The organism is Pseudomonas sp. GM41(2012) (assembly GCF_000282315.2).
Taxonomy (GTDB): Bacteria; Pseudomonadota; Gammaproteobacteria; order Pseudomonadales; family Pseudomonadaceae; genus Aquipseudomonas.
Map to the genome: position 1 here is coordinate 57,672 of NZ_AKJN02000011.1, position 54,612 is coordinate 112,283.

At 59.2% G+C, this 54,612-nt stretch carries 60 protein-coding genes (3 of these 60 only partly in view); 31 read left to right on the forward strand and 29 right to left on the reverse strand.

Going from position 1 to position 54,612, the window contains the following annotated elements:
• From rng to tldD, 4 genes are all read left to right on the forward strand, one after another.
• On the forward strand, positions 1-311 hold the 3' portion of the coding sequence (rng, locus tag PMI27_RS02645; protein ID WP_008148882.1) for a ribonuclease G. 1,147 nt of this gene lie to the left of the window's left edge; only the last 311 of its 1,458 coding nucleotides appear in the window; the start codon falls outside the window, past its left edge; the stop codon is at positions 309-311.
• A 75-nt stretch (positions 312-386) separates the two neighbouring features.
• The gene (locus PMI27_RS02640; protein WP_008148879.1) at positions 387-4,190 is read left to right on the forward strand and encodes a YhdP family protein; all 3,804 of its coding nucleotides are present in this window, start codon (positions 387-389) and stop codon (positions 4,188-4,190) included.
• Between the two features lie 187 nt (positions 4,191-4,377).
• Positions 4,378-5,223: a carbon-nitrogen hydrolase family protein gene (locus tag PMI27_RS02635; protein ID WP_008148878.1), complete on the forward strand. Its 846-nt coding sequence runs from the start codon at positions 4,378-4,380 to the stop codon at positions 5,221-5,223.
• A 21-nt stretch (positions 5,224-5,244) separates the two neighbouring features.
• Complete coding sequence (gene tldD / locus PMI27_RS02630; RefSeq protein WP_008148876.1) at positions 5,245-6,687, forward strand: metalloprotease TldD; 1,443 nt, start codon at positions 5,245-5,247, stop codon at positions 6,685-6,687.
• A 48-nt stretch (positions 6,688-6,735) separates the two neighbouring features.
• Here the strand turns inward: tldD and yjgA are convergent, their stop codons facing one another.
• A complete protein-coding gene (gene yjgA, locus PMI27_RS02625) occupies positions 6,736-7,260 on the reverse strand; it encodes a ribosome biogenesis factor YjgA (RefSeq protein ID WP_008148874.1) in 525 nt (174 codons plus the stop codon).
• A 108-nt stretch (positions 7,261-7,368) separates the two neighbouring features.
• Between yjgA and pmbA the strand changes: the two genes are divergently transcribed.
• The 6 genes from pmbA to PMI27_RS02595 all read left to right on the forward strand — a co-directional run bounded on the left by pmbA (position 7,369) and on the right by PMI27_RS02595 (position 12,678).
• A complete protein-coding gene (gene pmbA, locus PMI27_RS02620; RefSeq protein ID WP_008148871.1) occupies positions 7,369-8,715 on the forward strand; it encodes a metalloprotease PmbA in 1,347 nt (448 codons plus the stop codon).
• A 203-nt stretch (positions 8,716-8,918) separates the two neighbouring features.
• Positions 8,919-9,326 (forward strand): hypothetical protein, encoded by a 408-nt coding sequence (locus PMI27_RS02615; RefSeq protein WP_008148869.1) that lies wholly within the window; start codon positions 8,919-8,921, stop codon positions 9,324-9,326.
• Complete coding sequence (locus PMI27_RS02610; protein ID WP_008148867.1) at positions 9,307-10,683, forward strand: class II fumarate hydratase; 1,377 nt, start codon at positions 9,307-9,309, stop codon at positions 10,681-10,683. Before PMI27_RS02615 ends, PMI27_RS02610 begins: the two co-directional genes overlap by 20 nt.
• Positions 10,684-10,710: 27 nt before the next feature.
• On the forward strand, positions 10,711-11,139 hold the full coding sequence (locus PMI27_RS02605; protein WP_008148865.1) for a hypothetical protein: 429 nt from the start codon (positions 10,711-10,713) through the stop codon (positions 11,137-11,139).
• A gap of 1 nt (position 11,140) precedes the next feature.
• Positions 11,141-11,752: a superoxide dismutase gene (locus PMI27_RS02600; protein WP_008148863.1), complete on the forward strand. Its 612-nt coding sequence runs from the start codon at positions 11,141-11,143 to the stop codon at positions 11,750-11,752.
• 32 nt (positions 11,753-11,784) lie between these two features.
• Positions 11,785-12,678, forward strand: coding sequence for a ZIP family metal transporter (locus PMI27_RS02595; RefSeq protein ID WP_008148860.1), 894 nt, complete (start codon positions 11,785-11,787; stop codon positions 12,676-12,678).
• Between the two features lie 105 nt (positions 12,679-12,783).
• Here PMI27_RS02595 and PMI27_RS02590 read toward each other — a convergent pair whose 3' ends face one another.
• The 10 genes from PMI27_RS02590 to PMI27_RS02545 form a co-directional block, all read right to left on the reverse strand.
• Positions 12,784-13,059, reverse strand: a complete 276-nt coding sequence (locus PMI27_RS02590) for an HPr family phosphocarrier protein (RefSeq protein WP_008150767.1) — start codon at positions 13,057-13,059, stop codon at positions 12,784-12,786.
• 15 nt (positions 13,060-13,074) lie between these two features.
• Positions 13,075-13,932: an RNase adapter RapZ gene (gene rapZ, locus PMI27_RS02585; RefSeq protein ID WP_008150765.1), complete on the reverse strand. Its 858-nt coding sequence runs from the start codon at positions 13,930-13,932 to the stop codon at positions 13,075-13,077.
• 2 nt (positions 13,933-13,934) lie between these two features.
• The gene (gene ptsN / locus PMI27_RS02580) at positions 13,935-14,399 is read right to left on the reverse strand and encodes a PTS IIA-like nitrogen regulatory protein PtsN (RefSeq protein WP_008150761.1); all 465 of its coding nucleotides are present in this window, start codon (positions 14,397-14,399) and stop codon (positions 13,935-13,937) included.
• Between the two features lie 12 nt (positions 14,400-14,411).
• Positions 14,412-14,720, reverse strand: a complete 309-nt coding sequence (gene hpf, locus PMI27_RS02575; protein ID WP_007941242.1) for a ribosome hibernation-promoting factor, HPF/YfiA family — start codon at positions 14,718-14,720, stop codon at positions 14,412-14,414.
• A 74-nt stretch (positions 14,721-14,794) separates the two neighbouring features.
• A complete protein-coding gene (locus PMI27_RS02570; RefSeq protein ID WP_033053633.1) occupies positions 14,795-16,288 on the reverse strand; it encodes an RNA polymerase factor sigma-54 in 1,494 nt (497 codons plus the stop codon).
• Positions 16,289-16,472: 184 nt separating this feature from the next.
• The gene (gene lptB / locus PMI27_RS02565; RefSeq protein ID WP_008150757.1) at positions 16,473-17,198 is read right to left on the reverse strand and encodes an LPS export ABC transporter ATP-binding protein; all 726 of its coding nucleotides are present in this window, start codon (positions 17,196-17,198) and stop codon (positions 16,473-16,475) included.
• Positions 17,198-17,746, reverse strand: coding sequence for a lipopolysaccharide transport periplasmic protein LptA (lptA, locus tag PMI27_RS02560; RefSeq protein WP_008150755.1), 549 nt, complete (start codon positions 17,744-17,746; stop codon positions 17,198-17,200). Before lptA ends, lptB begins: the two co-directional genes overlap by 1 nt.
• Positions 17,733-18,305: an LPS export ABC transporter periplasmic protein LptC gene (gene lptC, locus PMI27_RS02555; protein WP_008150753.1), complete on the reverse strand. Its 573-nt coding sequence runs from the start codon at positions 18,303-18,305 to the stop codon at positions 17,733-17,735. The genes lptA and lptC overlap by 14 nt, the downstream gene beginning before the upstream one ends.
• 7 nt (positions 18,306-18,312) lie before the next feature.
• On the reverse strand, positions 18,313-18,837 hold the full coding sequence (locus PMI27_RS02550; protein ID WP_008150751.1) for a KdsC family phosphatase: 525 nt from the start codon (positions 18,835-18,837) through the stop codon (positions 18,313-18,315).
• Entirely contained in the window at positions 18,837-19,811 is a 975-nt protein-coding gene (locus PMI27_RS02545; RefSeq protein ID WP_008150750.1) for a KpsF/GutQ family sugar-phosphate isomerase, read from the reverse strand. The genes PMI27_RS02550 and PMI27_RS02545 overlap by 1 nt, the downstream gene beginning before the upstream one ends.
• A gap of 276 nt (positions 19,812-20,087) precedes the next feature.
• Here PMI27_RS02545 and PMI27_RS02540 point away from each other — a divergent pair, with 276 nt between their 5' ends.
• The 10 genes from PMI27_RS02540 (at position 20,088) to hisC (ending at position 28,051) form a co-directional block, all read left to right on the forward strand.
• Positions 20,088-20,897 carry an ATP-binding cassette domain-containing protein gene (locus PMI27_RS02540; RefSeq protein WP_008150748.1) on the forward strand — a complete coding sequence of 270 codons (810 nt, stop codon included), beginning with the start codon at positions 20,088-20,090 and terminating at the stop codon, positions 20,895-20,897.
• Entirely contained in the window at positions 20,897-21,694 is a 798-nt protein-coding gene (mlaE, locus tag PMI27_RS02535; RefSeq protein ID WP_008150745.1) for a lipid asymmetry maintenance ABC transporter permease subunit MlaE, read from the forward strand. Before PMI27_RS02540 ends, mlaE begins: the two co-directional genes overlap by 1 nt.
• Positions 21,694-22,161 (forward strand): outer membrane lipid asymmetry maintenance protein MlaD, encoded by a 468-nt coding sequence (mlaD, locus tag PMI27_RS02530; RefSeq protein WP_008150743.1) that lies wholly within the window; start codon positions 21,694-21,696, stop codon positions 22,159-22,161. The genes mlaE and mlaD overlap by 1 nt, the downstream gene beginning before the upstream one ends.
• Before the next feature lie 11 nt (positions 22,162-22,172).
• Positions 22,173-22,829: an MlaC/ttg2D family ABC transporter substrate-binding protein gene (locus PMI27_RS02525; protein ID WP_008150741.1), complete on the forward strand. Its 657-nt coding sequence runs from the start codon at positions 22,173-22,175 to the stop codon at positions 22,827-22,829.
• Positions 22,826-23,131, forward strand: coding sequence for an STAS domain-containing protein (locus tag PMI27_RS02520; protein ID WP_008150739.1), 306 nt, complete (start codon positions 22,826-22,828; stop codon positions 23,129-23,131). The genes PMI27_RS02525 and PMI27_RS02520 overlap by 4 nt, the downstream gene beginning before the upstream one ends.
• 113 nt (positions 23,132-23,244) lie before the next feature.
• On the forward strand, positions 23,245-23,484 hold the full coding sequence (locus PMI27_RS02515; protein WP_007912386.1) for a BolA family protein: 240 nt from the start codon (positions 23,245-23,247) through the stop codon (positions 23,482-23,484).
• 22 nt (positions 23,485-23,506) lie between these two features.
• Entirely contained in the window at positions 23,507-24,772 is a 1,266-nt protein-coding gene (murA, locus tag PMI27_RS02510; protein WP_008150737.1) for a UDP-N-acetylglucosamine 1-carboxyvinyltransferase, read from the forward strand.
• A 126-nt stretch (positions 24,773-24,898) separates the two neighbouring features.
• Positions 24,899-25,534, forward strand: a complete 636-nt coding sequence (hisG, locus tag PMI27_RS02505) for an ATP phosphoribosyltransferase (RefSeq protein WP_007901570.1) — start codon at positions 24,899-24,901, stop codon at positions 25,532-25,534.
• 124 nt (positions 25,535-25,658) lie between these two features.
• Entirely contained in the window at positions 25,659-26,996 is a 1,338-nt protein-coding gene (gene hisD, locus PMI27_RS02500) for a histidinol dehydrogenase (protein ID WP_008150734.1), read from the forward strand.
• A 2-nt stretch (positions 26,997-26,998) separates the two neighbouring features.
• Positions 26,999-28,051: a histidinol-phosphate transaminase gene (gene hisC, locus PMI27_RS02495; RefSeq protein ID WP_008150733.1), complete on the forward strand. Its 1,053-nt coding sequence runs from the start codon at positions 26,999-27,001 to the stop codon at positions 28,049-28,051.
• A 116-nt stretch (positions 28,052-28,167) separates the two neighbouring features.
• Here hisC and PMI27_RS02490 read toward each other — a convergent pair whose 3' ends face one another.
• The 3 genes from PMI27_RS02490 to algW form a co-directional block, all read right to left on the reverse strand.
• Positions 28,168-28,887, reverse strand: coding sequence for a DUF4198 domain-containing protein (locus PMI27_RS02490; RefSeq protein ID WP_008150731.1), 720 nt, complete (start codon positions 28,885-28,887; stop codon positions 28,168-28,170).
• A 12-nt stretch (positions 28,888-28,899) separates the two neighbouring features.
• Positions 28,900-31,005, reverse strand: a complete 2,106-nt coding sequence (locus PMI27_RS02485; RefSeq protein ID WP_008150729.1) for a TonB-dependent siderophore receptor — start codon at positions 31,003-31,005, stop codon at positions 28,900-28,902.
• A gap of 130 nt (positions 31,006-31,135) precedes the next feature.
• The gene (gene algW / locus PMI27_RS02480) at positions 31,136-32,296 is read right to left on the reverse strand and encodes a Do family serine endopeptidase AlgW (protein ID WP_008150727.1); all 1,161 of its coding nucleotides are present in this window, start codon (positions 32,294-32,296) and stop codon (positions 31,136-31,138) included.
• Positions 32,297-32,398: 102 nt separating this feature from the next.
• Here algW and PMI27_RS02475 point away from each other — a divergent pair, with 102 nt between their 5' ends.
• The 3 genes from PMI27_RS02475 (at position 32,399) to cysN (ending at position 36,231) form a co-directional block, all read left to right on the forward strand.
• Positions 32,399-33,157, forward strand: coding sequence for a Nif3-like dinuclear metal center hexameric protein (locus tag PMI27_RS02475; RefSeq protein ID WP_008150726.1), 759 nt, complete (start codon positions 32,399-32,401; stop codon positions 33,155-33,157).
• A gap of 248 nt (positions 33,158-33,405) precedes the next feature.
• On the forward strand, positions 33,406-34,323 hold the full coding sequence (cysD, locus tag PMI27_RS02470) for a sulfate adenylyltransferase subunit CysD (RefSeq protein WP_008008639.1): 918 nt from the start codon (positions 33,406-33,408) through the stop codon (positions 34,321-34,323).
• A 9-nt stretch (positions 34,324-34,332) separates the two neighbouring features.
• Complete coding sequence (gene cysN / locus PMI27_RS02465; RefSeq protein ID WP_008150723.1) at positions 34,333-36,231, forward strand: sulfate adenylyltransferase subunit CysN; 1,899 nt, start codon at positions 34,333-34,335, stop codon at positions 36,229-36,231.
• Positions 36,232-36,412: 181 nt separating this feature from the next.
• Here cysN and PMI27_RS02460 read toward each other — a convergent pair whose 3' ends face one another.
• Genes PMI27_RS02460 through PMI27_RS0229920 form a run of 3 tightly spaced genes read right to left on the reverse strand, consistent with a single transcriptional unit; the run spans position 36,413 to position 39,814 of the window.
• Positions 36,413-37,315, reverse strand: coding sequence for an acyltransferase (locus PMI27_RS02460; RefSeq protein ID WP_008150721.1), 903 nt, complete (start codon positions 37,313-37,315; stop codon positions 36,413-36,415).
• Positions 37,316-39,415 carry a phosphate acetyltransferase gene (pta, locus tag PMI27_RS02455; RefSeq protein WP_008150719.1) on the reverse strand — a complete coding sequence of 700 codons (2,100 nt, stop codon included), beginning with the start codon at positions 39,413-39,415 and terminating at the stop codon, positions 37,316-37,318.
• 60 nt (positions 39,416-39,475) lie between these two features.
• Complete coding sequence (locus PMI27_RS0229920) at positions 39,476-39,814, reverse strand: DUF3565 domain-containing protein (RefSeq protein ID WP_033053636.1); 339 nt, start codon at positions 39,812-39,814, stop codon at positions 39,476-39,478.
• Between PMI27_RS0229920 and PMI27_RS02450 the strand changes: the two genes are divergently transcribed.
• The 3 genes from PMI27_RS02450 (at position 39,783) to PMI27_RS02440 (ending at position 42,204) form a co-directional block, all read left to right on the forward strand.
• The gene (locus tag PMI27_RS02450; protein ID WP_008150718.1) at positions 39,783-40,268 is read left to right on the forward strand and encodes an FKBP-type peptidyl-prolyl cis-trans isomerase; all 486 of its coding nucleotides are present in this window, start codon (positions 39,783-39,785) and stop codon (positions 40,266-40,268) included. The two genes, PMI27_RS0229920 and PMI27_RS02450, sit on opposite strands and share 32 nt — an antisense overlap.
• Positions 40,269-40,393: 125 nt before the next feature.
• Positions 40,394-40,876 carry a glutathione peroxidase gene (locus PMI27_RS02445; protein ID WP_008150716.1) on the forward strand — a complete coding sequence of 161 codons (483 nt, stop codon included), beginning with the start codon at positions 40,394-40,396 and terminating at the stop codon, positions 40,874-40,876.
• A gap of 224 nt (positions 40,877-41,100) precedes the next feature.
• Positions 41,101-42,204, forward strand: coding sequence for an NADH:flavin oxidoreductase (locus PMI27_RS02440; protein ID WP_008150713.1), 1,104 nt, complete (start codon positions 41,101-41,103; stop codon positions 42,202-42,204).
• Between the two features lie 113 nt (positions 42,205-42,317).
• Here PMI27_RS02440 and PMI27_RS02435 read toward each other — a convergent pair whose 3' ends face one another.
• Positions 42,318-43,517 carry a glycosyltransferase family 4 protein gene (locus tag PMI27_RS02435; protein ID WP_008150711.1) on the reverse strand — a complete coding sequence of 400 codons (1,200 nt, stop codon included), beginning with the start codon at positions 43,515-43,517 and terminating at the stop codon, positions 42,318-42,320.
• A gap of 40 nt (positions 43,518-43,557) precedes the next feature.
• Complete coding sequence (cysZ, locus tag PMI27_RS02430; protein ID WP_008150709.1) at positions 43,558-44,310, reverse strand: sulfate transporter CysZ; 753 nt, start codon at positions 44,308-44,310, stop codon at positions 43,558-43,560.
• 316 nt (positions 44,311-44,626) lie between these two features.
• Between cysZ and trxB the strand changes: the two genes are divergently transcribed.
• The gene (gene trxB, locus PMI27_RS02425; protein WP_008150707.1) at positions 44,627-45,583 is read left to right on the forward strand and encodes a thioredoxin-disulfide reductase; all 957 of its coding nucleotides are present in this window, start codon (positions 44,627-44,629) and stop codon (positions 45,581-45,583) included.
• 180 nt (positions 45,584-45,763) lie between these two features.
• Here the strand turns inward: trxB and PMI27_RS02420 are convergent, their stop codons facing one another.
• The 7 genes from PMI27_RS02420 to PMI27_RS02390 form a co-directional block, all read right to left on the reverse strand.
• Positions 45,764-47,014, reverse strand: a complete 1,251-nt coding sequence (locus PMI27_RS02420; RefSeq protein ID WP_008150704.1) for a 2-aminoadipate transaminase — start codon at positions 47,012-47,014, stop codon at positions 45,764-45,766.
• Between the two features lie 219 nt (positions 47,015-47,233).
• Positions 47,234-47,572, reverse strand: a complete 339-nt coding sequence (locus PMI27_RS02415) for a HopJ type III effector protein (protein ID WP_008150702.1) — start codon at positions 47,570-47,572, stop codon at positions 47,234-47,236.
• A complete protein-coding gene (locus PMI27_RS02410) occupies positions 47,565-47,861 on the reverse strand; it encodes a DUF1244 domain-containing protein (protein WP_008150700.1) in 297 nt (98 codons plus the stop codon). Before PMI27_RS02410 ends, PMI27_RS02415 begins: the two co-directional genes overlap by 8 nt.
• 68 nt (positions 47,862-47,929) lie before the next feature.
• Complete coding sequence (gene folX / locus PMI27_RS02405) at positions 47,930-48,301, reverse strand: dihydroneopterin triphosphate 2'-epimerase (RefSeq protein ID WP_008150698.1); 372 nt, start codon at positions 48,299-48,301, stop codon at positions 47,930-47,932.
• A 2-nt stretch (positions 48,302-48,303) separates the two neighbouring features.
• The gene (gene folE, locus PMI27_RS02400) at positions 48,304-48,879 is read right to left on the reverse strand and encodes a GTP cyclohydrolase I FolE (RefSeq protein ID WP_008150696.1); all 576 of its coding nucleotides are present in this window, start codon (positions 48,877-48,879) and stop codon (positions 48,304-48,306) included.
• A gap of 22 nt (positions 48,880-48,901) precedes the next feature.
• Positions 48,902-49,612: a dihydromonapterin reductase gene (folM, locus tag PMI27_RS02395; RefSeq protein WP_008150694.1), complete on the reverse strand. Its 711-nt coding sequence runs from the start codon at positions 49,610-49,612 to the stop codon at positions 48,902-48,904.
• Between the two features lie 157 nt (positions 49,613-49,769).
• Positions 49,770-50,339, reverse strand: coding sequence for an antibiotic biosynthesis monooxygenase (locus tag PMI27_RS02390; RefSeq protein ID WP_008150693.1), 570 nt, complete (start codon positions 50,337-50,339; stop codon positions 49,770-49,772).
• Between the two features lie 212 nt (positions 50,340-50,551).
• Between PMI27_RS02390 and PMI27_RS02385 the strand changes: the two genes are divergently transcribed.
• Positions 50,552-51,511 carry a MerR family transcriptional regulator gene (locus tag PMI27_RS02385; protein WP_008150691.1) on the forward strand — a complete coding sequence of 320 codons (960 nt, stop codon included), beginning with the start codon at positions 50,552-50,554 and terminating at the stop codon, positions 51,509-51,511.
• A 1-nt stretch (position 51,512) separates the two neighbouring features.
• Here the strand turns inward: PMI27_RS02385 and PMI27_RS02380 are convergent, their stop codons facing one another.
• Together PMI27_RS02380 and PMI27_RS02375 are read right to left on the reverse strand one after the other, a co-directional pair.
• On the reverse strand, positions 51,513-52,118 hold the full coding sequence (locus PMI27_RS02380) for a hypothetical protein (RefSeq protein WP_008150689.1): 606 nt from the start codon (positions 52,116-52,118) through the stop codon (positions 51,513-51,515).
• A gap of 54 nt (positions 52,119-52,172) precedes the next feature.
• Complete coding sequence (locus PMI27_RS02375; protein ID WP_008150687.1) at positions 52,173-52,649, reverse strand: PAS domain-containing protein; 477 nt, start codon at positions 52,647-52,649, stop codon at positions 52,173-52,175.
• 154 nt (positions 52,650-52,803) lie between these two features.
• On the opposite strand from PMI27_RS02375, the gene PMI27_RS02370 reads away from it, so the two are divergent.
• Positions 52,804-53,259 (forward strand): flavodoxin, encoded by a 456-nt coding sequence (locus tag PMI27_RS02370; protein ID WP_008150685.1) that lies wholly within the window; start codon positions 52,804-52,806, stop codon positions 53,257-53,259.
• Here the strand turns inward: PMI27_RS02370 and PMI27_RS02365 are convergent.
• The gene (locus tag PMI27_RS02365) at positions 53,240-54,136 is read right to left on the reverse strand and encodes a LysR family transcriptional regulator (protein ID WP_008150682.1); all 897 of its coding nucleotides are present in this window, start codon (positions 54,134-54,136) and stop codon (positions 53,240-53,242) included. The genes PMI27_RS02370 and PMI27_RS02365 overlap by 20 nt on opposite strands.
• Before the next feature lie 96 nt (positions 54,137-54,232).
• Between PMI27_RS02365 and PMI27_RS02360 the strand changes: the two genes are divergently transcribed.
• Positions 54,233-54,612, forward strand: partial view of a CidA/LrgA family protein gene (locus PMI27_RS02360; protein WP_008150681.1) — the 5' portion only. It continues 7 nt past the right edge of the window; the window shows 380 of its 387 coding nt (coding positions 1-380); its start codon is at positions 54,233-54,235; its stop codon lies off the right edge, out of view.
• Positions 54,609-54,612, forward strand: the 5' portion of a protein-coding gene (locus tag PMI27_RS02355; protein WP_008150679.1) for an LrgB family protein. It continues 683 nt past the right edge of the window; only the first 4 of its 687 coding nucleotides appear in the window; the start codon lies at positions 54,609-54,611; the stop codon falls past the right edge of the window. Before PMI27_RS02360 ends, PMI27_RS02355 begins: the two co-directional genes overlap by 11 nt.

Consider the following 54,612-nt stretch of genomic DNA (forward strand, 5'->3'; position numbering starts at 1 on the left):
AGATGACCCGCAAGCGCACCCGCGAAAGTCTTGAACAAGTACTGTGCGAACCGTGCAGCAGCTGTCAGGGTCGCGGCAAGCTCAAGACACCGGAAACCGTTTGCTACGAGATTTTCCGCGAAATCCTCCGAGAGGCTCGCGCCTATCAGGCCGAAGGCTATCGTGTATTGGCAAACCAGAAAGTGGTCGACCGTTTGCTCGATGAAGAGTCGGGCAATGTCGCCGAGCTCGAAGGTTTTATCGGACGCACCATCCGATTCCAGGTGGAAACCATGTATTCCCAGGAACAATACGACGTGGTGCTGCTCTGAATCGGTGTATTTCAACCCTGTTAGAACGGCTGGCCTCAGCTTTTTGCAGTATTTTTGCCATGGGAGCCAACTGACATGGAACGTCTGATACGCATTTTGGCCGCACTGACCCGCTGGGGGCTGGGGCTGTGTGCGTTGGTGTTGGTGTTGTTGGCGTTATACGTCAGCCTCGGCCGAGAGATGACGCCGCTGGTGGCCGAGTACCGTGCCGAAGTCGAAGCCAAAGCCAGCGCTGCCTTGGGCATGCCGCTGAAAATCGGTGAACTGGAAGGTAACTGGAGCGGCTTTGCTCCGATCATGCTGGCTCACGACGTGATGGTCGGCGAGGGCGCCAATGCCTTGCGTCTGGACCAGGTGCGCGCGGTGCCGGATCTTTGGGCCAGTCTGATGGCGCGTGAAGTGCGCATCGCTCACCTGGAACTCAGCGGCCTGAAGATCAGCCTCAAAGAAAGCGAGGACGGCCATTGGGCGCTGGAAGGTTTGCCGGTGCAGCAGGATCAGCCGCTGGATCCTGAGCAATTGCTCAATCACATGCAGATGGTTCAGCAACTGTCGGTACTCGATAGCCAGGTCACTTTGCAGCCGCTGCAAGAGCAACCGCTGACCCTGACTTACGTCGGCTTGAATCTGAAAACCGGGGTCTCCCGTCAGCGACTCGACGCCCGTTTCACCCTGCCCGATGGACAACCGGTGGCCGTCAGTCTGCGTACCCGCCTGCGCGCCAGCGAATGGAAAGACGGCGAGGTTGAAGCTTATTTGAGCCTGCCGCAAAGCGACTGGTCGAAATGGTTGCCTGAGCGCCTGACCCAACAATGGAATTTTTCCGAGTTCAAGGCCGGCGGCGAGCTTTGGGTGAACTGGAACAAGGGCGCCCTGCAGAGTGCTGCGATTCGCTTGAACGCGCCGCAACTCAAGGGTGCGTACGCCGAGCGCAAGCCGATCCAGATCAACAATCTGGCGCTCAATGGCTATTTCCAGCGCAGTTCCGAAGGCGCCCTGATCACCCTGGATTCGCTGGCCATGAGCCTTGGCGAGACCCGCTGGGAATCGCATCTGCAACTCAAACAAAACGCGGCGACCGACACGACTGAAGAGCTTTGGCATCTGCAAGCCGACCGTCTCGACCTCACCCCGATCACCCCGATACTCAATGCCTTGGGGCCGCTGCCCGAAGGCGTTGCTACGGCCGTTGAGCGACTCAAAGTGACCGGTGGCCTGCGCAACGTGCTGATCGACTTCCGGCCCAATGCCACCGACGACAGCAAATTCAGCTTTGCCGCCAACCTGGATCGGGTCGGCTTCGATGCCTATCACGGCGCTCCGGCGGCGCGAAATGTCAGTGGCAGCATCAGCGGTGATCTGGGCGGTGGTGAGCTGCGCATGGACAGCAAGGATTTTTCCCTGCACCTGGACCCGATTTTCGCCAAGCCATGGCAGTACATTCAGGCCAATGCCCGGCTGACCTGGAAACTCGATAAAGAAGCCTTCACCTTGATCGCGCCGTACCTGAAGGTGCTGGGCGAGGAGGGCAAAATTGCTGGCGACTTCCTGATCCGCCTGCATTTCGACCACACCCAGGAAGACTACATGGACCTGCGGGTCGGTCTGGTGGACGGCGACGGTCGTTACACCGCCAAGTACTTGCCGACAATGCTCAGCCCGGGGCTGGACGAGTGGCTGCGTACGGCGATTCTCAAAGGTGCGGTGGACGAAGGCTTCTTCCAGTACCAGGGTTCGCTGAACCATGGGGCCGCCGAGACAGCCCGCAGCATCAGCCTGTTCTTCAAGGTTCACGATGCCGAACTGGCCTTCCAGCCAGGCTGGCCACATGTCAGTAATGTCACGGGTGACGTGTTTGTTGAAGACAGCGGTGTGCGGATCCTGGCCAGCAAGGGGCAGTTGCTCAATACCCAGGTCAGCGACATTTACGTCAATATTCCCCGTGCGCCAGCGGGGCAAAACGTCCATCTGTTCCTCGACGGCGGATTCGCCGGCGGGTTGGGCGATGGCCTGAAGATTCTCCAGGAAGCGCCGATCGGCACCGCAGCCACCTTTGCCGATTGGGAAGGCGAGGGCGATCTGCGGGGCAAACTGAAACTGGACATTCCATTGGTCAAAGGCGAGCAGCCCAAGATCCTCGTCGACTTCAATACCGCCAAGGCTCGTCTGAAACTGGCCGAGCCAACGCTGGAGCTGACTCAGCTCAAGGGCGATTTCCGTTTCGACAGCACCAAGGGCTTGAGCGGGCAAAACATCACCGCGCGCGCCTTTGATAAACCGGTTACTGCACAGATTTTCGCCGATGGCGGCCCCGGCAACCTCAAGACTCGCGTCGTCGGCTCCGGCCTGGTCGAGGTCCAGAAACTGACTGACTGGCTGAATGTTACTCAGCCATTGCCAGTGTCCGGTGTGATCCCTTATCAGCTGCAACTGAACCTTTATGGGGCCGACAGTCAATTTATGGTCAGCTCCAACCTCAAGGGTGTAGCAATCGATTTGCCGGCGCCGTTCGGCATGGCGGCCGACGTCGGCCGCGACACCACGTTCCGCATGACCCTGCAGGGACCCGAGCGGCGCTACTGGGTCAACTACGGTGAGTTGGCGAACTTCACGTTTGCGGCGCCGGCCGGTAACTTTGCCGACGGTCGTGGCGAGTTGTTCCTGGGGGGCGGCAATGCCGTGCTACCCGGCGCCAAAGGCCTGCGGGTGCGCGGTGTGCTGTCGGAACTGGATGTCGGCCCCTGGAAGGACCTGGTAGACAAGTACGCCGGTCAGGATCCGGGCGGCAACGCCAAACAGTTGCTCAGCAGCGCGGACCTCCAGATCGGCAAACTCAGCGGTGTCGGCACCACGCTCGATCAGGCGTCGGTGCAGTTGAACCGCAAGCCTGCCGCATGGGCCTTGCAACTCGACAGTCAGCAGGTCAAGGGCAGTGCGAGCATCCCCGATGCGAAAGCCGCTCCGATTGCGATCAATCTGCAATACGTGCGTTTGCCGGCGCCAGACCCGACGGTCCTGGCCGACGAAAACTCGCCGGATCCGCTGGCCTCGGTGGATCCGACGAAGATCCCGGCACTGGATATCACCATCAATCAGCTGTTCCAGGGCAAGGACCTCGTCGGGGCCTGGTATATGAAAGTCCGTCCGACCGCCAAGGGCATTGCGCTTAATACGCTGGATCTGGGCCTCAAGGGCATTCTCCTGCAGGGCAGCGGCGGTTGGGAAGGTGTGCCCGGTTCCAGCAGCAGTTGGTACAAGGGCCGGATCAGCGGCAAGAATCTCGCCGATGTACTGAAGGGCTGGGGCTTTGCGCCGAGTGTCACCAGTGAAGATTTTCATATGGATGTCGACGGTCGCTGGCCGGGTTCTCCGGCCTGGCTGGCCAGCAAGCGGTTCTCCGGCACCCTTGATGCGTCGCTCAAAAAAGGCCAGTTCGTTGAAGTCGAGGGCAGCGCCCAGGCACTGCGGGTATTTGGCCTGCTCAACTTCAACTCCATCGGTCGCCGTCTGCGTCTGGACTTCTCTGACTTGTTTGGCAAAGGTCTGAGTTATGACCGGGTCAAGGGGTTGTTGGTCGCGACCAACGGCGTTTACGTGACGAAGGAGCCGATCCAGATGACCGGCCCGTCGAGCAATGTTGAGCTCAACGGTACGCTGAACCTGGTGGGTGACCAGATCGATGCCAAGTTGCTGGTGACGTTGCCTGTGACCAACAACCTGCCGATTGCCGCGCTGATCGTCGGTGCACCGGCTATTGGCGGCGCGCTGTTCCTGATCGATAAGCTGATCGGTGACCGTGTGGCGCGTTACGCCAGCGTCCAATACACCGTCAAGGGCCCGTGGAAAGAGCCGAAAATCACCTTCGACAAGCCTTTTTGACTCTCTTTTTGAAAAGCCATGCGTGGGGCCGATGGAGTAGCATGACCGTAAGTCCCCTGTAGGAGCTGACGAGTGAAACGAGGCTGCGATCTTTTGGTTTTGCCTTTTAAAATCAGATCAAAAGATCGCAGCCTCGTTTCACTCGTCAGCTCCTACAGGTATGTGTTGATTCCATCAGGGAAAGGCCATGTCTTTTGCGGTGATTCAAATGGTCAGCCAGAGCGATGTGCTGGCCAATCTGGCCCAGGCCCGTCGGCTGCTTGAGCAAGCGGCAGCCGGTGGCGCGCAGCTGGCTGTGCTTCCGGAAAACTTCGCCGCCATGGGCCGTCGCGACATCGCCGACATCGGCCGCGCCGAGGCGTTGGGCGAAGGCCCGATCCTGCCATGGTTGAAACAGACCGCCCGCGACCTCAAGTTATGGATAGTGGCCGGCACGTTGCCGTTGCCACCGGTGGATCAGCCGACGGCCAAAGTGCATGCCTGCTCGCTGCTGGTGAATGACCACGGCGAAACCGTTGCACGGTATGACAAGTTGCACCTCTTCGACGTCGATGTGGCGGACAATCGCGGGCGTTATCGCGAATCCGATGACTATGCTTATGGCAGTGGGGTCGTTGTGGCGGACACGCCCGTCGGTCGAGTCGGATTGTCGGTGTGTTACGACCTGCGCTTCCCGGAGCTGTACAGCGAATTACGCGCTGGCGGTGCAGAGTTGATTACCGCGCCGTCGGCCTTTACCGCGGTGACCGGCGCGGCGCATTGGGAGGTGTTGATTCGCGCGCGGGCCATCGAAACCCAATGTTATGTGCTCGCGGCTGCCCAGGGTGGGACGCATCCGGGGCCGCGAGAAACCTTTGGCCATGCCGCGATTATCGACCCGTGGGGACGTGTGCTGGCGCAACAGGATCAAGGCGAGGCCGTGCTGCTGGCCGAACGCGATAGCAGCGAACAGGCGTCCATCAGGGCGCGGATGCCGGTGTCCAGTCACCGGCGCCTTTTCTCGCAGGGCGCACAGCGACCTGCCTCAGAATGATGAATTTAAGGCGTAAAGCATATGAGCGAGTTGTTGTCCTCAGTCAGTGAACACCTCCTGGCGCCCGGCGGCGTAACAATCGAGAGCCTGCAAGGTGTGCTCGGCGATCTGGCCGGCCCGGGCATCGATGCCGCCGACCTGTATTTCCAGGGGCAGATTTCCGAGTCCTGGGCGCTGGAAGACGGGATCGTCAAGGAAGGCAGCTTCAATCTCGACCAAGGTGTCGGCGTGCGAGCGCAATCGGGTGAGAAAACCGGTTTTGCCTATAGCAATGCCATTACTCTCGAAGCCCTCGGCGCCGCGGCCCGTGCTGCACGTTCGATCTCCCGCGCCGGTCAGAACGGCACGGTGCAAGCCTTCACGACTCAGGATGTCGCCCAGTTGTATGGGCCGGACAATCCACTGGAAGTGATGACCCGTGCCGAGAAGGTCGAACTGCTCAAACGTATCGACGTCGCGACTCGCGCCCTCGACCCGCGTATCCAGCAAGTTACCGTGAGCATGGCCGGCGTCTGGGAACGAATCCTCGTGGCCTCCACCGACGGTGGCCTGGCCGCCGATGTACGACCGTTGGTGCGCTTTAACGTCAGCGTGATCGTCGAGCAGAACGGTCGCCGTGAACGCGGCGGTCATGGCGGTGGCGGTCGTACCGATTACCGTTATTTCCTCAGCGATGACCGCGCCATGAGCTACGCCCGTGAAGCGCTGCGTCAGGCGTTGGTGAATCTGGAAGCCATTCCTGCGCCGGCCGGTACGTTGCCGGTGGTATTGGGTTCCGGCTGGTCCGGCGTGCTGCTGCACGAAGCGGTCGGCCACGGTCTGGAAGGCGACTTCAACCGCAAGGGCAGTTCGGCCTACAGCGGACGCATGGGCGAGATGGTTGCGTCCAAGCTTTGCACCATCGTCGATGACGGCACGCTGGCCGGTCGTCGCGGTTCCCTGAGCGTCGATGATGAAGGTACCCCGACCGAGTGCACGACACTGATCGAAAACGGCGTACTCAAAGGCTATATGCAGGACAAACTCAACGCCCGTCTGATGGGCGTGGCCCGTACCGGTAACGGGCGTCGCGAATCCTACGCGCACCTGCCCATGCCGCGCATGACCAACACCTACATGCTGGCGGGCGAAAGCGACCCGGCAGAAATCATCGCCTCGGTGAAACGCGGCATCTACTGCGCCAACCTCGGCGGCGGTCAGGTGGACATCACCAGTGGCAAGTTCGTGTTCTCCACCAGCGAGGCTTACCTGATCGAAGACGGCAAGATTACGGCCCCGGTCAAAGGCGCGACATTGATCGGCAACGGCCCGGAAGCGATGAGCAAGGTGTCGATGGTCGGTAACGATCTGGCGCTGGACAGCGGCGTGGGGACGTGTGGCAAGGATGGGCAGTCGGTGCCGGTGGGTGTCGGCCAGCCAACGCTGAAAATCGATGCGATCACTGTGGGTGGCACAGGATCTTGAGGGATGGAGCTTCGGGTGAACCGCGTAGCGACTCACCCGATTCGAGATTTAACGCAGACCGCGTTGAGTCTCGTCCAGCTCACGGATGTACTTGAAGATTTTACGGCTCGATGCCGGTGGCTTGTTGGTCGCCAGTTCGTGCTGGGCCTGACGGATCAGGGAGCGCAATTGCTGACGATCAGCCTCCGGGTAGTCGACCACGAACTTCTCCAGGACCGCATCGTCGCCCGCGATCAAGCGATCGCGCCAGCGTTCCAGGCCATGGAAACGTTCGTTGTACTGCCGGGTGGAGGCATCGAGTTGATCGAGCAGAGCCAGAATGGCGTCAGTGTCCTGATCGCGCATCAGTTTGCCGATGAACATAAGGTGCCGTTTACGCGCGATATTCGCGGTGTGCTTGGGCGCATCAGCCAGTGCCCGGCGCATAGCGTCGGTCAACGGCAGTTTTGCCAGCAAGTCAGGCTTGAGCGTTGTAAGGCGCTCGCCAAGGTCAACCAGAGCATGAAGCTCGCGTTTAACCTGGGATTTGCTTTTTTCTCCCGTATCGAGGGAGTCGTCGTAAGAATCAACCATGGTGGCCGTCCGCAAAGAAACGCCGCCATGATAACCAGTCGGGGGCCGCTTGTCCGGCCCGGTCGCTCGAAGGCCCTAGCCGAAAGCAGAATTTGAGTGGAGAACAGCATGAGTGCAGTTGAAAGCGTCGGCCCACAAGCGTTGCCGGCACTGCAAGAACAAGTCGAGCAGATCATCGCTGAAGCCAAGCGCCAGGGCGCCAGTGCCTGTGAAGTGGCGGTGTCCCTGGAGCAGGGCCTTTCCACCTCCGTGCGTCAGCGTGAAGTCGAAACCGTCGAATTCAACCGCGATCAGGGTTTCGGCATCACCTTGTACGTTGGTCAGCGCAAGGGCTCGGCCAGCACGTCCGCCAGCGGTCCGGAAGCGATTCGCGAAACCGTCGCCGCCGCATTGGCCATCGCCAAGCACACGTCGGAAGACGAAGCTTCGGGCTTGGCAGACGCCGCCCTGATGGCCAAGGATCTGCAGGATTTCGACCTGTTCCACGAATGGGACATCACCCCGGAGCAAGCCATCGAGCAGGCCCTGGCCTGTGAAGCGGCGGCGTTTGCCACCGACAGCCGAATCAAGAACGCCGATGGCACCACCCTCAGCACCCATCAGGGCTGCCGTGTCTACGGCAACAGCCACGGTTTTATCGGCGGTTACGCGTCGACCCGGCACAGCCTGAGCTGCGTGATGATCGCCGAGGCCGATGGCCAGATGCAGCGCGATTACTGGTACGACGTGAACCGTCAGGGCAATTTGCTGGCCTCTCCGGAGAGCATCGGCCAGCGTGCCGCGCAACGGGCGGCGAGCCGTCTGGGTGCGCGTCCGGTGCCGACCTGCGAAGTGCCGGTGCTATTTTCCGCGGAACTGGCCGGTGGTTTGTTCGGCAGTTTCCTCTCGGCGATTTCCGGCGGCAGTCTGTATCGCAAATCCTCGTTCCTTGAAGGCACGCTGGGGCAGAAACTGTTCCCTGAATGGCTGACCATCGATGAGCGTCCGCACCTGATGCGCGCGCTGGGCAGTTCGGCGTTCGATGGCGATGGTCTGGCCACTTACGCCAAACCATTCGTCGAAAAAGGCGAGTTGGTCTCATACATTCTCGGCACGTACTCCGGCCGTAAGCTCGGAATGCCGAGCACCGCCAACGCTGGCGGCGTGCACAACCTGTTCGTCACCCATGGCGACGAAGACCAGGCAGCCTTGCTACGCCGCATGGGTCGCGGCCTGCTGGTTACGGAACTGATGGGCCAGGGCCTGAACATGGTCACTGGCGATTACTCCCGCGGCGCGGCGGGGTACTGGGTCGAGAATGGCGAAATCCAGTTTGCAGTCCAGGAAGTGACCATCGCCGGCAACATGCGTGACATGTTCAAACAGATCGTTGCGGTCGGTAATGACCTGGAGCTGCGCAGCAACATTCGTACAGGTTCGGTGCTGATCGAGCGGATGACGGTGGCGGGTAGCTAACTCAAACCGCTACAAAAAAGGCGCGCCACCCATCAGGTGGCGCGCCTTTTTTTATGCGCCATGCACCGTCCCTGTAGGAGCACGGCTTGCCGGCGATGGCGTCCCTGAGATCGCCATCGCGAGCAAGCTTTGCTCCTGCGTGGGGTTGTGTTGGTTCTCATTATCATCTAATAATAAATCTCATTACCGAATGAGCCCGGATCATGAGTTCTGCCTTGCACGAGCAGCCTTACCTCGAAAGCTGGCGCTGGATGAGTCGCCAGATCCGTTGCGCGATGGACCCTGACGAGCCTCGCCTGATCGAGCATTACCTGGCCGAAGGTCGGTATCTCGCCTGCTGCACGGCAACCTCTCCCTGGACCATCGCCGAAACTTCTTTCCGTCTATTGCTCGACACCGCCGCCGATGTCGCGCTGCCCTGGCACTGGCGCACCTACTGCCTGGACCAGGCCTGGCGCCCATTGCGCGATCTGGAACGCCTCTCATTGTGCAAGTGCCGCCTCAAGCGCTGGCAGAGCTACACCTGGCAACTGGCGATCTGCGAGTTGCAGCCCTCGATTCCTCTCATAGAACTGGTGCAAGGATTTTCTGATGACCAAGACACGCATTGAACGCGACAGCATGGGCGAACTTCAGGTCCCAGTGGATGCGCTCTATGGCGCACAGACCCAGCGTGCGGTGGATAACTTTCCCATCAGCGGCAAACCGATGCCCGTGCAGTTCATTCGCGCGTTGATTCTGGCCAAGGCCGCCGCTGCCCGAGCCAACGTCGAGCTCAAGCAAATCAGCGAATCCCAGGGCAAAGCCATCGTCGATGCGGCGCTGGGTCTGCTCCAAAGTGACTTCATGCAGCATTTCCCGGTGGATATCTACCAGACCGGTTCCGGCACCAGTTCGAACATGAACGCCAACGAAGTGATCGCCACCCTGGCCAGCCGCTTGCTCGGCGAGCCGGTGAACCCCAACGATCACGTGAATTGCGGCCAAAGCAGCAACGACATCATCCCGACCACTATCCACGTCAGTGCTGCGTTGGCGTTGCACGAGCAATTGTTGCCGGCGCTGGTGTGTCTGGTTCAGGTGATCGAGCGCAAGGCCGAAGAGGTTCATCACCACGTCAAAACCGGTCGCACTCACTTGATGGACGCGATGCCAGTGCGCATGAGCCAGGTGCTCAACGGTTGGGCGCAGCAGCTCAAGGCCAACATCGGTCATCTGCAGGATCTGCTGCCGAGTCTGCAATCCCTGGCTCAGGGCGGCACGGCGGTGGGCACTGGCATCAATGCTCATCCGCAATTCGCGGCGCGTTTCAGTGAGCAACTGAGCAAGCTGACCCAGGTGCAATTCAAACCGGGCGAGGATCTGTTTGCGCTGATCGGCTCACAGGACACGGCGGTCAGTGTTTCCGGTCAGCTCAAGGCCACGGCCGTTTCGCTGATGAAAATCGCCAACGACCTGCGCTGGATGAACTCCGGCCCACTGGCCGGTCTGGGTGAAATCGAACTCGAAGCCTTGCAGCCGGGTTCTTCGATCATGCCTGGCAAGGTCAACCCGGTGATCCCGGAAGCGACCGCCATGGTCGCCGCTCAGGTCATCGGCAATGACACGGTCATCACCATTGCCGGTCAGTCGGGCAATTTCGAGCTGAACGTGATGCTGCCGATCATCGCCCAGAACCTGCTGAGCAGCATCGAGTTGCTGGCCAACTCCAGCCACCTGCTGGGTGAAAAGGCCATCGCCAGCTTCAAGGTCAACGAAGCCAGGCTCAAGGAAGCGCTGTCGCGTAACCCGATCCTGGTCACCGCACTCAACCCGATCATTGGTTACCAAAAAGCCGCGGAGATCGCCAAGAAGGCCTATCAACAAGGCCGTCCGGTGATCGATGTTGCTCTGGAACACACCGACCTGACGCGCAGCCAACTGGAAGAGCTACTCAATCCAGAGAAGCTCACCGCAGGCGGCGTGTAATCATCGCAACCGCTTTGGAGGCTCACCATGGAGCACTGGAAACGCACGATCGAAAGGGCTAATCGCTGTTTCATGCTGGGCGAACTGGTCGATGCCCGCGAGGCTTACTTGCAGGCATTGGCCCTGGCCCAGGTGTTGTTCGAGCGCTGGGCGGATGCCGACGAAGCGGTGGCGGCCTGCGTGATTTCCCACCACAACCTGGCGGACCTGCATTTGCGTCTGAACCAGCCGGAGGAGAGCGCCGAGTACCTGTGCGCCATCCATCAGCGATTGTTGCAGACCATGCAGGACCCACGACTGGCGCCGGCCCTGCGTGAAGCAGCGTTGCGCCAGAGCAGCAAGACCTACGTCGAGCTGCTGAATTTCATCAGCGAGCACGGCGAATACCCGCGTACGCATCGATTGCTGCACATCGATGCCGCCTCGCCTGCGCCCCTACATCATGGAGTTCATTGAAATGGCTTTTACCTTACCTGCCTTGCCCTACGCCTATGACGCCCTGGAACCGCACATCGATGCGCAGACCATGGAAATCCACTACACCAAGCACCACCAAACCTACATCAACAACCTCAACGCTGCGGTCGAAGGCACCGAGTTTGCCGAGTGGCCGGTGGAGAAACTGGTGTCTGCTGTCCAGCAACTGCCGGAGAAGCTGCGCGCGGCGGTGATCAATCAGGGCGGCGGGCATGCCAACCATTCGCTGTTCTGGGAAGTGATGGCGCCCAACGGCGGCGGCCATCCTGAAGGCTCCCTGGCTGAGGCTATCGATGAGCAACTGGGCGGCCTGAGCAGTTTCAAGGAAGCCTTCACCAAAGCCGCGCTGACTCGTTTCGGCAGCGGCTGGGCGTGGCTCAGTGTGACGCCGCAAAAGACGCTGGTCGTTGAAAGCAGCGGCAATCAGGACAGTCCATTGATGAACGGCAATACGCCAATCCTCGGACTGGATGTCTGGGAGCACGCTTATTACCTGCAATACCAGAACCGTCGCCCGGAATACATCAACGCGTTCTACAACGTGATCAATTGGCCTGCAGTCGCTACGCGCTATCAGGCTGCACTGGTTTAAGACTTCTGCAAAAAAACAATCCAGGGCTGGCTATGGGCACTGAAACACTGGCGATCGGAAATGGACGAATGTTTCGTTACGCATTCGGATCGCTGTTACTGCTGGCAGGCATGACGTTAATGGTTGCCCAAGGCCTGGCGTGGCTGGACCTTGAGCCGAAACTGCTGCGCGCGCTACAAGGCGGGACGATCTGCGCCTTAGGCACTGCCTTGGGTGCGGTGCCCGTGCTGGTCATTCGACGGATGCCCCAGACAATCAGCGATACGCTGCTCGGCTTCGGGGCCGGGGTGATGCTCGCGGCGACAGCGTTTTCGTTGATCGTTCCGGGGATCTCTGCCGCTGAAAACCTGGGGCTGACGCCTTGGGCGGCCAGTGGACTGATCAGTTTCGGCATCATGCTGGGTGCGTTTGGATTGTTCCTGGTTGATCGCAAGGTGTCGGGTGCATCGCCGGAAATGCTCGTAGGCACGCTGGAGCGACCGGTCATCCCGCCGCGAATCTGGTTGTTTGTGTTTGCGATCATTGCCCACAACATCCCCGAAGGCATGGCGGTCGGTGTGTCGGCGGGGGGTGGCATGCCCGACGCCGATAGCCTTGCAATGGGCATCGCCTTGCAGGATGTGCCAGAAGGACTGGTGATCGCGTTGGTACTGGCCGGGGCGGGGATGTCGCGGGTCAAGGCGTTTCTGATCGGTGCTGCATCAGGTCTGGTCGAGCCGGTCTTCGCGTTGTTGTGCGCCTGGCTGGTGAGCCTGGCCGAATTGTTGTTGCCCTTGGGGTTGGCACTGGCGGCCGGGGCAATGTTGCTGGTGGTCACCCATGAAGTCATTCCCGAGTCGCGCCGCAATGGTCACGACAAGCTTGCAAGTCTTGGGTTGCTGATCGGGTTTTGCTTGATGATGGTGATGGATACAGCGCTCGCTTGAAACAGGATCAAAGGATCGCAGCCTCGTTTCACTCGACAGCTCCTACAGGCCTACGCTGATCTCTGTAGGAGCTGTCGAGTGAAACGAGGCTGCGATCTTTTGACCTTACTCGCCTTCGCCGAAGTAGTCATTGATCAAATTCACCAATGCCTGCATCGCCTCATCAGCCTGTTCGCCTTCGGTGCTCAGGTGGATTTTGGTGCCCTTGCCCGCAGCGAGCATCATCATTGCCATGATGCTTTTTCCGTCGACCGTGGATTCCGGCGTGCGTCCTACTCTGATCGTGCAATCCTTGAACTCACCGGCGACGCCAACGAATTTTGCAGAAGCGCGGGCATGCAGGCCCAGCTTGTTGATGATTTCAATTTCCAGAGCAGGCATCGCGGTGTGAATCCTTTAGCTGAGGTCGCGGTGGCGAACCTGGACGTTCTTCAGGGATTTTTGCAGGGCCTGGCCCAGACGTTCGGTCAGGTAGACGGAGCGGTGATGGCCGCCGGTGCAGCCAATGGCAATGGTGACATAAGCGCGGTTGCTGGCAGCAAAGCGGGGTAGCCACTTTAACAAGTAGGTGGAGATGTCCTGGAACATCTCTTCGACGTCAGGCTGCGCCGCCAGGTAATCGGCAACCGGTTGGTCGAGCCCGGATTGATCGCGCAACTCTGGCTTCCAGTAAGGGTTAGGCAGGCAGCGCACGTCGAACACCAGATCAGCGTCTACCGGCATTCCACGCTTGAAGCCGAAAGACTCCACCAGGAACGCCGTACCGGGTTCCGGCTGGTTCAGCAGGCGCAGCTTGATGGTATCTCGCAGCTGATACAGGTTCAGATTGGTGGTGTTTACTTTGAGATCGGCGAGGTCGGCAATCGGCCCGAGCAGGGCGGTCTCATCGTTGATGGCCTCGGCCAGCGAACGATTGGCATTGCTCAGCGGGTGACGACGGCGGGTTTCCGAGAAACGTTTGAGCAAGGTTTCTTCGTCGGCGTCCAGATAAAGCACATCACACTGGATATGCCGGCTGCGCACTTCTTCCAGCAGTTCGGGAAACCGCGACAAGTGACTCGGCAAGTTACGCGCATCGATCGATACGGCAACCAGCGGTTGCGCCAGCTCGGTATGGATCAACGCACGTTCGGCCAGTTCCGGCAGCAGACCGGCGGGCAGGTTGTCGATGCAGTAGTAGCCGTTGTCCTCGAGAACATCGAGTGCGGTACTTTTACCTGAGCCGGAGCGGCCACTGACGATGATCAAGCGCATGATTAATGACCGTTTTGCTCGTCCAGGACAACCTGATACAAGGCTTCATTGCTCGGGGCGCTGCGCAGTTTTTCGCGCACTTCCTTGCGGTCGAGCATGCTGGCGATCTGGCGCAGTAACTCCAGGTGCGCATCGGTAGCGGCTTGCGGGACCAGCAGAACGAACAGCAGGTCAACCGGGGCGCCGTCGATGGCGTCGAAATCGATGGGTGCATCAAGGTGCATCAGGGCACTGATGGGCGAGGTGCAGCCCTTCAGGCGGCAGTGGGGAATGGCGATGCCGTTGCCAAAACCGGTTGAGCCGAGTTTTTCACGGGCAATCAAAGCCTCGAAGACATCTTGCATCTCCAGATCCGGCACTTCTTTGTGGATAAGGTTGGCAATTTGCTCAAGGGCTTTCTTTTTACTGCCGCCCGGCACGTTCACGAGGGAACGGCCGGGGGTCAGGATGCTTTCAAGTCGGATCATGGGTTGGGAGTGTTAACGACCGGTCGCGCCCTGGAGGAGGCTTTGGGTCTTTTCCTTATGCTTTTTGAGTTGTTTATCCAGCTTGTCGGTCAGTGCGTCGATCGCCGCGTACATATCGGTATGCTCCGCGTTTGCGACCACTTCATTGCCGGGAATATGCAGCGTGGCTTCGATTTTCTGCTTGAGCTTTTCGACCGTCATCGTGACCTGCACGTTGGTGATCTTGTCGAAATGCCTCTCTAATCGTTCGAGTTTTTCGCCGATGTAGGTGCGAAGAGGTTCGGTCACTTCCAGTTGGTGTCCACTGATGTTGACTTGCATACAGCTTCTCCTTCGTTGCCAGTGCATAAAGCGGCAGGCAGAAATGCCTGCCACTGGAACGCTGTGGCGTGGCTCTACATCAACCGCTTGCGTTCGCTCGAAGGCGCGATCCCGAGGGATTCGCGGTACTTGGCGACGGTGCGGCGAGCCACCTGAATGCCTTGTGCCTCCAGTAAACCAGCGATCTTGCTGTCACTCAACGGCTTTTTCTGATTTTCAGCGGCAACCAGTTTTTTGATGATCGCGCGGATCGCCGTGGACGAGCATTCACCGCCCTCGGAGGTGCTGACGTGGCTGGAAAAAAAGTATTTCAGTTCATATATGCCCCGTGGGGTATGCATGAATTTCTGCGTGGTCACCCGTGAAATCGTCGACTCGTGCATGCCCACCGCTTCAGCGATGTCATGCAGGACCAGCGGTTTCATGGCTTCGTCGCCGTATTCCAGAAAACCGCGCTGATGCTCGACGATCTGGGTGGCTACTTTCATCAGGGTTTCGTTGCGGCTTTGCAGGCTCTTGATGAACCAGCGGGCCTCTTGCAACTGATTGCGCATGAAGGTGTTATCGGCACTGGTGTCAGCGCGGCGCACGAAACCGGCGTACTGAGCGTTGACCCGCAGTCGTGGCACGGATTCCTGGTTCAGCTCCACCAGCCAGCGCTCGTTGTCCTTGCGTACGATCACGTCGGGAACGACGTACTCGGCTTCGCTGGACTCGATTTGCGAGCCTGGGCGCGGGTTGAGGCTCTGCACCAGTTCAATCACCTGGCGCAGTTCGTCTTCCTTGAGCTTCATGCGACGCATCAGCTGGCTGTAATCGCGGCTGCCGAGCAGGTCGATGTAATCGGTGACCAGGCGTTTGGCCTCGACCAGCCAAGGCGTCTTGGCGGGCAACTGGCGCAATTGCAGCAGCAGGCATTCGCCCAGGTTGCGGGCGCCGATGCCAGCGGGTTCGAATTGCTGGATGCGGTGCAGGACGGCTTCGATCTCGTCCAGTTCGATGTCCAGTTCCGGGTCGAAGGCTTCGAGAATCTCCTCGAGGGTTTCGTCCAGGTAGCCCTGATTGTTAATGCAGTCGATCAGGGTCACGGCGATCAGGCGATCGGTGTCGGACATCGGGGCCAGGTTCAGTTGCCACAGCAGGTGGCTTTGCAGGCTTTCGCCGGCCGATGTCCGGGTGGTGAAGTCCCACTCGTCGTCATCGTTGCTCGGCAGGCTGCTGGCGCTGGTCTGGTAGACATCTTCCCACGCGGTATCGACGGGCAGTTCGTTGGGGATGCGCTCGTTCCAGTCGCCTTCCTCGAGGTTATCAACCGTCGGGGCGGTTTCCTGGTAGGAGGGTTCCTGAATGTCAGCGTTGGGTTGCTGTTCGGCTTTGTCGGCCAAGGGGTCGGCGTTATCGAAGTCGTCGCCTTCTTCCTGGCGTTCGAGCATCGGATTGGACTCCAGGGCCTCCTGGATTTCCTGTTGCAGGTCCAGGGTCGACAATTGGAGCAGGCGGATGGCCTGTTGCAGCTGCGGTGTCATCGTCAGCTGCTGGCCCATTCTCAAGACTAGCGATGGTTTCATGGCAGGGGCTTAACACCTTATTCGCCGGCGCACATGCGCCATCCACTACAGGGCGCCGGAGCGCCAAACATAAGCAAATTATATGCCCGAAACTGCAGCGTTTGCCTAGAGCGCTGTAACAATAAAAAAATGTTGATTTTTTATCGAGACGAGCGCCCGGGCAACCAGCCAGACACCTCAGTGCTTACAGGCGGAACTCATGGCCCAGATACACTTCCTTGACCAGGTCGTTGGCCAGGATGGTGGCAGAGTCACCTTCGGCGATCAGCTGGCCGTCGTTGACGATGTAGGCGGTTTCGCAGATATCCAGGGTTTCACGGACGTTGTGGTCAGTGATCAGCACACCAATGCCCTTGGCCTTGAGGTGATAGATGATCTGCTTGATGTCGCCCACCGAAATCGGGTCCACGCCGGCGAACGGTTCGTCGAGCAGGATGAATTTCGGGTTGGTAGCCAGTGCCCGGGCGATTTCCACACGGCGGCGTTCACCACCGGACAGGCTCATCCCGAGGTTGTCGCGGATGTGGCTGATGTGGAATTCCTGCAGCAGGCTTTCCAGCTCTTGGCGACGACCGGCCTTGTCGAGTTCCTTGCGGGTCTCGAGGATCGCCATGATGTTGTCGGCTACCGAGAGTTTGCGGAAGATCGATGCTTCTTGCGGAAGATAGCCGATGCCGGCCTTCGCACGACCGTGCATAGGCTGGTGGCTGACATCCAGATCGTCAATCAGTACGCGGCCCTGATCGGCCTGTACCAGGCCGACAATCATGTAAAAGCAGGTGGTCTTGCCGGCGCCGTTGGGACCTAACAGGCCGACGATCTGACCGCTATCGATCGACAGGCTGACGTCACGCACGACCTGGCGGCTCTTGTAGCTCTTTGCCAGATGCTGAGCTTTCAGAGTTGCCATTACTGGGCCTTTTGCTCGTCGGTTTTCTTCTTCGGCTGGATCACCATGTCGATGCGCGGACGCGACTCGGTGACCTTATTGCCCGTCGCGCGACCGGCGCTCGCCAGCTTTTTGACCGTGTCGTAGACGATTTTCTCGCCTTGGGTGACGTTGTTGTCCTTGTCGACAACTTTTGCCTTGTCGATCAGCACGACGCGGTTTTGCGCTGCGTGGTACTGGATGGTCACGCCCCAGCCCTGAACGGGTTTGGTGTCGCCTGCAGTTTGCAGTTGCTCGAAATAGGCGAGGTTGCCCACCGAAGTCACCACGTCAATGTCGCCGGTCGGCGTGCGGGTGATGGTCACGGTGTTGCCTTTAACGATCATCGAGCCCTGAGTGATGATCACATCACCTTTATAGGTGGCAACGCCATTCTTGTCGTCCAGCTGGGCATCGTCGGCCTGAATGCGGATAGGCTGCGCTTGATCGGTCGGCAGTGCCCAGGCGCTCACGCTTCCCAGTGCTGCGCTCAGACCGAGCAAAATAGGGAGGGTTTTAACGAGCCTCATACTGTCCTCTTACGTTCGATAGCAGGTGTATCCTGCTTTCTTTCAAATACGCTTTCATTCCCTTGCCAGTCGACACACCACCAGCGCCGTCGATTCTAACGGGTTGCTCGGTCTGCGCATATTGCTGCTGCGGGAACACTGTCATGCGGGTGGTGGTAATCAGGGTCTTGCGGTTTTTCTCGTCGAAGCGCGTGATGCGCACCGAGTCAATCAGTTCGACCTGAGTGCCGTCGGGATTCACTTCGCCGTGCTCGCTCTGGACATGCCACGGGAACTCGGTGCCGCGGAACATGTTCAGGTCGGGATTGGTCAACAGCGTCACTTCCGTGGCTTTCAGGTGTTCAACCTTGTCGGACGTCATTTCGTATTGCAGTTTGCCGTCCGGCAGATATTGCACGCTGTGGGCGTTGGTCGCGTAATAGTCGATCGCGGTTTCATCGGTCTTTGCCACCGGCTTGTCGAGGAAGCGTTCCGGGCTGATGTTCCAGTAGCCGACCGCCGCGAATATCGCTGCGATGCAACCGAACACCAGGAATTTGCGAATCTTTTTGCTCAGCATAGTTGGCTCACAGGTACGCGGCGTTTGCCGCATCAAGGCGGCCCTGCGCGCGCAGGATCAATTCGCAGAATTCGCGAGCGGCACCTTCGCCACCACGGGCCTGGGTGATGCCGTGGGCGTGTTCACGGACGAAGCTGGCGGCGTTTGCCACCGCCATGCCCAGGCCGGCGCGGCGAATCACCGGCAGGTCCGGCAGGTCGTCACCGAGATAGGCGACTTGCTCATAGCTTAGGTTGAGTTGGGAAAGAAGCTCGTCGAGCACCACCAGTTTGTCCTCGCGCCCCTGGTACACGTGTGGAATACCGAGGTTCTTCGCGCGTCGCTCGACCACCGGGGTCTTGCGGCCGCTGATGATAGCGGTCTGCACGCCGGCTGCCATCAACATCTTGATGCCTTGGCCGTCGAGGGTGTTGAACGTCTTGAATTCGCTGCCGTCTTCGAGGAAGTACAGGCGTCCGTCGGTCAGTACGCCATCGACGTCAAAAACTGCCAGTTTGATGTTCTTGCCGCGTTGCAGCAGGTCGGTGCTCATCACATTACTCCTGCGCGCAGCAGATCGGACAGGTTGAAGGCGCCGATCGGTCGGTCCTCCTTGTCCACCACTACCAGCGCGTTGATTCGATGGTCTTCCATGATTTTCAGGGCTTCGGCTGCCAGCATATCGGCCCGGGCGGTCTTGCCGTGGACGGTCATGACCTCGTCGATGGTCGTATGGTGGATGTCGATGGTCCGGTCAAGGGTGCGGCGCAAGTCGCCGTCGGTGAAGATCCCGGCCAGTTTGCCATCGGCCTCCACAATCGCGGTCATGCCCAGGCCCTTGCGGGTCATTTCCATCAAGGCGTCCTTGAGTAGTGTGCCACGTTGCACCTGGGGCAGTTCTGCGCCGGCGTGCATGACGGTTTCCACTTTCAGCAGCAGGCGTCGGCCAAGTGCGCCGCCGGGGTGGGAAAAGGCGAAATCTTCAGCGGTGAAACCGCGGGCTTCCAGCAGCGCAACGGCCAGGGCGTCGCCCATGACCAAGGCGGCAGTGGTCGACGAGGTCGGTGCCAGGTTGAGCGGACAGGCTTCGTGCTCGACGTGCACGTTGAGGTTGACCTCGGCAGCCTTCGCCAGCGGTGAATCAGGGTTGCCGGTCATGCTGATCAATTGAATGCCCAGACGCTTGATCAGCGGCAGCAGGGTGACGATTTCATTGGTGGAGCCGGAGTTCGACAATGCCAGGATGATGTCGTCGCGGGTGATCATGCCCATGTCGCCGTGGCTGGCTTCGGCCGGGTGCACGAAAAAGGCCGTGGTGCCGGTGCTGGCCAGGGTGGCGGCGATCTTGTTGCCGATGTGCCCCGATTTGCCCATGCCGACCACGACCACGCGCCCTTTGCTGGCCAGAATCATCTCGCAAGCGCGTACGAAATCTGCGTCGATACGGGGCAACAAGCCTTGTACGGCTTCCAGTTCGAGGCGGATGGTGCGTTGTGCTGATTGAATCAGGTCGCTGGATTGGCTCATGTCAGAAATCGTATAGCCTGATGAAAAGGCGGCGATTATAACGGTAATGATCGAAACCCTCACGCAAGTTCGTCGCGCTTTGTCATTCCCCGTTACCGAATCCCCCTGAATGGAAGCTTTTACCCCGTCATGTTACTCAACATGGCCCGGCTTGGGCCTTGGGCGCTTGGCCTTTGCAGTGATATAGTTCGCCGCCAGTTCGGCCTGCCCGGGATGTATGTGCTTTCGCCAGAAAGTCAGGCGTCCGAGTGAGAGGCTGCATCGCAAGGAGTTTAGATGAGTGCCGATAAAGCCTACGCGGTCGAGCTGAAGGGACTGACCTTCAAGCGCGGAACGCGCAGCATTTTCAATAACGTCGATATACGTATCCCGCGCGGCAAGGTCACCGGCATCATGGGGCCTTCCGGGTGTGGCAAGACTACGCTGTTGCGGCTGATGGGCGCACAGCTGCGGCCCACCAAAGGCGAAGTCTGGGTCAATGGACAGAACCTGCCGAAACTGTCACGCAGTGATCTGTTCGATGCGCGAAAGCACATGGGCGTGCTGTTTCAGAGTGGTGCACTGTTCACCGATCTCGATGTGTTCGAGAACGTGGCCTTTCCGCTACGCGTTCATACCGAACTTCCGGAAGAAATGATCCGGGATATCGTCCTGCTCAAATTGCAGGCCGTGGGTTTGCGTGGCGCCATCGACCTGATGCCTGACGAGTTGTCCGGCGGCATGAAACGTCGCGTCGCTTTGGCGCGGGCGATTGCCCTCGATCCGCAGATCCTCATGTATGACGAGCCCTTTGTCGGCCAGGACCCCATTGCCATGGGTGTGCTGGTGCGTCTGATCCGCCTGCTCAACGATGCGCTGGGCATCACCAGTATCGTGGTCTCCCACGACCTGGCCGAGACCGCGAGCATCGCCGATTACATCTATGTCGTCGGCGAAGGCCAGGTGTTGGGGCAGGGCACTCCCGAGGAGCTGATGAACTCGCAGGAGCCACGCATCCGTCAATTCATGACAGGCGAGCCTGACGGTCCGGTCGCCTATCACTTTCCAGCGACGGATTACCGCGCAGATCTTCTGGGGCAGCGTTGATGCGCAAGATTTCACTAATAGAACGGGTTCGCCGGTTCGGCCACTCTGGCATTGACGTGCTGGGGGTGTTTGGCCGTTCGGCGATATTCCTGTTTCATGCGTTGCTTGGCCGTGGCGGCATTGGCGGCGGTTTTGGCTTGCTGATCAAGCAGCTGCATTCGGTGGGCGTAATGTCCCTGGTGATCATCGTGGTCTCCGGGGTATTCATCGGCATGGTGCTGGCGCTGCAAGGCTTCAATATCCTGTCCAGCTATGGTTCGGAGCAGGCGGTTGGCCAGATGGTTGCGCTGACGCTGTTGCGCGAACTGGGGCCCGTGGTCACGGCATTGCTGTTCGCCGGGCGCGCCGGTTCGGCACTGACTGCCGAAATCGGCAACATGAAGTCCACCGAGCAGTTGTCCAGTCTGGAAATGATTGGTGTCGACCCGCTCAAGTACATCATTGCCCCGCGCCTGTGGGCCGGCTTCATTTCCCTGCCGGTGCTGGCGATGATCTTCAGCGTGGTGGGCATCTGGGGTGGTTCGTGGGTGGCCGTCGACTGGCTGGGTGTCTATGAAGGTTCCTACTGGTCCAACATGCAGAACAGCGTGACCTTTGCAGACGATGTGCTCAACGGCATCATCAAAAGCATCGTTTTCGCCTTTGTCGTGACCTGGATCGCCGTATTCCAAGGCTATGACTGCGAGCCCACTTCCGAGGGGATCAGTCGTGCCACTACCAAGACCGTGGTGTATGCCTCTTTGGCTGTACTCGGCCTGGACTTTATTCTGACCGCCTTGATGTTTGGAGATTTCTGATGCAAAACCGCACCCTGGAAATCGGTGTCGGCCTTTTCTTGCTGGCTGGCATCCTGGCTTTGCTGTTGCTGGCGTTGCGGGTGAGTGGCCTGTCCCCGAGCGCAACCACCGACACTTATAAACTTTATGCGTATTTCGACAATATCGCCGGTTTGACTGTCAGAGCTAAAGTGACCATGGCCGGTGTGACCATCGGCAAGGTCACGGCAATCGATCTGGATCGCGACAGTTTCACCGGTCGAGTGACCATGCAGCTGGAAAAACGCGTAGATAACCTGCCGACTGACTCCACTGCATCTATCCTGACCGCTGGCCTGTTGGGCGAGAAGTACATCGGTCTCAGCGTGGGCGGCGAAGAAGGCTTGCTCAAGGATGGCTCAACCATCCACGACACGCAGTCGTCGCTGGTACTCGAAGACCTGATCGGTAAATTTCTGCTCAATACCGTTAGTAAAGACGCCAAATGAGGAGCTTTTGAATGATCTCTACCTTGCGACGTGGCCTGTTGGTATTACTCGCGGCCCTGCCGTTGATGGCTAACGCCGGGGCGGCGCCCTCAGCGCACGATATCGTGCAGGACACCACCAATCGGCTACTTGCCGATCTGTCGGCCAATAAAGAGAAGTACAAGCAAGATCCGCAAGACTTCTATACGGCACTGAACACCATCGTCGGACCTGTTGTGGATGCCGAGGGCATTTCCAAGAGCATCATGACGGTCAAATATTCACGCAAAGCCACGCCTGCGCAAATGAAGACCTTTGAAGAAAACTTCAAAAAGGGTCTGTTCCAGTTCTATGGCAACGCTTTGCTCGAGTACAACAATCAGGGGATCGTCGTAGATCCTGCCAAGGATGAGTCGGGAGACCGTACAAGCGTTGCCATGACGGTCAAAGGCACCAACGGCGCGATCTATCCTGTGTCCTACACACTCGAAAAGATCAATGGCGAGTGGAAACTGCGCAACGTGATCATCAACGGCATTAACATCGGCAAGCTGTTCCGTGATCAGTTCGCTGATGCGATGCAGCGCAATGGCAACGACCTGGACAAGACCATCAATGGTTGGGCCGGGGAAGTGGCCAAAGCCAAGGAAGCCAGCCAGAAGCAAACACCCGAGAAGCAAGCTCAATGAGTGTGTCGGCCATTCGCATGAGCGAATCCGGCGAGCTGACGCTCAGCGGCATGCTGGATTACCGCACCGGCCCCGGTTTGCGCAAACAGGGGCAGGCGCTGATCAAATCCAGCAAGGCCGCTGCACTGGTGGTCGATTGCTCGGCAGTGTTGAAGTCCAGCAGTGTCGGCTTGTCGCTGCTGCTGTGCTTCATGCGTGATGCAGAGGCGGCCGGCAAGGCGCTGAGCATCCGCGGGATGCCAGAAGACATGCGCGAAATCGCTCAGGTCAGCGAATTGACCGAGCTGTTGGCGCATCCCTAACCGCATCTATTAAGAAGCCCCCCGTCAGAGTCCTGCTTCGCGGGGTTCGCAGGCGCGGGGCTTTTTTGTATGATGTCCGACCCGCGCGCACAGGGCGCCGATTGAGGTTGAGCATGCAGGCCGTAGAAGTGAAGAGCTTCCTTGAAGGAAAGCTGCCAGGAACCCTAGTAGAAGTCGAGGGCGAAGGCTGCAACTTTCAGCTGAACGTGATTAGCGATGAACTGGCGGCGTTGAGCCCGGTGAAGCGTCAGCAGCAGATCTATGCCCATTTGAACCCATGGATCACCGATGGCAGCATCCATGCGGTCACTATGAAATTTTTCAGCAGCGCGGCCTGGGCCGAGCGCACCTGAGCCCAAGGGCGTCGAGATTCTTATGGATAAATTGATAATTACCGGTGGCGTTCGTCTTGATGGCGAAATCCGCATCTCCGGGGCAAAGAACTCTGCCCTGCCGATCCTGGCTGCAACCTTGCTGTGCGATGGCCCGGTGACTGTTGCCAACCTGCCGCATCTGCACGACATCACCACCATGATCGAGCTGTTCGGTCGTATGGGCATCGAGCCGGTGATCGACGAGAAACTCAGCGTCGAAATCGACCCGCGCACCATCAAGACCCTGATCGCTCCGTACGAACTGGTGAAGACCATGCGTGCGTCGATCCTGGTGCTGGGCCCGATGGTTGCACGTTTCGGTGAAGCCGAAGTCGCACTGCCTGGCGGTTGCGCCATTGGTTCTCGTCCGGTTGACCTGCACATTCGTGGCCTTGAAGCCATGGGCGCGGTCATCGACGTCGAAGGCGGCTACATCAAGGCCAAGGCACCTGAAGGTGGCCTGCGCGGTGCGCACTTCTTCTTCGACACCGTCAGTGTGACCGGTACCGAAAACATCATGATGGCGGCCGCTCTGGCCAAGGGCCGCAGCGTTCTGGCAAACGCCGCTCGCGAACCTGAAGTCATCGACCTGGCGAACTTCCTGAACGCCATGGGCGCCAAGATCACTGGCGCCGGCACTGACACCATCACCATCGATGGCGTTGAGCGTCTGCACCCGACCACTTACAAAGTGATGCCTGACCGTATCGAGACCGGCACCTACCTGGTCGCAGCTGCTGTGACCGGCGGTCGTGTGAAGGTCAAGGACACCGATCCGACCATACTCGAAGCCGTGCTTGAGAAACTCAAGGAATCGGGTGCCGAAATCACCTGCGGCGAAGACTGGATCGAGCTGAACATGCACGGCAAGCGGCCAAAAGCCGTTAACGTGCGCACCGCTCCGTACCCGGCGTTCCCGACCGACATGCAAGCGCAGTTCATCTCCCTCAACGCCATTGCCGAAGGCACGGGCGCTGTGATCGAGACGATCTTCGAAAACCGCTTCATGCACGTTTACGAACTGCACCGCATGGGCGCCAAGATCCAGGTCGAAGGCAACACTGCCATCGTCACCGGTACCGAAAAGCTCAAGGGCGCGCCAGTCATGGCCACCGACCTGCGTGCTTCGGCCAGCCTGGTAATCTCGGCGTTGATCGCTGAAGGTGACACCTTGATCGACCGCATCTACCACATCGACCGTGGTTACGAGTGCATCGAAGAGAAACTGCAGATGCTCGGCGCCAAGATCCGCCGCGTACCGGGCTAGTTTCTGCTGCATGGGCGCAGGGACGCGCTCGTTGATTTGTTGAAGTCGAGCCGGTTTCCGGCTCGATGTGTGTCCGGCGCCATTTGCGACCGGGCATGAGTACCTTGATAAGGACTGACGTTTCCCATGTTGACCATCGCACTGTCCAAGGGCCGCATCCTTGACGACACCCTGCCGCTTCTGGCTGAAGCGGGCATCGTGCCGACCGAGAATCCGGACAAGAGCCGCAAGCTGATCATCCCCACGACTCAGGCCGATGTACGTCTGCTGATCGTGCGCGCCACCGATGTGCCGACTTACGTCGAACATGGTGCCGCTGACCTGGGCGTCGCCGGTAAAGATGTGCTGATGGAATATGGCGGCCAGGGTTTGTACGAGCCGTTGGACCTGCGAATTGCCCTCTGCAAGCTGATGACCGCCGGCCGTGTCGGTGATGTCGAGCCCAAGGGCCGCCTGCGTGTGGCGACCAAGTTCGTCAACGTTGCCAAGCGCTACTACGCCGAACAGGGCCGTCAGGTCGACATCATCAAGCTCTATGGCTCGATGGAACTGGCGCCGCTGATCGGTCTGGCAGACAAGATCATCGACGTGGTCGACACCGGCAACACCCTGCGCGCCAATGGTCTGGAACCCCAGGATTTCATTGCCGACATCAGCTCCCGGCTGATCGTGAACAAAGCTTCGATGAAAATGCAACACGCCCGTATCCAGGCGTTGATCGACACCCTGCGCAAGGCAGTGGAGTCTCGACACCGCGGCTGATTTACCTGCGCGACCTTGAGTCGCGCCGTCTATCCGCCTCATAGCCAGAATTCTCAGGTGCCCAAGCGGATCGAATGTTAGCTTCGGGCGCCTGAGTTTTTGCCAATCCTATGAGGCTCTCGCTATGACCGCACCGACTGCAATTCGCCGACTCAACGCTGCTGACCCGGATTTCGCACATCATCTGGATCATCTGCTGAGCTGGGAAAGTGTGTCTGACGACTCGGTCAATCAGCGGGTGCTGGACATCATCAAGGCCGTGCGCGAGCGTGGCGATGCGGCGCTGGTGGAATTCACCCAGAAGTTCGACGGCCTGCAGGTCGCGTCCATGGCGGACCTGATCCTGCCTCGTGAGCGTCTGGAACTGGCCCTGACCCGGATCACCGTGCCGCAGCGTGAAGCGCTGGAAAAAGCCGCGTCCCGAGTACGCAGCTACCACGAGAAACAGAAGCAGGATTCCTGGAGCTACACCGAAGCCGACGGCACCGTGCTGGGCCAGAAGGTCACGCCGCTGGATCGCGCCGGCCTGTATGTACCGGGCGGCAAGGCGTCTTATCCGTCCTCGGTACTGATGAACGCGATTCCGGCCAAGGTAGCCGGTGTGACCGAAGTGGTCATGGTAGTGCCAACGCCTCGTGGCGAAATCAACGAGCTGGTGCTGGCCGCAGCCTGCATCGCCGGCGTCGACCGCGTGTTCACCATCGGCGGCGCTCAAGCAGTTGCTGCGCTGGCTTATGGCACCGAAAGCGTGCCGAAGGTCGACAAAGTGGTTGGTCCGGGCAACATCTATGTCGCCACGGCCAAGCGTCACGTGTTCGGCCAAGTCGGCATCGACATGATCGCCGGCCCATCCGAAATCCTCGTGGTCTGCGACGGCCAGACTGATCCGGACTGGATCGCCATGGACCTGTTCTCCCAGGCCGAGCATGACGAAGACGCCCAGGCGATTCTGGTCAGCCCGGACGCCGAGTTCCTCGACAAGGTCGCCGCCAGCATCGCCAAACTGCTGCCGACCATGGAACGTGCCGAGATCATCGAAACGTCGATCAATGGCCGTGGTGCGCTGATCAAGGTCCGCGACATGGACCAAGCCATGGAAGTGGCCAACCGCATCGCACCGGAACACCTTGAGTTGTCCGTTGCTGATCCGCAGGCCTGGCTGCCGAAGATTCGCCACGCTGGCGCGATCTTCATGGGCCGTCACACCTCAGAAGCCTTGGGCGACTACTGCGCCGGCCCGAACCACGTGTTGCCAACCTCTGGCACCGCGCGTTTCTCCTCGCCGCTGGGTGTGTACGACTTCCAGAAGCGTTCGTCGATCATCTTCTGCTCCGAGCAGGGGGCGTCGGAACTGGGCAAAACCGCTTCTGTGCTGGCCCGTGGCGAGTCGTTGACCGCTCACGCGCGTAGTGCCGAATACCGCATCGTTGACGAAGACTCTCTACAAGGGCAGGGCAACTGAACATGAGTAAATTCTGGAGTCCCTTCGTCAAGAGCCTGGTGCCTTACGTGCCGGGCGAGCAGCCGAAACTGGCGAAACTGGTGAAGCTCAACACCAACGAAAACCCGTACGGTCCATCGCCAAAAGCCTTGGCGGCGATGCAGACCGAACTGAATGACAATTTGCGTCTGTACCCGGACCCGAACAGCGATCTGCTGAAGAACGCGGTGGCCAGCTACTACGGCGTGCAGAGCAATCAGGTGTTCCTCGGCAACGGTTCCGACGAAGTCCTGGCGCACATTTTTCACGGCTTGCTGCAACACGATAATCCAGTGCTGTTCCCGGACATCAGCTACAGCTTCTATCCGGTTTACTGCGGGTTGTACGGCATCGCCTTCGACGCGGTGCCGCTGGACGAGCAGTTCCAGATCAACCCGGCGGACTACGCCAAGCCGAACGGCGGGATCATCTTCCCGAATCCGAACGCACCGACTGGCTGCCTGTTGGCGCTGGATGCCGTGGAGCAAATCCTCAAGGCCAGCCCGGATTCAGTGGTCGTGGTGGATGAGGCTTACATCGATTTCGGCGGCGAGACGGCGATTAGCCTCGTGGATCGTTATCCGAACCTGCTGGTGACCCAGACCCTGTCCAAGTCCCGTTCACTGGCCGGTCTGCGGGTTGGTCTGGCGGTGGGGCATCCGGACCTGATCGAGGCGCTGGAGCGGATCAAGAACAGCTTCAATTCCTACCCGCTGGATCGTCTGGCGAATGTCGGTGCAGCCGCAGCATTCGAAGATCGTGAGTACTTCGACAAGACCTGCCGGTTGGTCATCGAGAATCGTGAAAAGGTCGTTGCGCAACTGCAAGCGAAAGGCTTTGAAGTGTTGCCGTCGGCGGCGAACTTCATCTTCGCCCGTCATCCGAAGCACGATGCGGCAGGGCTGGCGGCGAAGTTGCGTGAGCAAGGCGTGATCGTCCGGCACTTCAAGCAGGAGCGGATTGCCCAGTTCCTGCGGATTTCCATCGGTACGCCAGAACAGAATCAGGCGCTGATCGACGGCCTGGGCGACCTGTAAGACTTCCCCGACCCTGTGGGAGCGAGCCTGCTCGCGATGAGGCCATAACATTCAGCATCTATGTTGAATGCAAAACCGCTATCGCGAGCAGGCTCGCTCCCACAAGGGTTGATGGGTTACTCGTGATGCGGTTCGCCAAGGAAGGTCAGCGACGTGAACAGCCCGCGCGTCGCCACATCCGGGTTGTCCTTCAGCGAAATCTCCATCTGCGCCGCAATCACGTTCAATCCTTCATTACGCACCAATACTTGCGCCCGGCCCTCTGCGTCGGTCTCGGTGCTCAAGGTATTCGGCGCGCTGCGATAATCGCCTACCAACTTCACACCTGCCGCCGGCTTACCGTCCAATAGCACTCGAACCGGTAACGATTTACCCGGCCCGACAGTCAGCGGATCAACCTCCGGCAAAATCAGCAACTTCATCTGATCAAGCTTCGGCAGTTTCGCCCCCGGCTGGTATATCGCCAGGCTGTACTTGAAGGTCTGGGTCGACTCAATGGCCCCCGGTACTTTGCTGCGTCCTTCGTTGATCCATTTCTTATCCGGCGTCTGCGACCACATGCCATTGTTCAGCGCCACGGCCATCACCGCCGGCGGTTTCAACGGCTGCAGGCGGGCGTGGTCGGCCAGCCGTTGCACGTTCACCGGGATCATTTTGCCGCCGACGTCATAAGCCCACGCGCCACTGATTTTCTGCGCCTTGAAGGCGTTATCTTCGGCGCCGTGGCCGTAGATGACTTCGATGTTGCCACGCCGCTGTTCGGTCCAGAGACCATGGGCTGAGACTTCAGTGGCGAACAGCAGTCCAAGCAGCGCCAGGGGTTTGAGGTATTGCATGGTGACTTCCTTTTACAGATTGAGTGTCAGGCTGACGGTGAAATTGCGCGGCTCGCCGGGGTTGACCCAGTAGTTGCTGTAGGAGCGCTCAAAGTATTTTTCGTCGAAGAGGTTGTTCAGGTTCAGGCCCACAGTGACGTTTTCGCTGGCCTTGTAATGGGCTAGCAGGTCGACGGTGTGGTAGGCCGGTAGTTCGAAATCGCTTCCGGCTTCACCCGAGCGATCGCCGACATAGGTGAAGGCTGCACCAAGGTCCGAACCGCGCAAATGGCCATTCTGAAATTCATAAACGCCCAGCACACTGCCGCTGCGTTTGGCCACACCGAGAATTCGGCTGCCGGTGGGTATCACCTTGTCGCCTTGGGTGACTTCGGCGTCGATGTAAGCGAAAGCCCCGATCACTCGCACGGCATCGGTGATTTGCCCGGTGACTTGCAGGTCGACACCCTGGCTGCGAGCCTTACCCATGGCGCGGCTGGAGTCAGTCGCCGGATCGAGCGCCAGGACGTTTTCCTTTTCGATATGAAAGGCGGCGAGGGTGCTGCTCAAGCGGTCGTCGAACAGTTCGCTCTTGATCCCGACTTCATAGCCGACGCCTTCTTCCGGAGCGAAGGATTTGCCGGCGGCATCCAGGCCGTTGTTCGGTTTGAAGGAGGTGGAGGCGTTGGCGAACACGCCCACTTCGGGTGTCAGTTGGTAGAGCAGCCCGACCCGCTGGGTCAGGGCATCGTGGCGCTGGCGGCTGGTCGCGTTGCGGCTGTGATCGTCGATGCTTTGTTCGAAATGTTCGAAACGCGCACCGAGTATGCCGCGCAGTTTGTCGGTGAAGACGATCTGGTCTTGAAGGTTCAGCGCCTGGCTTTCGACGTGCTCGAAGAAGTCGGTCCCGGAGCGTGCGCCATTGGGTTTCGACTGGCCGTAGATCGGCCGATAGATATCGATGGCGTAGGGACTGCCGGCAATGGTCGTGACCCGTTCGTTCTTGCGGAAATTCTCGTATTCGCTGCCGATCAGCAGTTCGTGTTGCCAGCTGCCGATGTCGAAAAATCCGCGCAGTTCGAGTTGGGTGATGCTGTCGTGCCAGTTGGTGTCGCGCTCGCGGTAGCGGCGGTTGACGGTGTGGCCGTCGGCGTTCAAGGGACGATTTTCGGAGGCGAAGCCCCAGAGCTTGCCTTCCTTGTAATGGCTGGCGAGGCGTAGTTTCCAGCGGTCGTTGAGTTGATGTTCGAGGGCCGCTTGCAGCAGATTGTTGTGGTTGTCGATGTTGCCGTCGTTGGGTTCACCAAGGAAGGTCGAACGGGAAACACCGCTCCATTTATTGTTCGGCGCGACGATTCCGCGATCGAAGGTCGAACTGTGGCGCACGAACTCGCTCTCCACCAATAGGCTGGTGTCCGGGTTCAGTTGCCAGCTGAACGAAGGCGCAACGAACACACGCTGACTGTCGACGTGATCGCGAAAGCTGTGGTTGTCCTCGACGGCCAGGTTCACCCGGGACAGCACGTTGCCGTCATCATCCAGCGGTGTGTTGACGTCCATGGCGGTGCGATAACGATCCCAACTGCCGGCGCTGGTTTGCAGTGTGGTGAAGGCTTCGGGCTGGGGTTTCTTGGTGACGATGTTCACCGTACCGCCCGGATCGCCACGACCGTAAAGGCTGGCGGCCGGGCCTTTGAGCACTTCGATGCGTTCGACGTTGGCCACGTCCGGCGTGCTTGGATAGCCTCGGTTGGCGCTGAAACCATCCTTGTAGAACTCCGACGTGGTGAAGCCGCGCACGCTGTATTCATAGAGCGTCAGGCCGCCGAAGTTGTTCTGTTTCGACACGCCGCCGGCAAATTCCAATGCGCGTTCGACGCTGGTGCTGCCCAAGTCCTTGAGCACACTGACGGGAATCACACTGATCGATTGCGGGATATCGCGAAGGGCGGTGTCGGTTTTGGTTGCGCTGGAGGAGCGCGTGGCGCGGTAACCCTTGACCGGGCCAGTGGGGGATTCGTAGTCGGAGGTGACGCTGATGGCGTCCAGCTCAACGGTTTGCGATTCTTCGGCGAAGACCGGATCCCCCAGCAAACCGAGGGCCAGGCCTGCGAGGGAAACCATTGTTCGAGACGACATGTTATGTTGTTCCAATAGTGATATTGAAACAATATAACATGTCTAATGAGAATGTCTGCTGTTAACGGCTTCGGAGTTATGGAGCTGCTGAGGGTGCAAAAAGATCGCAGCCTTCGGCAGCTCCTACCGCTTACTCTTCTTCTTTTTCCTTGATTGGAGCGGGTGGCGGACGCAGGCCGATCTCGGCGGTGAGCTTGAGCTCTTTACCGTTGCGCATCACCTGGATCGTGACCTTGTCGGTCGGTTTGATCCGCGCGACCTGGTTCATCGAACGACGACCGTCGCCGGCCGGCTCACCGTCGATGCTGAGGATCACGTCACCCAGTTGCAGTCCGGCCTTCTGTGCCGGGCCGTCACGGAAAATCCCCGCGACCACAATGCCCGGCCGCCCCGACAGGCCAAACGATTCCGCCAGTTCCTGGCTCAACGGCTGCACTTCGATACCGAGCCAGCCGCGAATCACCTGGCCGTGCTCGATAATCGACTTCATCACTTCCATGGCCAGTTTCACCGGGATGGCGAAACCGATGCCCTGCGAACCGCCGGACTTGGAGAAGATCGCCGTGTTGATGCCGGTCAGGTTGCCGTTGGCATCCACCAGCGCACCGCCGGAGTTGCCGGGGTTGATCGCAGCGTCGGTCTGGATGAAGTCTTCGTAGTTGTTCAAACCCAGCTGATTGCGCCCGGTGGCGCTGATGATGCCCATGGTCACCGTCTGGCCGACACCGAACGGGTTGCCGATGGCCAGGGCCACGTCGCCGATGCGGATGTTGTCGGAGCGCCCGACGGTGATCGATGGAAGATTCTTCAAGTCGATCTTCAGGACTGCGAGGTCGGTTTCCGGGTCGCTGCCGATCACTCGGGCCAGGGTTTCACGACCGTCCTTGAGGGCCACCACGATCTGGTCGGCACCGCTAGTCACGTGGTTGTTGGTCAGCAGGTAACCTTCCGGGCTCATGATCACGCCCGAGCCAAGGCTCGATTCCATGCGCTTCTGTTTGGGCGAGTTGTCGCCGAAGAAACGCCGGAACTGCGGATCCTCGAACAGCGGATGGTTCGGTTTGTTGATGACTTTGGTGGTGTACAGGTTGACCACCGACGGCGCGGCCGTGGTCACCGCGTCGGCATAGGACACCGGACCCTGTTGCATCGTGGTGGTTTGCGGGGCTTGCTGCATATTGACGTCGAGGCTCGGGAGTCCGACCCACTGCGGGTAACGCTGGATGATTAACAGAGCAATAAGCACGCCGGCCAACAGCGGCCAGGCGGAAAAACGCAGCGCCTTGAGCATTAAGCACGTCCTGAGAGGTTGCAGGCGGTATGAGACCGCCCATAATGTCGCGCATTATACGAGGCGAAGCGTGCCTCTGAACGGGATATTTAGGAGTCTTTTATGGCCGTCGCCCTGAGCACCCTGGTCGAAGAAGCCGACCGTTACCTTAACAGTGCAAAGATTGCCGATTACTGCCCCAACGGGTTGCAAGTCGAAGGCCGGCCGCAGGTCATGCGCATCGTCAGTGGCGTCACCGCCAGCCAGGCGTTGCTCGACGCCGCTGTGGAAGCCAGCGCCGATCTGATACTGGTGCATCACGGCTATTTCTGGAAAGGCGAGAATCCGTGCATCACCGGCATGAAGCAGCGTCGGTTGAAAACCCTGCTCAAGCACGATATCAGCCTGTTGTCCTACCATCTGCCGCTGGATCTGCACCCGGAAGTCGGCAATAACGTTCAGCTGGCACGTCAGCTCGATATCACAGTGGAAGGCCCATTGGATCCGGACAATCTCAAAATTGTCGGTCTGGTCGGCTCATTGAACGAGCCGGTGACGGCCCGCGATTTTGCCCGTCGCGTACAAGAAGTCATGGGCCGCGAGCCGTTGCTGATCGAAGGCAGCGAGATGATTCGCCGCGTTGGCTGGTGCACCGGTGGCGGTCAGGGGTACATCGATCAGGCCGTGCTGGCTGGCGTCGACTTGTACCTCAGCGGTGAGGCGTCCGAACAGACCTTCCACAGCGCCCGGGAAAACGACATCAGCTTCATCGCCGCCGGCCATCACGCCACCGAGCGCTATGGCGTGCAGGCGTTGGGCGATTATCTGGCCCGCCGATTTGCCCTCGAGCACATCTTCATCGATTGCCCGAATCCTATCTGAATCACCCATACCCACTGTGGGAGCGAGCCTGCTCGCGATGGCTGCGTCACATCCGACATTGATGTGACTGACACACCGCTATCGCGAGCAGGCTCGCTCCCACAGGACCCGGTACACCCGAACAGGCAGGTATATTCATATACCCTTTCGATCTAGCTTGCGTCCTGATTAGAAGAGGTCGCTGTGCTAGGATTCCTCGCTCGAACACGGCCCGCTGGCCGTCCATAAGATCGTTTTCGTGAGTAGCCATGGTCGACAAACTGACGCATCTGAAACAGCTGGAGGCCGAAAGCATCCACATCATCCGCGAGGTCGCCGCCGAGTTCGATAACCCGGTGATGCTGTACTCCGTCGGTAAAGACTCCGCCGTGATGCTGCACCTTGCGCGCAAGGCATTCTTCCCGGGCAAACTGCCGTTCCCGGTGATGCACGTCGACACCCAGTGGAAGTTCAAGGAAATGTACGCGTTCCGCGACCGCATGGTCGAAGAACTCGGCCTTGACCTGCTGGTACACGTGAATCCCGAGGGTGTTGCGCAGGGCATCAACCCGCTCACCCACGGCAGCGCCAAGCACACCGATATCATGAAAACCGAAGGCCTCAAGCAGGCCCTCGACAAGTACGGTTTCGATGCCGCTTTCGGTGGTGCCCGTCGTGACGAAGAGAAATCCCGTGCCAAAGAGCGCGTGTATTCCTTCCGCGATACCAAGCACCGCTGGGACCCGAAAAACCAGCGTCCCGAGTTGTGGAACGTCTACAACGGCAAGGTCAACAAGGGCGAATCGATCCGTGTTTTCCCGTTGTCGAACTGGACCGAACTGGACATCTGGCAGTACATCTACCTCGAAGGCATCCCGATTGTGCCGCTGTATTTCGCCGCCGAGCGCGACGTTATCGAGATGAATGGCACCTGGATCATGATCGACGACGAACGCCTGCTCAATCACCTGAGCGATGAAGACAAGGCGCGCATCGTCAAGAAGAAGGTCCGCTTCCGTACACTCGGCGACTACCCGTTGACCGGTGCGGTCGAGTCCGAGGCCACCAGCCTGACCGACATCATTCAGGAAATGCTCCTGACGCGAACTTCCGAACGCCAGGGCCGGGTCATCGATCACGATGGCGCAGGCTCGATGGAAGAAAAGAAACGTCAGGGTTATTTCTAAGGGGTTGTCATGTCGCACGCATCTGATTTGATCAGCGAGGACATCCTCGCCTACCTGGGCCAGCACGAACGCAAGGAAATGCTGCGCTTTCTGACCTGTGGCAACGTCGATGACGGCAAGAGCACCCTGATCGGGCGCCTGCTGCACGACTCCAAAATGATCTACGAAGATCACCTGGAAGCCATTACCCGCGACTCGAAAAAAGTCGGCACCACTGGCGATGACATCGACCTGGCATTGCTGGTCGACGGCCTGCAGGCCGAGCGTGAGCAGGGCATCACCATCGATGTCGCTTACCGTTATTTCTCTACCGCCAAACGTAAATTCATCATCGCCGACACCCCTGGCCATGAGCAGTACACCCGCAACATGGCCACCGGTGCGTCCACCTGTGACCTGGCGATCATCCTGGTCGACGCCCGTTACGGCGTGCAGACCCAGACCCGTCGCCACAGCTTCATCGCCTCGTTGCTCGGCATCAAACACATCGTTGTCGCCATCAACAAGATGGACCTCAACGGTTTCGACGAAACAGTCTTCGAGTCGATCAAGGCCGATTACCTGAAGTTCGCCGAAGGCATCGCGTTCAAGCCGACCACCATGGCCTTCGTGCCGATGTCGGCGCTGAAGGGCGACAACGTGGTGAACAAGTCCGAGCGCTCGCCGTGGTACACCGGCCAGTCGCTGATGGAAATCCTTGAAACCGTCGAGATCGCCAACGACCGCAACTACACCGACCTGCGTTTCCCGGTGCAGTACGTCAACCGTCCGAACCTGAACTTCCGTGGTTTCGCCGGTACGCTGGCCAGCGGCGTCGTGCACAAGGGCGACGAAGTCGTGGTGCTGCCGTCGGGCAAGAGCAGCCGCGTGAAATCCATCGTCACCTTCGAAGGTGAGCTGGAACACGCCGGTCCTGGTCAAGCGGTGACGCTGACCATGGAAGACGAGATCGACATCTCCCGCGGCGACTTGCTGGTGCACGCCGACAACCAACCGCAAGTGACTGACGCCTTCGACGCCATGCTGGTGTGGATGGCCGAAGAGCCGATGCTGCCGGGCAAGAAATACGACATCAAGCGCGCCACCACTTACGTGCCGGGTTCGATCACCAGCATCGTCAACCGCGTTGACGTGAACACCCTGGAAGAAGGTCCGGCCAGTTCGTTGAATCTGAACGAGATCGGCCGGGTCAAGATCAGCCTCGACGCGGCCATCGCGCTGGACGGTTATGCGAGCAACCGCACCACCGGTTCGTTCATCGTCATCGATCGTTTGACCAATGGCACCGTTGCGGCCGGCATGATCATCGCTCAGCCGTTGAGCCATGGCACCAGCACGCATCACGGCAAACTGGCGCACGTTGCCACCGAAGAACGCGCCCAGCGCTTCGGCCAGCAACCGGCCACCGTGTTGTTCAGCGGCTTGTCGGGCGCCGGCAAAAGCACTTTGGCTTACGCCGTTGAACGCAAGCTGTTCGACATGGGCCGCGCGGTGTTTGTACTCGATGGCCAGAACCTGCGTCACGACCTGAACAAAGGTCTGCCACAGGATCGCGCCGGGCGTACCGAGAACTGGCGTCGTGCGGCGCACGTTGCGCGTCAGTTCAACGAAGCCGGTCTGCTGACGCTGGCGGCCTTCGTTGCGCCGAGTGCCGAAGGTCGTGAGCAGGCCCGGGAGCTGATCGGCAAGGAACGTCTGCTGACGGTCTACGTCCAGGCCTCGCCGACAGTCTGTGCCGAGCGTGACCCACAAGGCCTGTACGCGGCGGCCGGGGATAACATTCCGGGCGATTCCTTCCCGTACGACGTGCCGCTGGACGCCGACCTCGTGGTCGACACCCAGTCGCTGTCGCTGGAAGAAAGCGTCAAGCAAGTGCTGGATCTGCTGCGCAAGCGTGGCGCGATCTAAGCGTTAGCCGCTAATAAAAAACCCGCCGATGAGTGATCATCGGCGGGTTTTTTTGTGCCCTTGAGATCGCCATCGCGGGCAAGCCTTGCTCCTACGGATTTGGGGTGGCCGCACCCTATGGCACGACGAAAAACCGTAGGAGCATGGCTTGCCCGCGATGAGGCCCTTCCAGCCACTTAATTTAACTGGCTGGATACTCGCGATGCATTTGCGCAAGCAACGCATCCTTGTCCTGCCACAACTGGTTGATCCAGCCCTGAAACTGCAATCGATACTCGCCGTCCTGGTCGTAGTTCTTGCCAATGAACTGCGGCGGAATCTTCAGCTCCTGAAAATGCACCACCACATCCTTCACGTTCCCACAGAGCAAATCCCAGTAACCGGGACGCCCAGCCGGATAGTGAATCGTCACGTTGACGATGGCTTCCAGCTGCTCACCCATGGCATCCAGCACAAACGCAATGCCGCCAGCCTTGGGCTTGAGTAAATGCTTGAACGGCGATTTCTGCTGGGCATGCTTGCCGTCGGTGAAGCGCGTGCCTTCGACGAAGTTGAAAATCCCCACCGGGTTATTGCGGAATTTGTCGCAGGTCTCGCGGGTGGTTTCCAGGTCTTTGCCTTTCTTTTCCGGGTGCTTTTCCAGATACGCCTTGGAGTAACGCTTCATGAACGGAAAGCCCAAGGTCCACCAGGCCAGACCGATCACCGGCACCCAGATCAGCTCTTGCTTGAGAAAGAACTTCAGCGGCTGGATACGCCGGTTAAGCACATATTGCAGCACCATGATGTCGACCCAGCTCTGATGGTTGCTGGTGATCAGGTACGAGTGCTGATAGTCCAGCCCTTCAAGGCCGCTGAGGTGCCAGCGGGTGCGGCAGACAAGGTTCATCCAGGCCTTGTTGTTGCTGATCCAGGCTTCATGGGTATGGCTCATCAACCAGCGCGTGAAGCGCTGGGTGAGGGCGAAGGGCAACACTTTGAAGATCGCCACGCAGAACAGAAACGAGCAAAGCAAAATCGTGTTCAGCGCCAACAGCAGCGAGGCAATGACGCCTCGCAGCGGTGCAGGTAGGGAATCCAGCATTTAAAGATCCAAAGGTCGGTTGGCAGCTTGAATCGCGGTCAACGCGATGGTGTAGACGATGTCGTCGACTTGCGCGCCGCGCGGCAGGTCGTTCACCGGTTTGCGCAGGCCTTGCAGCATTGGCCCGAGGCTGACGCAGTCGGCGCTGCGCTGCACCGCTTTGTGGGTGGTGTTGCCGGTGTTCAGGTCGGGGAACACGAACACTGTGGCGCGACCGGCGACCTGGCTGTTTGGCGCCAGTTGCCGGGCAACGGTTTCGTTGGCGGCGGCGTCGTATTGCAATGGGCCGTCGATCAACAGCGAGTTCTGCTGTTCATGGGCGAGCAACGTCGCTTCGCGCACCTTCTCGACTTCTTCGCCGCTGGCCGATTCACCGCTGGAGTAGCTGATCATCGCCACGCGCGGGGTGATGCCGAAGGCGGCTGCCGAGTCGGCGCTTTGCAGTGCGATCTCTGCCAGTTCGCTGGCGCTCGGGTGCGGGTTCATTACGCAGTCGCCGTAGACCAGCACTTCCTCGGGGAAGAGCATGAAGAACACAGACGACACCAGCGTGCAGCCCGGCGCGGTCTTGATCAGTTGCAGGGCTGGGCGGATGGTGTTGGCGGTGGAATGAATGACGCCGGACACGAGGCCGTCCACTTCATCCAGCGCCAGCATCATGGTGCCGATCACCACGGTGTCTTCCAGTTGCTGTTCAGCCATCGGCGCGTTGAGGCTTTTGGTTTTGCGCAGAGCGACCATCGGCTCGACGTAGCGCTCGCGAATCAGGTCCGGGTCGAGGATTTCCAGCCCCGGCGGCAGCTCGATGCCCTGGGCGCGAGCCACGGCTTCGACGTCCGCCGGTTTCGCCAGCAACACGCAGCGGGCAATGCCGCGCGCCTGACAGATCGCTGCGGCTTGCACGGTCAGCGGCTCGCTGCCTTCGGGCAGGACGATGCGTTTGTTGGCAGCCTGAGCGCGCTGGATCAGTTGATAACGGAACACCGCTGGCGACAGGCGCATTTCCCGTGGCGTGCCGCAGCGTTGGTGCAGCCACTTGGCGTCGAGGTGGCTGGCAACGAAATCGGTGATGATCTCCGCGCGTTCGCGGTCGTCGATCGGGATTTCCTTGTTCAAACCGTTCAACTGGTTAGCGGTGTCGTAGGAACCGGTGCTCACCGACAACACCGGCAGGCCCGCCTGCAACGCACCACGACAGAGGTCCATGATGCGCGGGTCGGGCAGGGTGTCGCTGGTCAGCAACAGGCCCGCCAGCGGCACGCCGTTCATGGCGGCGAGGCTGACGGCGAGGATGATGTCGTCGCGATCACCGGGCGTCACCACCAACACGCCGGGCTTGAGCAGCTCCACGGTGTTACGCACGGTGCGGGCGCAGATGATGATGTTGGTCATGCGCCGGGTCTCGTAATCACCGGCATTGAGAATCTGCGCGCCCATCAGATCGGCGACGTCGCGGGTGCGCGGGGCGTTCAATTCCGGCTGGAACGGGATGCAACCCAGCAGGCGGAAATCGCCACTGCGCAGCAAGGGCGAATGCTCTTTCAAGCGCGAGGCGAAGGCCTCCATGCTCTCGTCGGTTTTGACCTTGTTGAGGATCACGCCGAGGACTTTCGGGTCTTTGGGGCCGCCGAACAATTGCGCCTGCAATTCCACTCGGCCGGACAGTTCGGTCAGCACTTCGTTTTCCGGTGCCGAGACCAGGATCACTTCGGCGTCGAGGCTTTTCGCCAAATGCAGATTGACCCGCGCGGCGTAACTGGCGCTGCGGGTCGGGACCATGCCTTCTACGATCAGCACATCCTTGCCGACTGCCGCCTGCTGATAGAGGGTGATGATTTCTTCGAGCAACTCGTCCAGCTGACCGTCGCCGAGCATGCGCTCGACGTGCGCCAGACCGAGCGGTTGAGGCGGTTTCAAACCGTGAGTGCGCGCCACCAGTTCAGTGGACCGTTCAGGCCCGGTGTCACCCGGATGCGGCTGGGCAATCGGTTTGAAAAAGCCGACCTTGAGGCCGGCCCGCTCAAGGGTACGTACCAGCCCGAGGCTGATGGAGGTCAGACCCACACCAAAATCGGTGGGCGCGATAAAAAAAGTTTGCATGCGGATTCTCTGGAGGTGCATGGCAATGGTGACGACCTATGTCTGGCCGTTTACCGAATTTCAGTCGCCAAGGTTATCGCTAACCGAGCCTTGTGCGCACCAACCGCAATCAAAGGGCTGGCCTATTTTTTCATTACGCAGCAAAGGGTCCAGCACCCAGGCCCGGGATTGCCAGGGTGGCTGGTGCCGCAGGTGCTGGGTGTGACCGCAGGAAAGCTCGGCCACCCAGTGCCCGTCCTCATCTTGATGGAAGCCTGTGACCGTCGAGCCTTTCGTCGTCACCCGTCTGTCCGGGTTGTGTTCGCTTTCGGGCGATTGCTTCGCTAAACTTGGCCATTCTTCATTCTTATGCAAAAGGTCTCGCCCCATGCTGATCGCCGCCAATAAGGCTGTCTCCATCGACTATACCCTGACCAACGACGCTGGTGAGGTCATCGACAGCTCCGCCGGCGGCGCGCCGCTGGTCTACCTGCAAGGCGCAGGTAACATCATTCCGGGCCTGGAAAAGGCTCTGGAAGGCAAAACAGTCGGTGACGAACTGACTGTCGCCGTAGAACCTGAAGATGCCTACGGCGAATACGCTGCTGAACTGGTCAGCACCTTGAGCCGCAGCATGTTCGAAGGCGTCGACGAGCTGGAAGTGGGCATGCAGTTCCACGCATCCGCTCCGGACGGCCAGATGCAGATCGTCACCATTCGCGATCTGGACGGCGACGATGTCACCGTCGACGGCAACCACCCGTTGGCCGGTCAGCGCCTGAACTTCCAGGTCAAGATCATCGACATCCGTGATGCCAGCCAGGAAGAAATCGCTCATGGTCACGTCCATGGCGAAGGTGGCCATCACCACTGATTTTCTGCGCTAAGCTTTCGAGAACTGGAGAGGCGCCCGAGGGGCGCCTTTTTTAGTCCGCGGCTGTCCCTGGTGACACCGCCAAGTGGCTGTTTCGAGAAGAACACGGGAATCTGGAGTTCGTCATGAGTGCTTTTCACGACCTTAAATTGACAGGCCTGGATGGTCAGGAGCTACCTCTGGCACCCTTCAAGGGGCACGTCGTGCTGGTGGTCAACGTCGCCTCCAAATGTGGCTTGACCCCACAGTACGCGGCGCTGGAAAACCTCTACCAGCAATACAAGGACAAAGGCTTCAGCGTACTGGGCCTGCCGTGCAACCAGTTTGCCGGGCAGGAACCGGGTACCGAGCAAGAGATCCAGGCGTTTTGCAGCCTCAACTACGGCGTGAGTTTTCCGTTGTCCAGCAAGCTGGAAGTCAACGGTCACGATCGTCATCAGCTGTACCGTCTGCTGGCGGGCGAGGGTGCTGAATTTCCCGGTGACATTACCTGGAACTTCGAAAAATTCCTGCTGGGCAAGGATGGTCGCGTGCTGGCGCGGTTCTCGCCGCGCACGGCGCCGGATGATCCGACTGTCGTTCATGCGATCGAAAAAGCGCTGAGCTGAACCCCCCTCTGTAGGAGCGAAGCTTGCTCGCGAAGGCGTCATGTCATTCAACATTGATATCGACTGACCTGACGCCTTCGCGAGCAAGCTTCGCTCCTACAATGTTCCCTATCTTTTAGACCTTAATCACCGCAATCAATAGTGCTGTGCATCGCTTGCCGCTCCGCATATTATCGCCGTCATAAAATCTCTGTCCCGTCGATACCGTTTTCGTGGAGCGTCCCATGCCCGTCAAAGCCCTGTTCAAACCGTTCCACCTCGGCACCCTCGAACTGCCGACCCGCGTCGTCATGGCGCCGATGACCCGTTCGTTTTCGCCGGGTGGCGTTCCCAATTCCAAAGTGATTGAGTACTACCGTCGTCGCGCCGCTGCGGGTGTGGGTCTGATCATCACCGAAGGCACTACCGTCGGCCACAAGGCTTCCAACGGTTACCCGAACGTGCCGCATTTCTACGGCGAAGCGGCATTGGCCGGCTGGAAGAAAGTGGTCGACGCGGTGCACGCCGAGGGCGGCAAGATCGTTCCTCAGCTGTGGCATGTCGGCAGCGTGCGCCGCATCGGCACCGAACCGGACGCCAGCGTGCCGGGTTACGGTCCGTCGGAGAAATTGAAGGACGGTCAGGTCGTGGTTCACGGCATGACCCGGCAAGATATCCAGGACGTGATCGCCGCATTTGCCCTGGCCGCCAAAGACGCCCAGAGCATCGGCATGGACGGCGTGGAAATTCACGGTGCCCACGGCTACCTCGTGGACCAGTTCTTCTGGGAAGGCAGCAACCAGCGCACCGACGAATACGGCGGCAGCCTGGCCAACCGTTCGCGTTTTGCCATTGAACTGATCCAGGCTGTGCGTGCCGCGGTCGGCGAAGGCTTCCCGATCATCTTCCGCTTCTCGCAGTGGAAGCAGCAGGATTACACCGCGCGTCTGGTGCAAACACCCGAGGCGTTGGGCGAATTCCTCAAGCCGTTGTCCGACGCCGGCGTGGATATTTTCCACTGCTCGACGCGTCGTTTCTGGGAGCCGGAGTTCGACGGTTCCGAGCTGAACCTGGCCGGCTGGACCCGTAAGCTCACCGGTAAACCGACCATCACCGTGGGCAGTGTCGGCCTGGATGGCGAATTCCTGCAGTTCATGGTCAACACCGACAAGATCGCGCAGCCGGCCAGCCTGGAAAAACTGCTGGAGCGTTTGAACAATGATGAGTTCGACCTGGTGGCGGTCGGTCGTGCGCTGCTGGTGGACCCGGACTGGGCGCAGAAAGTGCGTGACGGCCGTGAAGAAGACATCCTGCCGTTCAGCCGTGAGGCGTTGATGACCCTGGTTTAAGCGGCGCCTGCACTGACGCTATCGCGGGCAAGCCTTGCTCCTACGGTTTTGTGTCGATTCACACATTTGTATTCGACAAAGAACCGTAGGAGCAAGGCTTGCCCGCGATGCTTTTAAGGCAAAAACGCTGCATCGGGTAGGGTTTGCCCCTGCATACAAGCCCCGCGCAACTGCCCCTCAAACTGCTCGATAATCGCTGCCCACCCTTGGCGACTCGCATGCTGACGCGCATTAAGCCGCACGCAGCGCAAGGTTTCGCGCTCCTCCAACAGCCAACACACCGCATCGCAAAACGCCTCTTCGTCCCCCGGCATCGCCAGTACGCCGTTGTAGCCATGGCGAATGTGCTGAGCCGCTGCTGCCTGATCGTAGGCCACCACACCCAAACCCGAAGCCAGTGCCTCAAGCACCACGTTGCCGAACGTCTCGGTCAGGCTTGGAAACAGAAACACATCTCCCGACGCATAGTGACTGGCCAAGGCTTCTCCGCGTTGAGAGCCACAGAAAATCGCCTCGGGCAGTTCTTTCTCCAGGATCACTCGTTGCGGGCCGTCGCCGATCACGATCAACTTCAGGTTTTTCTGTGGATAAGTCGTGCGCAGCCTGTCGAAACTGCGCTTGAGCAAGCCGAGATTTTTCTCCTGGGCCAGGCGACCTACATGGATGACGGCAATGTCACTGTCGGCCAGACCCCACTGTTCGCGTAGCGACGTCAGCCGCTTGCTCGGGTGAAACAACTGGCTGTCGACCCCACGCGACAGCAACGCCAGGCGCTCGAAATGCCGGCGCTCCAGTTCCATTCGTTGACTCACGCTCGGCACCAGGGTCAGCGTCGAACGATTGTGAAACCAGCGCAGGTAGTGGGTCAGCAATCGCGTCAGCAGTCCAAGCCCATACTGACTGGAGTACTGCTGGAAATTAGTGTGAAAGCCGCTGACCACCGAAATCCCCAAGCGCCGCGCCGCGCGCAACGCGGACAATCCCAGCGGTCCTTCCGTGGCGATGTACAGCACGTCCGGCCGATGACGTTTCCAGCGCCGCAGCAGCTTGTGCATCGACGACTGACCCCATTGCAAGCCGGGATAACCCGGCAGCGGCCAGCCCCGACATAGCAACAACGCATCGTCGCTGCCCTGCTGCTGATCGCAACCCTGTCGTGGCCGCACCAATTCCACCTGATGCCCGCGCGCGCGCAAACCGTCACACAAGCGGCCGAGGGTATTGGCCACTCCGTTGATTTCGGGAGGGAAGGTTTCTGTGATCAGAGTGATATGCAGAACTGTCGTCATGACCTCAGTGTCGGCTGAGGCCATGTCGTCAATGTGACGGTGGGATGATGAATTTGTGACCGAATCAGCGCTGGACTACCAGGTTTTCCGCGCCGCGTTCACGCACCCAGAACAAGGTCGCACCCGCCACGGCGGCCGGCATCATCAGGATGTTGACCACCGGAATCAACAGCACCAGATAAACAATCCCGCCAAAACTCATGCTCTGCCAGCGCTTCTCGCGCAGCCAGGCGAGCATCTCGTTCCAGCCCAGTTTGTGGTTATCCGCCGGGTAGTCGATGTACTGGATCGCCATCATCCATACCCCGAACAACAGCCACAATGGTGCGGCAATGATGTTAACCACAGGGATGAACGAGAGGATGAACAACCCGATCGCACGTGGCAGGAAGTAGCCGAGTTTGCGCATCTCACGGGACAGGGTGCGGGGGATCATGGCGATCAGTTCGCCCCAGCTGAAGGACGGGAAGTCGTCAGTGCCGCGCACCACGACTTCGACTTTTTCCGCGAGGAAACCGTTGAATGGCGCGGCGATGACGTTGGCGAGCATGGTGAAGGTAAAAAACACCATCAAAACGACAAGCACGACAAAAATCGGCCACAGGATGTAACTGAGGAAACTCAGCCAGTCGGGCAGGGACGGCATCAACGTATCGACCCACAGGCTGAATTGATGGCTGGCCAGGTAGATCAATCCGACGAACAGCACCAGGTTGATCACCAGCGGCAACAGCACGAACAAACGCAGGCTTGGGCTCAGGACCAACTTGAGGCCTTCGCGCAGGTATTGCGGGCCGGACAGAACGGGGGCGGGCATAACGTGCTCCGAGCAAAGGGGAAACGCGCCGACCTTACCGGCTTTGCCTGACGGACGAAAGCGCGGTAGCAGCATCGACATTAACTGTAACAAAGGCGCCTATGCATCCATCGTGATCGGATAGAGACCGCCTATGAGCTGGATTGTTAAACCGTATTTCCTTAATCTTCGCCCCCTCGATACGCTGCACCCCATACTTTTTACAGGACTGTCGAGCTCAAGCCTTCCCCAAGTGCTTTCAACGGTCCTTTTTTATTCCCGCCGGCAACCCGGCGTTCCGCGCCAGATGTTTCGGGCCGGTCAACAGGAGCAGGTCATGTCTGAAGTCCGTCATTCGCGAGTGATTATTCTCGGTTCCGGCCCTGCCGGTTACAGCGCCGCAGTCTATGCCGCCCGTGCCAACCTCAAGCCACTGCTGATCACCGGCATGCAAGCCGGCGGTCAACTGACCACCACCACCGAAGTCGACAACTGGCCTGGCGACGTCCACGGCCTGACCGGCCCGGCGCTGATGGACCGCATGAAAGAGCACGCCGAGCGCTTTGAAACCGAAATCGTCTTCGATCACATCAATGCCGTGGACTTCGCTGCCAAGCCGTACACCCTGACCGGCGACAGCGCGACTTACACCTGCGACGCCCTGATCATCGCCACCGGCGCCAGCGCTCGTTACCTGGGCCTGCCGTCGGAAGAAGCGTTCATGGGCAAAGGCGTTTCGGCCTGCGCGACTTGCGATGGTTTCTTCTACCGCAACAAGCCAGTGGCCGTGGTCGGTGGCGGCAACACCGCTGTCGAAGAGGCGCTGTACCTGGCCAACATCGCCAGCAAGGTCACCCTGATCCACCGTCGCGAAACCTTCCGCGCCGAGAAGATCCTGATCGACAAGCTGAATGCACGGGTTGCCGAAGGCAAAATCGTCTTGAAGCTGAACTCGACGCTGGACGAAGTCCTGGGCGACAACATGGGCGTGACCGGTGCCCGCCTGAAGAACAACGACGGCAGCTTCGACGAGCTGACAGTCGACGGCGTGTTCATCGCCATCGGCCACACCCCGAACACTTCGCTGTTCGAAGGCCAGCTGACGTTGAAAGATGGCTACCTGGTGGTGCAGGGCGGCCGTGACGGCAACGCCACTGCCACCAGCCTCGAAGGTATCTTTGCTGCCGGTGACGTGGCTGACCACGTTTACCGTCAGGCCATCACCTCGGCCGGCGCTGGCTGCATGGCGGCACTGGACGCCGAGCGCTACCTCGACGACCTGCAGAACGCTTGATTCTGATTCTGTAGAAAGCAAAAAACCGGCTTCGGCCGGTTTTTTTGTGCCCGCGATTTAGCTGCCTATCAAAGAACCTGTGGGAGCGAGCTTGCTTGCGATAGCGGTGTGTCAGTCGATATCAGTGTTGAATGATAGATGGCTATCGCGAGCAAGCCCGCTCCCACAGAGGTTTTGTGTTCAGGACAATTTCTTAAGACACGCCTCGAAAATATCCAGCCCTTCTTCCAGCACCGCTGCCTCAGTGGTCAACGGCGCCAAAAGCCGAATGATGTGGCGCGACTTGCCACTGGGCATCAGCAGCAAACCGGCATCTCGTGCCAATGCCAATAGCTGCGTCAATTGCGCCGATGCCGGTGTGCCGTCGGCATTGATCAATTCAATACCGCGCATAGCGCCAACGCCGGTCAGGCGGCCCAGAAACGGGGAAAGCTTGTTGGCGCGCCAGGCTTCGTAGCGGCTGACGATGGCTTCTTCCTGTTGCGAACCCCAGGCGAGCAGGTTCGCATCGGTCATCTCGTCCAGGGTTGCCAGTGCCGCGGCGCAGGCAATCGGGTTGCCCGAATAGGTGCCGCCCAGTCCGCCCTTGGGCAAGGTGTCGAGCAGCGACTTGCGCCCGACCACCGCACCCAGTGGTATGCCGCCAGCAATGCTTTTAGCGAGCAGAATCAGATCGGGCTCAATGCCCAGTCGCGAAAATGCAAAGCGCTGGCCGGTGCGACCGAAGCCGGACTGGATTTCATCAGCGATCAGCAGGATGTTTTTTTCATCACAGAAGCGACGTAGCGCCTGGGCGAACTCCACGTCCAGCGTCAAGAAACCCGATTCGCCTTGCACCGGTTCGACGATAAAACAGGCGACGTCATCGACGTCGATCTCGACGCTGAACAGCCGGTCCATGGCTTTTAGAGCCTCGGCGCAGGTCACGCCGTTGTCCTTGCTCGGGAAGGGCAGGTGAAAAACCGGGCCCGGCAGCACGCCGACTTTCTGTTTGTAGGGCGCGACTTTGCCGTTGAGGTTGAGCGTGGCAAGGGTGCGGCCATGGAAGGCGCCGTCGAAGGCGATGACGGCCGTGCGACCGGTGGCGCCACGCACGATCTTCAGGGCGTTTTCAGCCGCTTCAGCGCCGCTGTTGGTGAGCATGCCGCTGACCGGGTAGTCCACCGGAATAAACGCGGTGAGACGATCCATCAGTTCGAGGTAGGGCACATGCGGGGCGGCGTTGAATGCGTAGTGGGTCAGCCGGGTGGCTTGTTCGCGAATGGCCTCGACGATGCGCGGATGGCAATGGCCGAGGTTCAATACACCGATGCCGCCGACGAAGTCGATGTAGCGTTTGCCATCGGTGTCCCAGACCTCGGCATTTTTGCCGTGGCTGAGCGTGACGGGATGAACGATGTTGATCGATTGGCTGATGGTTTCGCTGCTCATGGATGACCGACTCTGAAGAAGGGATGCTTCTTTTTATCTAAGCCGTGAGCAGCGGTGCCCGGCAAACGAAATAAAGTTGCCGGGTCAATCTTAAAAGTCGGGATGTGCCCTGGAAGATCAAAAGATCGCAGCCTCGTTTCACTCGACAGCTCCTACAGGGATCGTGTTTCTCTGTAGGAGCTGTCGAGTGAAACGAGGCTGCGATCTTTTAAGTTTGAATTAGCGGCGGTTCAGCGGTTGCTGCGAGAACTTCACACCGGCCAACCCATGCGCAATCAACGCACGAATATTGCCGTGATCGCTGCCCTCAGGCGTCGCCACCACCGAACGGTAATGCTCGCCGAACGCCAACAGCGCTTCTTCATCGCTCAAGCCTTCCAGCAGCGCCAGACCCAATGTCTTGCACGAACCTTCGTTCTGCCCGGCTGCGTTTTCCACGCCGCCGTTGTTGAAAGCCTGGGGCTGATAGTCGTAGCCGGCGGCGATGAAGGCCAGGGTGTCGGCAAAAACATGTTCGCCGCTCTTGAGGCTGGCGCGCAGGGTGTTCAAATCACTCATTGGGTTTTCCTTTGGCGAACGCCGCTTGTTGTTCGGCGTTGGCTTCTTGCTGGTATTGGGCTTTCCACTCGGCGTACGGCATGCCGTAAACCACTTCGCGGGCGTCATCGAGGCTGACCTCGATCTGGCGTTCATCGGCAGCAGCCTTGTACCACTTGGACAGGCAGTTACGGCAGAAACCGGAGAGGTTCATCAGGTCGATGTTCTGCACATCCTTGCGGCTGTCCAGGTGGGCGACCAGCCGGCGAAAGGCGGCGGCTTCGAGTTCCAGGCGTTGTTGATCGGTCATGGCGGGCTCTGTGCAATCAAATCGTGGCGCGGATGATAAAAGTCTGACGAACAATGTGCCAGACGCGGTCAGCGGCTCGCGGCGAGGGTAATCGATACCGACTCGGCGAAACGCAGGGCGTGGGGCTTGTCGACTTCGACCTCGGCGTACAACACCGACTCGTTGGCCATGACCAGATCGAGAATTTCCTGAGTCAGGCGTTCGAGCAGGGCGAAGCGATTGCCTTCCACGTGGGCGATGATCGCCTTGGTGATGGTGCGGTAATTCAGCGCGTGATCGATGTCGTTGTCACGCACCGCTTCCTGAGCGGCATACAGAATGGTCAGGTTGATCTGCACATCCTGCTTGTTGAGGATTTCATCCTCGTTGATCCCGATGAAGGTCCGCAGGCACAGGTTCTTGACCCGGATGCGTGCCGTTCCTGGTTGAAGTTGTGGCATTGCTACTTGCTCCGTCCAATCAATTGCAGGAACTCCTGGCGGGTATTGCTCGACTCGCGGAAGGCGCCGAGCATCACCGAGGTGTTCATGGTCGAATTCTGTTTCTCGACGCCACGCATCATCATGCACATGTGCTTGGCTTCGATGACCACCGCGACGCCCGCCGCGCCGGTCACTTGCTGTACAGCTTCGGCGATTTGCCGAGTGAGGTTTTCCTGGATTTGCAGGCGACGGGCGAACATGTCCACCAGTCGCGCAATCTTCGACAGGCCCAGCACTTTGCCCGTTGGAATATAAGCCACATGCGCCTTGCCGATGAAGGGCAGCATGTGATGTTCGCAGAGCGAGTACAGCTCGATGTTGTCGACGATGATCATTTCATCGTTGTCGGACGCGAACAGCGCGCCGTTGACGATCTCTTCGACACTTTGTTCATAACCACGGCAGAGGTACTGCATGGCTTTTGCCGCGCGAACCGGGGTGTCTTGCAGACCTTCGCGGTCGGGGTTCTCACCGAGGCCGATGAGGATCTCGCGGTAGCTCTGGGACAGGGCGTTCTGGTGCAGGGATAACGTCATGGAACATCCTCGCGGGGGCCGCTTATTTGATGTGCCGTCCGCCGTTGACGGTCAGGGTCGTGCCGGTGACATAAGGGTTGTCGAGCAAATAACGCAGGCTCTGGTAGATCACTTCGCTGCCGGGTTCAATGCCCAGCGCGGATTTGGCGAGTGCCTTGGCGCGGTACGCCGCGTCGTCGTCGGGCTTGAACATTAGCAGGGCTGGCGCGATACCGTTGACCTTGATTGTCGGCGCGTATTTCGCGGCGAAGGACAGGGTGAGGCTGTCGAGCCCGGCTTTGCTGGCGCAGTAGCCAATATGCTTGCTGCTGCCCTTGCGGGTCACGTCGTCGCTGATGTGCACGATGTCGGCGGGGCTTGAGCGTTGCAGCAAGTCGGCACAATGCAGATTGATCAGGTAGGGCGCCAGCATGTGGACGTTGAACATGCGGATGAAGGCTGCGGCGTCGGTGTCCGGGCTTTCGGTCAGCCATTCGGAGGCGTTATGGACAATCGCCCGCAGGCTGTCGGTGTGGTTTTTCAGTTCGCTGATAAACGCGAAGATCCCGGCTTCAGTAGAAAAATCTGCAAACACCGCGGTTGCCCCCAGGTCACGCAGGACTTGCACGCCGGGGCGGTCACTGCGGTAGCTGAAGATCACCGGCTGGCCATCCTCGAGCAAACGCTGCGCACAGTGCAGGCCGACACGCTGGCCGGCACCGGTGATGAGGATTGGGGCTACGAAAGAGGTCATGAACGGCACGCGTCGCGGTAAGAGCAAAACTATACCAGCGCGCGGAGCCGTTCACCTCTATCCCGTAGGAGCAAAGCTTGCTCGCGATGAACGATGACGCGGTTTCACAGAAAGACCGCGTTGCCCCTATCGCGGGCAAGCCTTGCTCCTACAACGGCTAGCTGTTCTGAGTGGAGGGCTCGGCGGGCAGCGGTCGTTGCGGCGTGGTGTTCAGCCAGTTGGCCAGCAGGCGGGTCGACAGCGGAATGAAGAAGTAGACCATCAGTGGGGTCAGGCACAAGGTGCTGATGAACACCCGGCTCAGTAAACCCATGTCGCTCAGCAACGGCCCGAGGACAAAGTTGAACAGCAGGGAAACCGGGAAGAATGCCAACCAGATCGCCACGGCCTGTTTCCAGCGTGGTGGCCGCTGGCCGGCCGCGCCGAACCAGCCTTCAATTCCACTGACACGATGTTCCGTTGGATGGGCAAACAAGTCACTGCCGCGTGCCAGCCATGCGGTGCGCGAGGCGGAATGCTCCCAGGCGTGCAAAGTCTGCTCGTCGGCGAAGCGGAAAATAATCTGGAATTCGTCATCGTCGGGCGGCGGAGCGAGCACGCCAGAACCGAGATAGCCGGAAAAATCAGTGGCCAGTTGTTCGCCTTCGTGCAACCAGGCGATCAGGTCTTGATAGCGCCCATCGGCGACGCGGCGCGCAACCATCAGCGTGACGGGTGAGGTAGACATTGTGTATCTCCGTATGACAATCGCGTCACTCCGGATAGGAGTTTCGCCAGGCGCAGCGCCGGGGTGGTGGGCTGCGTCTTGGAACAAGCAAGGATTATTCCTGATTCTGCCGGGTACGTCAGTGAACTTCGTCGCCATCAACGTCTTGAATGGTGTGGGGGCAGGAGAGGTAGAATGGGATCCAATTTCATACATGGATGTAGAACTATAAAATGCCTGTCCTGACTGACGTTGTCCCTGGATTGCAGCCCGGTCTTCCACTCGAGCAGGAAGAACTGTTTCCGATTCGCGAAGTGGCGCGCCTGACTGGGGTCAACCCGGTCACGCTACGTGCATGGGAGCGTCGCTATGGTCTGATACAACCCGCGCGCACCGAAAGTGGGCACAGACTGTATTCGATGATCGATATCGATCGTGTCCGCAGCATCCTTGGCTGGATCGAACGCGGTGTTGCTGTCAGTAAAATCGGCAAAATCCTGGCCAGGATTGCACCGCTTCAGGCCCTGTCGCACATCATCCCGAGTGAACTCGTACACGCTGACCACACGCAATGGCAGCAGCAAGTTCAGTCGGCGGTGAGTGCCTTTGATGAGGTTCAACTGGAGCAGGTCTATGGACAGATCTTTTCCAGTTATCCCCTGACTATCGTGTTTCAGGACATTCTGCTTCCACTCTGGAAGCAACTGCGGCAGCGCCATGAAGCATTCGGCCAGGCCAGCGAGTGGCTTTTTCTGGATGGTTTTCTGCGCTCCAGAGTGTTGCAACGCCTGCTGCTGGTGCGTGTCCTGCAGCCGCGACGGGTGATTGTCTGCGCCCTGAGCGATCAGTGTCGTGAACTCGAAGTGCTGGTAACGGCGCTGTTTCTGAGCAGCGTCGATTCGGCTATTCAAGTGTTGGCTATCGGTCAACCATTCGATGAATTGGCCCTGGTCTGCGAAAGAGTCAAGCCCCAGGCGCTGGTGCTGATTTCCAATTACGCGCCTGCGCTCGAGTTGCCACGGCGATTGAAGCGCCTGGCCTTGAGCCTGGATTGTCAGTTGATGCTGGCGGGGGATGCGTCCGATCTGGTGCAGGAAAGCCTGGCTGGATCGTCGATTGGATGTCTGGGTAACGAAGGATTGGTCATGCGTCAGCGTTTGAAACAGTTCCTGACGGGCAACCTGGACACTTGAATCAGAGATGCATTGCCGGATGCGTCAGCCGATGCTGTTGAAGGATGTACTGGCGCAGACGCTCGGTTTCGTCCTTGTCATCCTGATTCAACTGATAGGCATAGAAGCCGTTCCCGGTTTCTTTCTCGAAGGTGCCGCGCAACGCGATGCGCTCGTAGCCTGAAGGACTGAACCACAAGGCGAAATGTTTTGGCGGCTTGGTCTTGTTGCGAACTTCCAGCAAAACCCCTTTGAACGACACTTCGTGCACCCACATCGTACCGGGCTGGCCACTGGCATTCTCCAGTGCAACCGGTTCTTCGAGTACCAGGCGCCATGGCCGGACCATCGGTCCGTCTTCATAAATGCTGGGAACGCCAAGGCGTAAATGCATTGCGTGAAATTCGTCTTCCACCAGGTGCAGCGGGAAAGTCATTTGCTGATTTTCGAAGTTGGCCTGGATGGTGACTTGCTCATGAGCGGCAAGGCGCGTGAGCAGGTCACGGATCTGTGAACCACCGTTGACGAGCAGGCTCGACGTCGCATCCCGCACATTGAGTTGCGGGTTGTGTTGCATTTTCTGGATAAAATCCAGCTCATCCTGGGTCAGGAGTGCGTCGCGTTGCATGATCTGCTCGACAGAAAAAATTACAAAGTCACCGGTGATTGTAGTTAATGACAATCAATTCTTCGTTTTGTTTTTGCCGTTCGTCGCTTTTAGTGCGGCAAGCTCGGTCTGGACCTCGGCCAATTGCGCTTCCAACTGCGCGACTCGCTGCTGCGCCTTGACCTGAAGGGTGACGTCTTTCTGCACACCGATGAAATAAGTCTGTCCGTCATCAGGGTTCTTCATCGTCGAGAGAGACAGTTCGTTCCAGAACGGCGTGCCGTCCTTGCGATAATTTCTGAGGATTTCCCGGCAGGAACCACCACTGCTCAACGCCTCGCGAATCAACGGGAGCGCTTCCTGGTCGCGGTCCCCTGACTGAAGAAAACGGCAATCCTGGTAGAGGATTTCTTCGCTGGTGTAACCCGTCAGGCGTTCGAATGCCGGGTTGACGTAAATCAGGATGTTGTCCTGCTCGCCTTCTTTTTCGGCAATCACGATGCCGTCGTTGGAAGCGTTGATCACCATTTGCAGCAGTTGGGCGTTAATCATCGGAGAATCCTTTCCAATTTGATTGTGGGATGCATTCTAAAAGAACATTGAGAACTTTCTACTGGTCACCAGTGTTAATTGAGAGTCAATCGCAGCTTTTTTGCCACGGCTGTTAATATCCCCCGTCTTTTTACTCAGCTTCAGGATCAGATTGATGAAAGTCGCCATCCTTTCCGGCTCGGTGTACGGCACGGCTGAAGAAGTCGCCCGCCACGCCGCAAATATTTTAAAAGCAGCGGGTTTCGAAACCTGGCACAACCCGCGTGCGAGCCTCGCCGATGTTCAGGCCTTTGGCCCCGAAGCCTTCCTGGCGGTGACCTCGACCACCGGCATGGGCGAGTTACCGGACAACCTGCAACCGTTGTATTTCGCCATTCGCGACCAGTTGCCGGCGGCCTGGCGTGGCTTGCCGGGCGCCGTGATTGGTCTGGGCGATGCGAGTTACGGTGATACGTTTTGCGGCGGCGGCGAGCAAATGCGTGAATTGTTCGGCGAGCTGGGCCTACGCGAAGTCCTGCCCATGCTGCGCCTGGACGCCAGCGAAAGCGTGACGCCGGAAACCGACGCCGAGCCTTGGCTGGCGGAGTTGGTCAGCGCTCTGCGGGGCTGACCGGCCGCTCGCGCAGCAAGGCGAGCCAGGCTTGCGCGGCTTTTGACAAGTACGCGCCCTGACGCCAGATGAAGGCGATATCCCAACGCAGATAGCTCGGCGCGTTCAAGGTCAGGCGCACTACGCCTGGCCGCTCCAGCCCGCGTGCCACCACGCGCGGCAACAGCACCACCCCTTGACCGGCCGCCACCAGCGCCGCAAGAAAGTCAGCCTGGCCGCTGCGACCACCTTCCTTGGGCGTAAAACCCATCTGCTGGCAGGCTTGCAGCAAGCGGTCGTTGAGCACGAAGCTGCGCTGATACAGCAAGAATGGCGTGTCGGCCAATTCCTCCAGCCCAATCACGGTCTTCGACGCCAGCGGATGATCGGCCGGCAGCAGGGCGTCCAACGGTTCATCGCAGAAAGGCTGGAAGGCGAACTGCGGGTCCTTCGTTAACAGGCCGCCACCCAATTCCAGCTCACCACTCAAAACGGCCTGTTCGATGTTCAGGCTACCGCCCTCAAGCAATTGAATGCTGATGTTGGGGTAGCGGCGCCGGTACTCGGCGAACAGTCCGGCGAACAGCGCATCGCTGCCCAGTAGCGGCAAACCCAGGCGCAATTCCCCACGGGCCAGTTGGCTCAAGTCATCCAGCTCACTGAGTAGTTCCTTGCGCAGCCGCAACATGCCTTCGGCCCGTAGAAGGACCACGCTGCCGGCGGCAGTCAGGCGCAGCTGCGAACCCTGCCGTTCGAGCAGCGCAGTGCCCAGGCTCTGTTCCAGATGAGCGACCTGTTTGCTCACTGCCGATTGACTGATGTGCAGGGTCTTGGCGGCTTGAGTAAAACCACCCTGATGCATGACTTCGACGAAGCTGCGTAGCTGTTTGAATTCCATCTGCATGATTCCATTTTGGAATGGCTTCGAGTCTAACAATTCGCTTCGGGTATAGCAGCCCGCTCCTTAAAATGAGCACCTGTGAGGACCGAAGACATGAACGCATCGACCTTAAAAAAATTGGCTCGACTGGCGACCGAATTGGCCGTGCTGCTGGCCATCTACCTGCTCGGCTGCCAGATGGCCGTGTGGTTTGCCTGGCCGATTCCCGGTGGTGTCATCGGCATGGTGCTGTTGCTGCTGGCGTTCGCTTTAGGTGTGGTCAAACCGGCAACGCTGCAAATGGGCGCCGGCCTGTTGATGGCCGAGATGCTGTTGTTCTTCATTCCGGCGCTCATGAGCCTGCTCGATTACGGTGGTCTGCTGCGCAGCGACGGTTGGCGAATTTTGCTGGTGATCGGCGTCAGCACGCTAATGGTGATGCTGGTGACTGCATTTACCGTGGAACTGGTGGTGCGGTTGAGGAGTTCTCGTGA

Bases quoted from the DNA above. Each gene is read 5' to 3' on its own strand.
- PMI27_RS02420 (WP_008150704.1), bottom strand. From the start codon at position 47,014: ATGAGCAGCGAAACCATCAGCCAATCGATCAACATCGTTCATCCCGTC.
- PMI27_RS02635 (WP_008148878.1), top strand. From the start codon at position 4,378: ATGTCTTTTGCGGTGATTCAAATGGTCAGCCAGAGCGATGTGCTGGCC.
- PMI27_RS02440 (WP_008150713.1), top strand. From the start codon at position 41,101: ATGCCCGTCAAAGCCCTGTTCAAACCGTTCCACCTCGGCACCCTCGAA.
- algW (WP_008150727.1), bottom strand. From the start codon at position 32,296: ATGCTCAAGGCGCTGCGTTTTTCCGCCTGGCCGCTGTTGGCCGGCGTG.
- PMI27_RS02550 (WP_008150751.1), bottom strand. From the start codon at position 18,837: ATGAGCACCGACCTGCTGCAACGCGGCAAGAACATCAAACTGGCAGTT.
- ptsN (WP_008150761.1), bottom strand. From the start codon at position 14,399: ATGATCCGACTTGAAAGCATCCTGACCCCCGGCCGTTCCCTCGTGAAC.
- PMI27_RS02370 (WP_008150685.1), top strand. From the start codon at position 52,804: ATGAAAGTCGCCATCCTTTCCGGCTCGGTGTACGGCACGGCTGAAGAA.
- cysZ (WP_008150709.1), bottom strand. From the start codon at position 44,310: ATGCCCGCCCCCGTTCTGTCCGGCCCGCAATACCTGCGCGAAGGCCTC.
- PMI27_RS02525 (WP_008150741.1), top strand. From the start codon at position 22,173: ATGATCTCTACCTTGCGACGTGGCCTGTTGGTATTACTCGCGGCCCTG.
- PMI27_RS02640 (WP_008148879.1), top strand. From the start codon at position 387: ATGGAACGTCTGATACGCATTTTGGCCGCACTGACCCGCTGGGGGCTG.
- PMI27_RS02385 (WP_008150691.1), top strand. From the start codon at position 50,552: ATGCCTGTCCTGACTGACGTTGTCCCTGGATTGCAGCCCGGTCTTCCA.
- tldD (WP_008148876.1), top strand. From the start codon at position 5,245: ATGAGCGAGTTGTTGTCCTCAGTCAGTGAACACCTCCTGGCGCCCGGC.
- PMI27_RS02375 (WP_008150687.1), bottom strand. From the start codon at position 52,649: ATGATTAACGCCCAACTGCTGCAAATGGTGATCAACGCTTCCAACGAC.
- mlaD (WP_008150743.1), top strand. From the start codon at position 21,694: ATGCAAAACCGCACCCTGGAAATCGGTGTCGGCCTTTTCTTGCTGGCT.
- PMI27_RS02365 (WP_008150682.1), bottom strand. From the start codon at position 54,136: ATGGAATTCAAACAGCTACGCAGCTTCGTCGAAGTCATGCATCAGGGT.
- PMI27_RS02460 (WP_008150721.1), bottom strand. From the start codon at position 37,315: ATGCTGGATTCCCTACCTGCACCGCTGCGAGGCGTCATTGCCTCGCTG.
- folM (WP_008150694.1), bottom strand. From the start codon at position 49,612: ATGACCTCTTTCGTAGCCCCAATCCTCATCACCGGTGCCGGCCAGCGT.
- lptC (WP_008150753.1), bottom strand. From the start codon at position 18,305: ATGCTGAGCAAAAAGATTCGCAAATTCCTGGTGTTCGGTTGCATCGCA.
- cysD (WP_008008639.1), top strand. From the start codon at position 33,406: ATGGTCGACAAACTGACGCATCTGAAACAGCTGGAGGCCGAAAGCATC.
- pmbA (WP_008148871.1), top strand. From the start codon at position 7,369: ATGAGTGCAGTTGAAAGCGTCGGCCCACAAGCGTTGCCGGCACTGCAA.
- PMI27_RS02515 (WP_007912386.1), top strand. From the start codon at position 23,245: ATGCAGGCCGTAGAAGTGAAGAGCTTCCTTGAAGGAAAGCTGCCAGGA.
- hisD (WP_008150734.1), top strand. From the start codon at position 25,659: ATGACCGCACCGACTGCAATTCGCCGACTCAACGCTGCTGACCCGGAT.
- murA (WP_008150737.1), top strand. From the start codon at position 23,507: ATGGATAAATTGATAATTACCGGTGGCGTTCGTCTTGATGGCGAAATC.
- PMI27_RS02445 (WP_008150716.1), top strand. From the start codon at position 40,394: ATGAGTGCTTTTCACGACCTTAAATTGACAGGCCTGGATGGTCAGGAG.
- PMI27_RS02450 (WP_008150718.1), top strand. From the start codon at position 39,783: ATGCTGATCGCCGCCAATAAGGCTGTCTCCATCGACTATACCCTGACC.
- PMI27_RS02390 (WP_008150693.1), bottom strand. From the start codon at position 50,339: ATGTCTACCTCACCCGTCACGCTGATGGTTGCGCGCCGCGTCGCCGAT.
- PMI27_RS02595 (WP_008148860.1), top strand. From the start codon at position 11,785: ATGGGCACTGAAACACTGGCGATCGGAAATGGACGAATGTTTCGTTAC.
- hpf (WP_007941242.1), bottom strand. From the start codon at position 14,720: ATGCAAGTCAACATCAGTGGACACCAACTGGAAGTGACCGAACCTCTT.
- yjgA (WP_008148874.1), bottom strand. From the start codon at position 7,260: ATGGTTGATTCTTACGACGACTCCCTCGATACGGGAGAAAAAAGCAAA.
- PMI27_RS02600 (WP_008148863.1), top strand. From the start codon at position 11,141: ATGGCTTTTACCTTACCTGCCTTGCCCTACGCCTATGACGCCCTGGAA.
- mlaE (WP_008150745.1), top strand. From the start codon at position 20,897: ATGCGCAAGATTTCACTAATAGAACGGGTTCGCCGGTTCGGCCACTCT.
- PMI27_RS02490 (WP_008150731.1), bottom strand. From the start codon at position 28,887: ATGCAATACCTCAAACCCCTGGCGCTGCTTGGACTGCTGTTCGCCACT.
- hisG (WP_007901570.1), top strand. From the start codon at position 24,899: ATGTTGACCATCGCACTGTCCAAGGGCCGCATCCTTGACGACACCCTG.
- PMI27_RS02615 (WP_008148869.1), top strand. From the start codon at position 8,919: ATGAGTTCTGCCTTGCACGAGCAGCCTTACCTCGAAAGCTGGCGCTGG.
- rapZ (WP_008150765.1), bottom strand. From the start codon at position 13,932: ATGCGCTTGATCATCGTCAGTGGCCGCTCCGGCTCAGGTAAAAGTACC.
- PMI27_RS02435 (WP_008150711.1), bottom strand. From the start codon at position 43,517: ATGGCCTCAGCCGACACTGAGGTCATGACGACAGTTCTGCATATCACT.
- PMI27_RS02545 (WP_008150750.1), bottom strand. From the start codon at position 19,811: ATGAGCCAATCCAGCGACCTGATTCAATCAGCACAACGCACCATCCGC.
- trxB (WP_008150707.1), top strand. From the start codon at position 44,627: ATGTCTGAAGTCCGTCATTCGCGAGTGATTATTCTCGGTTCCGGCCCT.
- PMI27_RS02520 (WP_008150739.1), top strand. From the start codon at position 22,826: ATGAGTGTGTCGGCCATTCGCATGAGCGAATCCGGCGAGCTGACGCTC.
- lptB (WP_008150757.1), bottom strand. From the start codon at position 17,198: ATGGCAACTCTGAAAGCTCAGCATCTGGCAAAGAGCTACAAGAGCCGC.
- PMI27_RS02590 (WP_008150767.1), bottom strand. From the start codon at position 13,059: ATGCCTGCTCTGGAAATTGAAATCATCAACAAGCTGGGCCTGCATGCC.
- PMI27_RS02610 (WP_008148867.1), top strand. From the start codon at position 9,307: ATGACCAAGACACGCATTGAACGCGACAGCATGGGCGAACTTCAGGTC.
- PMI27_RS02410 (WP_008150700.1), bottom strand. From the start codon at position 47,861: ATGACCGATCAACAACGCCTGGAACTCGAAGCCGCCGCCTTTCGCCGG.
- PMI27_RS02605 (WP_008148865.1), top strand. From the start codon at position 10,711: ATGGAGCACTGGAAACGCACGATCGAAAGGGCTAATCGCTGTTTCATG.
- cysN (WP_008150723.1), top strand. From the start codon at position 34,333: ATGTCGCACGCATCTGATTTGATCAGCGAGGACATCCTCGCCTACCTG.
- PMI27_RS02475 (WP_008150726.1), top strand. From the start codon at position 32,399: ATGGCCGTCGCCCTGAGCACCCTGGTCGAAGAAGCCGACCGTTACCTT.
- folE (WP_008150696.1), bottom strand. From the start codon at position 48,879: ATGACGTTATCCCTGCACCAGAACGCCCTGTCCCAGAGCTACCGCGAG.
- folX (WP_008150698.1), bottom strand. From the start codon at position 48,301: ATGCCACAACTTCAACCAGGAACGGCACGCATCCGGGTCAAGAACCTG.
- lptA (WP_008150755.1), bottom strand. From the start codon at position 17,746: ATGAGGCTCGTTAAAACCCTCCCTATTTTGCTCGGTCTGAGCGCAGCA.
- PMI27_RS02415 (WP_008150702.1), bottom strand. From the start codon at position 47,572: ATGAGTGATTTGAACACCCTGCGCGCCAGCCTCAAGAGCGGCGAACAT.
- hisC (WP_008150733.1), top strand. From the start codon at position 26,999: ATGAGTAAATTCTGGAGTCCCTTCGTCAAGAGCCTGGTGCCTTACGTG.
- pta (WP_008150719.1), bottom strand. From the start codon at position 39,415: ATGCAAACTTTTTTTATCGCGCCCACCGATTTTGGTGTGGGTCTGACC.
- PMI27_RS02570 (WP_033053633.1), bottom strand. From the start codon at position 16,288: ATGAAACCATCGCTAGTCTTGAGAATGGGCCAGCAGCTGACGATGACA.
- PMI27_RS02540 (WP_008150748.1), top strand. From the start codon at position 20,088: ATGAGTGCCGATAAAGCCTACGCGGTCGAGCTGAAGGGACTGACCTTC.
- PMI27_RS0229920 (WP_033053636.1), bottom strand. From the start codon at position 39,814: ATGGAGACAGCCTTATTGGCGGCGATCAGCATGGGGCGAGACCTTTTG.
- PMI27_RS02380 (WP_008150689.1), bottom strand. From the start codon at position 52,118: ATGCAACGCGACGCACTCCTGACCCAGGATGAGCTGGATTTTATCCAG.
- PMI27_RS02485 (WP_008150729.1), bottom strand. From the start codon at position 31,005: ATGTCGTCTCGAACAATGGTTTCCCTCGCAGGCCTGGCCCTCGGTTTG.